General features: G+C 59.7%; 49 protein-coding genes and 1 pseudogene (2 of these 50 cut by a window edge). 12 read left to right on the top strand and 38 right to left on the bottom strand.

From position 1 onward, the window contains the following. The 6 genes from ACFSR7_RS31185 to spoVAC all read right to left on the bottom strand — a co-directional run. On the bottom strand, window positions 1-2,113 hold the 5' portion of the coding sequence (locus tag ACFSR7_RS31185) for a DUF4129 domain-containing transglutaminase family protein (RefSeq protein WP_378168800.1). The gene continues 131 nt to the left of window position 1, outside the view; 2,113 of the gene's 2,244 nt are visible here — the first part of the coding sequence; the start codon lies at window positions 2,111-2,113; its stop codon lies off the left edge, out of view. A gap of 5 nt (window positions 2,114-2,118) precedes the next feature. Beyond that, window positions 2,119-3,360, bottom strand: a complete 1,242-nt coding sequence (locus ACFSR7_RS31180; RefSeq protein WP_378168387.1) for a DUF58 domain-containing protein — start codon at window positions 3,358-3,360, stop codon at window positions 2,119-2,121. Between the two features lie 2 nt (window positions 3,361-3,362). Next, on the bottom strand, window positions 3,363-4,316 hold the full coding sequence (locus tag ACFSR7_RS31175; RefSeq protein WP_378168385.1) for an AAA family ATPase: 954 nt from the start codon (window positions 4,314-4,316) through the stop codon (window positions 3,363-3,365). A 295-nt stretch (window positions 4,317-4,611) separates the two neighbouring features. After that, window positions 4,612-4,962 (bottom strand): stage V sporulation protein AE, encoded by a 351-nt coding sequence (gene spoVAE / locus ACFSR7_RS31170; RefSeq protein ID WP_090114878.1) that lies wholly within the window; start codon window positions 4,960-4,962, stop codon window positions 4,612-4,614. Between the two features lie 23 nt (window positions 4,963-4,985). Beyond that, the gene (gene spoVAD / locus ACFSR7_RS31165) at window positions 4,986-5,990 is read right to left on the bottom strand and encodes a stage V sporulation protein AD (protein WP_378168383.1); all 1,005 of its coding nucleotides are present in this window, start codon (window positions 5,988-5,990) and stop codon (window positions 4,986-4,988) included. Next, window positions 5,990-6,484: a stage V sporulation protein AC gene (gene spoVAC, locus ACFSR7_RS31160; RefSeq protein WP_090114875.1), complete on the bottom strand. Its 495-nt coding sequence runs from the start codon at window positions 6,482-6,484 to the stop codon at window positions 5,990-5,992. The genes spoVAD and spoVAC overlap by 1 nt, the downstream gene beginning before the upstream one ends. Window positions 6,485-6,697: 213 nt before the next feature. Here spoVAC and sigK point away from each other — a divergent pair, with 213 nt between their 5' ends. Further along, window positions 6,698-7,402, top strand: coding sequence for an RNA polymerase sporulation sigma factor SigK (gene sigK, locus ACFSR7_RS31155; protein WP_090114873.1), 705 nt, complete (start codon window positions 6,698-6,700; stop codon window positions 7,400-7,402). A gap of 82 nt (window positions 7,403-7,484) precedes the next feature. Here the strand turns inward: sigK and ACFSR7_RS31150 are convergent, their stop codons facing one another. From ACFSR7_RS31150 to ACFSR7_RS31140, 3 genes are all read right to left on the bottom strand, one after another. Further along, a complete protein-coding gene (locus tag ACFSR7_RS31150; protein ID WP_378168382.1) occupies window positions 7,485-7,844 on the bottom strand; it encodes a hypothetical protein in 360 nt (119 codons plus the stop codon). An 84-nt stretch (window positions 7,845-7,928) separates the two neighbouring features. Beyond that, window positions 7,929-11,021, bottom strand: coding sequence for an AAA family ATPase (locus tag ACFSR7_RS31145; protein WP_378168380.1), 3,093 nt, complete (start codon window positions 11,019-11,021; stop codon window positions 7,929-7,931). Further along, window positions 10,978-12,183: an exonuclease SbcCD subunit D gene (locus tag ACFSR7_RS31140; RefSeq protein WP_378168379.1), complete on the bottom strand. Its 1,206-nt coding sequence runs from the start codon at window positions 12,181-12,183 to the stop codon at window positions 10,978-10,980. Before ACFSR7_RS31140 ends, ACFSR7_RS31145 begins: the two co-directional genes overlap by 44 nt. 223 nt (window positions 12,184-12,406) lie before the next feature. On the opposite strand from ACFSR7_RS31140, the gene ACFSR7_RS31135 reads away from it, so the two are divergent. The 4 genes from ACFSR7_RS31135 (at window position 12,407) to ACFSR7_RS31120 (ending at window position 16,559) form a co-directional block, all read left to right on the top strand. After that, window positions 12,407-12,901, top strand: a complete 495-nt coding sequence (locus tag ACFSR7_RS31135) for a DUF2269 family protein (protein WP_378168377.1) — start codon at window positions 12,407-12,409, stop codon at window positions 12,899-12,901. A 178-nt stretch (window positions 12,902-13,079) separates the two neighbouring features. After that, entirely contained in the window at window positions 13,080-13,745 is a 666-nt protein-coding gene (locus tag ACFSR7_RS31130) for a 3'-5' exonuclease (protein ID WP_378168375.1), read from the top strand. Between the two features lie 208 nt (window positions 13,746-13,953). Next, complete coding sequence (gene ilvD / locus ACFSR7_RS31125; protein WP_378168799.1) at window positions 13,954-15,624, top strand: dihydroxy-acid dehydratase; 1,671 nt, start codon at window positions 13,954-13,956, stop codon at window positions 15,622-15,624. 233 nt (window positions 15,625-15,857) lie between these two features. Next, window positions 15,858-16,559 (top strand): G1 family glutamic endopeptidase, encoded by a 702-nt coding sequence (locus tag ACFSR7_RS31120; RefSeq protein ID WP_378168373.1) that lies wholly within the window; start codon window positions 15,858-15,860, stop codon window positions 16,557-16,559. Between the two features lie 733 nt (window positions 16,560-17,292). On the opposite strand, the gene ACFSR7_RS31115 is transcribed toward ACFSR7_RS31120, so the two are convergent. After that, complete coding sequence (locus ACFSR7_RS31115; RefSeq protein WP_378168371.1) at window positions 17,293-18,786, bottom strand: polysaccharide deacetylase family protein; 1,494 nt, start codon at window positions 18,784-18,786, stop codon at window positions 17,293-17,295. A 248-nt stretch (window positions 18,787-19,034) separates the two neighbouring features. On the opposite strand from ACFSR7_RS31115, the gene ytvI reads away from it, so the two are divergent. Continuing rightward, window positions 19,035-20,204: a sporulation integral membrane protein YtvI gene (gene ytvI / locus ACFSR7_RS31110; RefSeq protein ID WP_378168370.1), complete on the top strand. Its 1,170-nt coding sequence runs from the start codon at window positions 19,035-19,037 to the stop codon at window positions 20,202-20,204. Here the strand turns inward: ytvI and ACFSR7_RS31105 are convergent. The 15 genes from ACFSR7_RS31105 to cymR all read right to left on the bottom strand — a co-directional run bounded on the left by ACFSR7_RS31105 (window position 20,113) and on the right by cymR (window position 36,458). After that, window positions 20,113-21,981, bottom strand: a complete 1,869-nt coding sequence (locus ACFSR7_RS31105; protein WP_378168368.1) for a peptidoglycan D,D-transpeptidase FtsI family protein — start codon at window positions 21,979-21,981, stop codon at window positions 20,113-20,115. The two genes, ytvI and ACFSR7_RS31105, sit on opposite strands and share 92 nt — an antisense overlap. 172 nt (window positions 21,982-22,153) lie before the next feature. Continuing rightward, the gene (locus ACFSR7_RS31100) at window positions 22,154-24,286 is read right to left on the bottom strand and encodes a methyl-accepting chemotaxis protein (protein ID WP_378168366.1); all 2,133 of its coding nucleotides are present in this window, start codon (window positions 24,284-24,286) and stop codon (window positions 22,154-22,156) included. A gap of 263 nt (window positions 24,287-24,549) precedes the next feature. After that, window positions 24,550-25,836: a peptidase U32 family protein gene (locus ACFSR7_RS31095; RefSeq protein ID WP_378168364.1), complete on the bottom strand. Its 1,287-nt coding sequence runs from the start codon at window positions 25,834-25,836 to the stop codon at window positions 24,550-24,552. Beyond that, the gene (locus tag ACFSR7_RS31090) at window positions 25,836-26,762 is read right to left on the bottom strand and encodes a peptidase U32 family protein (RefSeq protein ID WP_378168362.1); all 927 of its coding nucleotides are present in this window, start codon (window positions 26,760-26,762) and stop codon (window positions 25,836-25,838) included. Before ACFSR7_RS31090 ends, ACFSR7_RS31095 begins: the two co-directional genes overlap by 1 nt. A 130-nt stretch (window positions 26,763-26,892) precedes the next feature. Next, complete coding sequence (mltG, locus tag ACFSR7_RS31085; protein WP_378168360.1) at window positions 26,893-28,215, bottom strand: endolytic transglycosylase MltG; 1,323 nt, start codon at window positions 28,213-28,215, stop codon at window positions 26,893-26,895. Between the two features lie 87 nt (window positions 28,216-28,302). Continuing rightward, entirely contained in the window at window positions 28,303-28,620 is a 318-nt protein-coding gene (locus tag ACFSR7_RS31080; protein WP_378122214.1) for a DUF1292 domain-containing protein, read from the bottom strand. Continuing rightward, window positions 28,617-28,922, bottom strand: coding sequence for a DUF1292 domain-containing protein (locus ACFSR7_RS31075; RefSeq protein WP_282909564.1), 306 nt, complete (start codon window positions 28,920-28,922; stop codon window positions 28,617-28,619). The genes ACFSR7_RS31080 and ACFSR7_RS31075 overlap by 4 nt, the downstream gene beginning before the upstream one ends. Further along, window positions 28,915-29,349, bottom strand: a complete 435-nt coding sequence (gene ruvX, locus ACFSR7_RS31070; RefSeq protein WP_378168359.1) for a Holliday junction resolvase RuvX — start codon at window positions 29,347-29,349, stop codon at window positions 28,915-28,917. The genes ACFSR7_RS31075 and ruvX overlap by 8 nt, the downstream gene beginning before the upstream one ends. Next, window positions 29,349-29,624 (bottom strand): IreB family regulatory phosphoprotein, encoded by a 276-nt coding sequence (locus tag ACFSR7_RS31065; RefSeq protein ID WP_271749126.1) that lies wholly within the window; start codon window positions 29,622-29,624, stop codon window positions 29,349-29,351. Before ACFSR7_RS31065 ends, ruvX begins: the two co-directional genes overlap by 1 nt. A 126-nt stretch (window positions 29,625-29,750) precedes the next feature. After that, entirely contained in the window at window positions 29,751-32,396 is a 2,646-nt protein-coding gene (gene alaS / locus ACFSR7_RS31060; RefSeq protein ID WP_378168357.1) for an alanine--tRNA ligase, read from the bottom strand. Window positions 32,397-32,822: 426 nt separating this feature from the next. Beyond that, on the bottom strand, window positions 32,823-33,893 hold the full coding sequence (locus ACFSR7_RS31055) for an AI-2E family transporter (protein WP_378168355.1): 1,071 nt from the start codon (window positions 33,891-33,893) through the stop codon (window positions 32,823-32,825). A 183-nt stretch (window positions 33,894-34,076) separates the two neighbouring features. Next, on the bottom strand, window positions 34,077-34,283 hold the full coding sequence (locus ACFSR7_RS31050; RefSeq protein WP_090114827.1) for a hypothetical protein: 207 nt from the start codon (window positions 34,281-34,283) through the stop codon (window positions 34,077-34,079). A 6-nt stretch (window positions 34,284-34,289) separates the two neighbouring features. Further along, window positions 34,290-34,826: a PRC-barrel domain-containing protein gene (locus tag ACFSR7_RS31045; RefSeq protein ID WP_378168353.1), complete on the bottom strand. Its 537-nt coding sequence runs from the start codon at window positions 34,824-34,826 to the stop codon at window positions 34,290-34,292. Window positions 34,827-34,856: 30 nt separating this feature from the next. Next, window positions 34,857-36,020, bottom strand: coding sequence for a cysteine desulfurase family protein (locus ACFSR7_RS31040; protein WP_378168351.1), 1,164 nt, complete (start codon window positions 36,018-36,020; stop codon window positions 34,857-34,859). Window positions 36,021-36,038: 18 nt separating this feature from the next. Continuing rightward, window positions 36,039-36,458, bottom strand: coding sequence for a cysteine metabolism transcriptional regulator CymR (cymR, locus tag ACFSR7_RS31035; protein WP_090114823.1), 420 nt, complete (start codon window positions 36,456-36,458; stop codon window positions 36,039-36,041). Between the two features lie 303 nt (window positions 36,459-36,761). Between cymR and mnmA the strand changes: the two genes are divergently transcribed. After that, window positions 36,762-37,892: a tRNA 2-thiouridine(34) synthase MnmA gene (gene mnmA, locus ACFSR7_RS31030; protein WP_378168349.1), complete on the top strand. Its 1,131-nt coding sequence runs from the start codon at window positions 36,762-36,764 to the stop codon at window positions 37,890-37,892. 454 nt (window positions 37,893-38,346) lie between these two features. On the opposite strand, the pseudogene ACFSR7_RS31025 reads toward mnmA, so the two are convergent. From ACFSR7_RS31025 to ACFSR7_RS31015, 3 genes and pseudogenes are all read right to left on the bottom strand, one after another. Further along, window positions 38,347-38,721 (bottom strand): annotated as a pseudogene (locus ACFSR7_RS31025) (group II intron maturase-specific domain-containing protein); the annotation flags it as partial. 417 nt (window positions 38,722-39,138) lie between these two features. Continuing rightward, window positions 39,139-39,336, bottom strand: coding sequence for a cold shock domain-containing protein (locus tag ACFSR7_RS31020; protein WP_378122222.1), 198 nt, complete (start codon window positions 39,334-39,336; stop codon window positions 39,139-39,141). A gap of 84 nt (window positions 39,337-39,420) precedes the next feature. After that, window positions 39,421-40,164 carry a class I SAM-dependent methyltransferase gene (locus ACFSR7_RS31015; protein ID WP_378168347.1) on the bottom strand — a complete coding sequence of 248 codons (744 nt, stop codon included), beginning with the start codon at window positions 40,162-40,164 and terminating at the stop codon, window positions 39,421-39,423. Window positions 40,165-40,404: 240 nt separating this feature from the next. Here ACFSR7_RS31015 and ACFSR7_RS31010 point away from each other — a divergent pair, with 240 nt between their 5' ends. The 4 genes from ACFSR7_RS31010 to ACFSR7_RS30995 all read left to right on the top strand — a co-directional run bounded on the left by ACFSR7_RS31010 (window position 40,405) and on the right by ACFSR7_RS30995 (window position 44,166). Next, a complete protein-coding gene (locus ACFSR7_RS31010; RefSeq protein WP_378168345.1) occupies window positions 40,405-40,638 on the top strand; it encodes a hypothetical protein in 234 nt (77 codons plus the stop codon). Window positions 40,639-40,672: 34 nt separating this feature from the next. Beyond that, complete coding sequence (locus ACFSR7_RS31005; protein ID WP_378168343.1) at window positions 40,673-40,855, top strand: hypothetical protein; 183 nt, start codon at window positions 40,673-40,675, stop codon at window positions 40,853-40,855. Window positions 40,856-41,100: 245 nt separating this feature from the next. After that, window positions 41,101-42,897 carry an oligoendopeptidase F gene (gene pepF, locus ACFSR7_RS31000; protein WP_378168798.1) on the top strand — a complete coding sequence of 599 codons (1,797 nt, stop codon included), beginning with the start codon at window positions 41,101-41,103 and terminating at the stop codon, window positions 42,895-42,897. Between the two features lie 138 nt (window positions 42,898-43,035). Next, complete coding sequence (locus tag ACFSR7_RS30995; protein ID WP_378168341.1) at window positions 43,036-44,166, top strand: HD-GYP domain-containing protein; 1,131 nt, start codon at window positions 43,036-43,038, stop codon at window positions 44,164-44,166. Between the two features lie 86 nt (window positions 44,167-44,252). Here the strand turns inward: ACFSR7_RS30995 and ACFSR7_RS30990 are convergent, their stop codons facing one another. The 10 genes from ACFSR7_RS30990 to ACFSR7_RS30945 all read right to left on the bottom strand — a co-directional run bounded on the left by ACFSR7_RS30990 (window position 44,253) and on the right by ACFSR7_RS30945 (window position 56,447). After that, window positions 44,253-44,789: a DNA-deoxyinosine glycosylase gene (locus ACFSR7_RS30990; RefSeq protein WP_378168339.1), complete on the bottom strand. Its 537-nt coding sequence runs from the start codon at window positions 44,787-44,789 to the stop codon at window positions 44,253-44,255. A 96-nt stretch (window positions 44,790-44,885) separates the two neighbouring features. Continuing rightward, window positions 44,886-45,716, bottom strand: a complete 831-nt coding sequence (locus ACFSR7_RS30985; protein ID WP_378168337.1) for a carbohydrate ABC transporter permease — start codon at window positions 45,714-45,716, stop codon at window positions 44,886-44,888. Further along, window positions 45,716-46,597 carry a carbohydrate ABC transporter permease gene (locus tag ACFSR7_RS30980; protein WP_378168335.1) on the bottom strand — a complete coding sequence of 294 codons (882 nt, stop codon included), beginning with the start codon at window positions 46,595-46,597 and terminating at the stop codon, window positions 45,716-45,718. Before ACFSR7_RS30980 ends, ACFSR7_RS30985 begins: the two co-directional genes overlap by 1 nt. Before the next feature lie 90 nt (window positions 46,598-46,687). After that, a complete protein-coding gene (locus ACFSR7_RS30975; RefSeq protein WP_378168333.1) occupies window positions 46,688-48,106 on the bottom strand; it encodes an extracellular solute-binding protein in 1,419 nt (472 codons plus the stop codon). 252 nt (window positions 48,107-48,358) lie between these two features. Continuing rightward, the gene (locus ACFSR7_RS30970; RefSeq protein WP_378168331.1) at window positions 48,359-48,997 is read right to left on the bottom strand and encodes a fumarylacetoacetate hydrolase family protein; all 639 of its coding nucleotides are present in this window, start codon (window positions 48,995-48,997) and stop codon (window positions 48,359-48,361) included. 12 nt (window positions 48,998-49,009) lie between these two features. Beyond that, window positions 49,010-49,756, bottom strand: coding sequence for a glycerophosphodiester phosphodiesterase (locus ACFSR7_RS30965; protein ID WP_378168329.1), 747 nt, complete (start codon window positions 49,754-49,756; stop codon window positions 49,010-49,012). 77 nt (window positions 49,757-49,833) lie between these two features. Next, window positions 49,834-51,186, bottom strand: a complete 1,353-nt coding sequence (locus ACFSR7_RS30960; protein WP_378168328.1) for a CapA family protein — start codon at window positions 51,184-51,186, stop codon at window positions 49,834-49,836. 156 nt (window positions 51,187-51,342) lie between these two features. Beyond that, on the bottom strand, window positions 51,343-52,938 hold the full coding sequence (gene nagZ, locus ACFSR7_RS30955; RefSeq protein WP_378168327.1) for a beta-N-acetylhexosaminidase: 1,596 nt from the start codon (window positions 52,936-52,938) through the stop codon (window positions 51,343-51,345). After that, complete coding sequence (locus ACFSR7_RS30950; protein ID WP_378168325.1) at window positions 52,925-54,592, bottom strand: response regulator; 1,668 nt, start codon at window positions 54,590-54,592, stop codon at window positions 52,925-52,927. The genes nagZ and ACFSR7_RS30950 overlap by 14 nt, the downstream gene beginning before the upstream one ends. Next, on the bottom strand, window positions 54,564-56,447 hold the full coding sequence (locus ACFSR7_RS30945; RefSeq protein ID WP_378168323.1) for a cache domain-containing sensor histidine kinase: 1,884 nt from the start codon (window positions 56,445-56,447) through the stop codon (window positions 54,564-54,566). The genes ACFSR7_RS30950 and ACFSR7_RS30945 overlap by 29 nt, the downstream gene beginning before the upstream one ends. A 356-nt stretch (window positions 56,448-56,803) precedes the next feature. On the opposite strand from ACFSR7_RS30945, the gene ACFSR7_RS30940 reads away from it, so the two are divergent. Beyond that, window positions 56,804-57,671, top strand: partial view of a transposase gene (locus tag ACFSR7_RS30940; protein ID WP_378168321.1) — the 5' portion only. 62 nt of this gene lie beyond the right edge of the window; the window shows 868 of its 930 coding nt (coding positions 1-868); the start codon lies at window positions 56,804-56,806; its stop codon lies off the right edge, out of view.

The following is a 57,671-nucleotide window of genomic DNA, read 5'->3' as shown; positions in this document are numbered from 1 at the left end:
AGAATCGTCCGCTCCAGGCGGCAAACGATTCGCGCAGCGTATCGTGCTGGCTGCGCTTTAGCCCGCGCCTGCCGAGGAAAGCGATCAAGCGCTCCATCTCCCGCACGATCCGCTGATTCGGCGTCGCGCCGCGGTATCTGACGCGGCGCCATACCGTCGCCGTCCAGGCGCGGCGGCGGACGAGCAGCGCGGCGATGCCGACGATGAGCAGCGTGCCGCCCGTAATCGTCCAGGCCGTGGCCGACCAGCCGCCGTCTTGCGTTGCCGTCTCCGTCTCTTCGGAGGCGGTGTCGTCTGCGTCCACCGTCGAATCCGGCGTAGCGACCGGCGCGGCTTGAGCGACCGGCTGCGGAACGGTAAAGCCCGACGTCGGCTCGAACGGAACCCAGCCAACGCCTTCAAAGTATACTTCCGCCCAGGAGTGCGCATCCGCATTGCGGACGGTATACGTGCCGGCGCCATTCGGATCCGCGATATACCCGAGCCCGCTGCGGATCCCGTCCTCGTCCATCTGGTTGGTCCCCGTTGCATAGCCCTTGACCCACCGCGTCGGCAAGCCCAACGACCGCGCCAGTACAACGAAAGCGGTGGAATAATAATCGCAGTACCCTTCCTTGATTTCGAACAGGAAGGCGTCTACGATATCTTTGCTTTTCTGAAGGCTCACGTCCGGCGTGTTGGTGTACAAATAATTCGTTCTCAGATAGCTCTCCAGCGCCTTCGCCGCGTCGTAATCGTTGCCCGCATCCGCCGTTATCGAGACGGCCAGGTCCGAGACCCGGCTCGGAACCTCGGGCAGCTGCTCGTAGGGTGCCAGATCGAACGGCGCTTCGGCTTTCTTCGACCGGGTCGTCCGCAGCTTGTCTTCATCGATCACGATCATGTCGGATACGACCGTGTAGGATTCTACCGTGGCGGAGCGCTGGAACTTGAGCTCCTGCTCTTCCTTGTTCCAGGTCAGCCTTGCATTGTTGCTCACGCCCTGCCATTCAGACAGGCTGCCGATCGCTCCCGCGCCGAACAGTACGGGAAGGCGATCTTTGCGCAAAATGTGGAACGTCTGCGTAACCTTTTTTGTCTCGATGCCATCCAGCGTAGGTTTGTCCGCCGGCAGCTCGGCTTCCCCGGGAGCCGTGGACGTCGTTTCCATGCCCTTGCGGTCCGTCCATCCTTGTCCGGTGTATACCGCCTTCGTCTCTCCGCGCCAGTAGGCCCGCTGGCTCGTGTCCACCGTCATGACGGGCGAATAATCGAATTCGAAGCCGCCGCCGATCTTGGCGTCGCTTCGTCCGTAACCCGACTTGGAAGACGCTCCGGAGCCCGTGCCGCTGCTGTCGGCGCCGCCTCCGATATAGCCGCCTTCGCCGGAAAAGGCCGGCACTTCTTTGTTCTGGGCATGAAGCCACAGCGTATACGGATCCTCCAGCAGCACCGGGGCGCGCGGCACCGCGATGCCCGCGAGCATGAGCAGTCCGATGACGATGACCGCGGGCACGGCAAGCTCGAACGGGCGCTCGGCGAGCGCGCTCCAGCTGTCGAAATGCCTTTCTCTAAGCTGCCTGAGATGAAGAACGACGAGCCATCCGAGCCCGGCGACCACGGCCCAGGCGATGTTCGTCCAAAGCTCGAGCGGAAAAAACGAATCGATGATGGCGAGGGTAGCGATCGACATCAGAATAAAGCCGATGGCCCTGATCTTGTTCGTGCCCAAATACGCCATATAATGAATGATCAGCACGACACCGGCGGCGATCTCGAAAAACGGATGAAGCGGCTTGCCGTTCACGATCGCGAACTCGCGGAGCGCCTCCCATCCCTTCAACCCGTCCGGCCAGGCGGTCCAGACGTAGGGCGTGAAAATCAGGACCGCCGTCAGCACGGCGGCTAGCTGCAAAATGATTCTGAGCGCGAACGCGCGGCTGACCAGAAGCTCAATCGCCGCCGCCGCCGCTACGGAAGCGTAGACGACCGCATACGTTTCCGGCCACCAATAATTTTTAAATACTTGTATCAGCTGCAGCACGATCACAATTACGAACAGCCTGTGGAGCCGTTCCAGCACGAGTCTGCGGAAATAACCGCTCTCCGCCCTGCGTCCTGCGCTTGCAATCATCGTATTCAAGCGGTGCCCGCCTCCAATGCCTTCGGAAGATCCTCCAGGCGCGTAATCGAGCAGAGCTCCCACTGCCTGCCGCGGAACGTCCGCGACCACTGCTGCAGACGTTCGGACGGCTCGGCTTGCGGCGTCCGCTCCGCGATATGGATATGGCTCGGACCGGCCCGTCTGGCCGACAAGCCTTCGAGCGCGAACAGCGTCTCGTCCTCCATCGACGGACTGACAAGCACGTAGCTCGCGCCGGCTTCGAACTTCTCCGCGGTCTTGCGAAGCACGCGGTCAAGCGCCTCATCGCCGTCGGCCTCGACGTCGATGAGATGCTCCATGAGCAGATCCCGATTCACCGGTATCTTGCCGGCGCCGAACCACGCGGTTTCCTTGCCGGCGGACACGAAGCCGACCGGCATGCCCCTTCGCAGCGCAAGATTCAGCAGCGAGGAAGCCGTCGACACAGCCAGCTCGAAAGCGTCCGCGCTTCGGTAAGCGCCCGCCCGCCGGTCCAGTACGATGACGAAGCGGGGCAGCGCTTCGCGCTCGTATTCCTTGGATTTCCACTGCCCCGTGCGTGCGGTCGCATTCCAGTGGATGCGCGACATCCGGTCGCCGTGGATGTAATCCCTGACGCCGTCGATCTGCGTCGTCTCCCGCGCCCAGAGAGAGCTGGCGCGCTGCTCGATCTGGCCGGTGCGCGCCTTCCTCAGATGACGCCACTCCTGCAGCTCGATCGTGCGCGGCAGCACCTTAATATACATTTCTTCGCGGAATGCGCCATGATGCTCGAACAATCCGAAAATATCCCGGGTCGAGCACTTGGTCTCCAGAAATTGATAGCGTCCGCGCCGAAGCGGCGCGGATTCGTACTCGACCTGGCCCCGCCGCTTGTAGTCGGGCACGAAGGACAACTCGTACTCCTGAAGATCCGATCCGCTTAAGCGCACCAGCCGCTCGCGGACGATCACGTAAGGCAGCGGCCAGAAGCCCGGGACATGCAGCATCAGACGAACCTTGAGCCGCGAACCCGCCGCGTACAGGCCGTCCTGGCCCGCAACGGCGCCTAGCGCCCGCTTGCCCTGAATGCCGCCTATGCCGCTCCACCGCCCAAGTAGCAGGTAGAGACCCAGGCCGTTGATGATTACGAACAGCATCAACGAAGTTTTGCCGCCCTGGAAAACGACAAACGATAAAGCCACCAAATACAAGATTCCGCAGAACCAGCCGAAGCGGACCTGAGGCAGGCGCTTCATGCTCAACGCTCCAGCGCCACCGGCACCGGCAGCTGCTTGAGGACTTCCTGCAGGACGCCTCCGGCAGTAGCGCCCTGCATGCGGGCTTCGGACCGAAGGTGGAGACGGTGCGCGAGAACGAACGGCGCGGATATCTTGATATCGTCAGGGATGACGAAATTGCGGTGATGAAGGAAGGCATACGCCTTCGCGCAGGCGGCGAGCGCGACCGAAGCGCGCGGGCTGGCGCCGAGCAGCACCGAAGGATGCTTGCGCGTCGAACGGATCAGTTGCACCAGATAGTCGGCCACGCCGCCGTCCAGATGGCAGCCGGCCGCCAGGCGCTGGATGCTTACGACGTCCTCCGCCATGGCGACGGATTCGAGCAGGTCCGCGGCGCGAGACGTACCCGGCTCGAGCACCAGCCTTTTCTCCGACTCCTCGTCCGGATAGCCGAGCGAGATCTTCATCAGGAAGCGGTCGAGCTGCGCCTCCGGCAAGTTATAGGTGCCCTCGAACTCGATCGGGTTCTGCGTTGCAAATAAAATAAACGGCTGCGGCAACGGGTATGTAACCCCGTCGACGGACACGTGGCGCTCCTCCATCGCCTCGAGCAGTGCGGACTGCGTCTTGGTCGTCGCCCGGTTGATCTCGTCGGCGAGCAGCAAATTGGACATGACCGGGCCCGGCCTGAACACGAACTGCTCTTGCTTCGGATGATAAATGGATACGCCAGTGATATCGGTAGGCAGGAGATCGGGATTGCACTGGATCCGATGGAACGTACCGCCGATCGATCGCGCGAGCGCCTTGACCAGCTGCGTCTTGCCGGTACCCGGCACGTCTTCGATCAGCACGTGCCCCCCCGCGACCAGCGCGGTCAGCAGCCAGGCGATTTCGTCTTTTTTTCCGTATATACAAGATTCCATATTGCGTCTGATCGAATCTAATAATTGCATGGCGGTCTGTTGTTCCATTGAGGTCCCTCCTAATGGGATCTGGCGGTAGTCGGACGCTACTCTACTATTATACTTGATGGGGATTCGGGACTACAATTTTGCAAATCTCCAAATAATCATAGAAAAAAAGCCAATTCGCGCTAGGCGAACCGGCAGTTGGAAATAGGTACGGCGACCCGCAAACCGTGCGGAACGCGGAAAACCGCGCCAGCAAGCGAATCGCGCAGACTCTGCAAGCAGGCGCGGCTCCGCTGCTTCGCACCGCTCATGTCTTCCTAAAATTTACTTAAACAGGGTTTGGTTAAGCCAGGACTCAGCCTTTTGGCTTCACTGCCAGCGCAGCTAAAAACGAAAATATAATCGCCGCGGAAATGCCTGCGCTCGTAATCTGAAAGATGCCGGTGATGATCCCGATCCACCCGACCTCCTGCAGCTCGCTCAGCGCGCCGTGGACGAGCGCGTTGCCGAAACTCGTGATCGGGACGGTCGCCCCGGCTCCCGCGAAGTCCACGAGCGGATCGTACAGACCGAGTCCGTCCAGCACCGCGCCGGCGACGACGAGCGTCGCCATCGTATGGGCGGGCGTCAGCTTGGCGACGTCGAACAGCAGCTGACCGACGATGCAGATCGCTCCGCCGACCAGAAATGCCCACAAGTATTGCATCATTGGTCCTCCTTAAGATCGAATTAACGTTCGATGGAAACAGCGTGCGCGATGCAAGGAATGCTCTCTCCCTGTTGAAAGGACAGCGGAGAGAGCAGCGCCCCGGTCGCTACGACGAGCAGCCGATTCAGCTCCCCCTTAGCGAGCAGCTTAAGCAGATGCCCGTAAGTGACGGTCGCCGAGCACGCGCAGCCGCTGCCTCCGGCCTGGACCGTCTGCTTCGCAAGGTCGTACACGAGCAGGCCGCAATCGTTAAACTGCGTCTCCGCGATCGGCACGCCATGCCGCTTAAGCAGGTCGGCGGCGATCGGATGGCCGACGGACGCCAGATCGCCGGTGACGATCATATCGTAGTAACCCGGCTCGCGGCCGGTCTCCTGCAGGTGCGCCTGAATTGTATCCACGGCGGCCGGCGCCATCGCCGAGCCCATGTCGAACGGATCCTTAAGCCCAAGGTCCATAATCCGCCCGATCGTAACCGAAGTGATCCGCGGCCCTTCGCCCTCCGCCGCGACGACGGCCGCGCCCGCGCCGGTTACCGTGTATTGCGCGGTCGGCGGTTTTTGCGAGCCGTATTCGGTCGGGTAGCGGAACTGCTTTTCGGCGGTGCAGTTATGGCTGCTCGTACCCGCCATCGCATACCTCGCCGCCCCTGTCGACACCAGCAGCGCGGCCAGCCCCAGCGATTCCATCGAGGTCGAGCAGGCGCCGAACACGCCCAAATAAGGCGCGCCGAGCGTGCGGGCGGCGAACGTGCTGCTGATGATCTGATTGATCAGATCGCCGCCGATATAGAAGTTGATCTTGTCCTTCGGGATCGCCGCCTTGGAGAGCGCGATATCCGAGGCTTGCTCGAGCATGAGCCGCTCTGCCTTCTCCCAGCTCGGCTGCTGAATCGTCATGTCGGGATGCACGAGGTCAAAGTCGGCCGCCAGCGGTCCTTCGCCTTCATCGGGGCCGACGACGGTTCCTGTGCCCAATATGACCGGAGGCTTTTCGAAGATCCACGTTCGTCTGCCTTGAAGCATCAGTGACTCACCCCCAGGATCCAATAGACGATCCCCACGAAAAAGGCGGCAACGGTCCCGAAGACGATGACGGAGCCCGCCAGCTTAAACATATTGGCGCCGACGCCGAGCACGAGTCCCTCGCTTCGATGCTCGATCGCCGCCGAGCACATCGAATTGGCGAAGCCGGTGACGGGAACCGCCGTCCCGGCGCCCGCCCATTGCGCGATCTTATCGTATACGCCCAAGCAAGTCAGGATGACCGAAATCAGAATCATGACGGCCACGGTCGGATTGCCCGCCTGTCTGCTCGTCATGTCGAATGCGGCCATAAAAAAATGCTGCACGCCCTCGCCGATAAAGCAGATGAAGCCTCCGACCAAAAACGCGCGGACGCAATTGGCAAAGACGGGCCGCGAAGGCTGCCGGCTTTTCGCGAATTGCTGATATTCCTTGGGCGACATGGACAACGGCTTGTATGAAGCTGGGCCTCTTCCGGCCTCTTTGGTTGCCATGGCTGCCATCCCCTTTCCGGTTCGAACTGTAGTCCCAATCATTATTTGCCGAGGCGATGAAGGTTATGGATGGGAATAGGTGGGGAATGCCCCTTGTAAACGGTCGAAGCCGCCGTCCTTTTTGATTCTGACAGGCACGGATGGGCGCCGGCCTACATACAATGGTTAATGGTCGCGCGTCAACCTGAACTTACAACCGGAGGAGGCCGTCACGTGCCCGGATTCTTTACCTCGATAGCGCTCTTCATCAAGCAGCTCTCCTTGCTCGTCTCTTATGTCAAAAACAATGCGTTCCCCCAGCCCCTGTCCGAGCAGGAGGAAAGCAAATACTTAGGCCTCATGGCGGAAGGCGACGCCAGAGCGCGCAACCTGCTCATCGAGCACAATCTGCGGCTGGTCGCGCATATCGTCAAAAAATTCGACAATACCGGCGAGGATCTCGAAGACCTGATCTCGATCGGCACGATCGGGCTCATCAAGGCGATCGAGAGCTTCCAGGTCGGCAAAGGCACGAAGCTCGCTACTTTTGCGGCACGTTGTATAGAAAACGAAATATTGATGCATCTCAGGTCGCTGAAGAAAACGCGCAAAGACGTCTCTCTACACGATCCGATCGGAACCGACAAAGAGGGTAACGAGATTACTTTGCAGGATATTTTGGGCAGCGAGCCCGACGACGTCGTCGAGAAGGTGCAGCTGAAAATCGAGAAGAGCAAAATCTATCAAAATCTCGATATTCTCGACGAGCGGGAGCAGGAGGTCATCCGGGGCCGGTTCGGCCTGGACGGCAAAGGCGGGGACGAACGTACCCAGCGCGAGATCGCGCGGGAGCTCGGCATCAGCCGCAGCTACGTGTCGCGAATCGAAAAGCGGGCGCTAATGAAGCTGTACCACGAGTTTTACAAGGCTAAAAAATAGCACGCAAAAAGCGGACTGCTCCCCATTTGCTTCAGGGGCAGCCCGCTTTTGCGTGCAAACGGACTTCTATGCGGCGTGTTCGCTACTCCCGCTCCACGTGGACCAGGGCGATTTTTTTTAATGCATACGTTCCGAAAAGTTGCTCTTCCTTCAGCACGTTCAGCTTGACGAGCCCTGCGAGCTTCGACGGGTCCGCGCGGGAGATGAGCCGCCACAGCTCGTCGTCGGGGAGCGCCGCTTTTATTTTCTCGTCGTCGTATTCCCGTCGTTCCTGCTGCACGATTTTCACGCTGTAGCCCCCGAGCTCGGTCTGGGACAGCCCCTCCGCCTCGCAAAACGTCAAGATTTGTCCGCGCAGCTCCGACAGCTCTTTTTCGATTTCTTTCTGTTTGCTTTTCAGATCGTAATAACGCTTGACCGCAGCCTTGTCCAAACGCCCCACGCCTCTCGTCTTTTTGTTCCATGTATATGACGGGAAGTGCCGATATAGACAAAAGCTGCCTGGTTGCTTGCGGCCGAATTCGGCTCAACTGATGCGGAACTTCGTATAGCTGCAGCCGTCCGCCGATTTTTTCACCTCGAGCACGGCCGGAATCGCCTGCTTGAGCTCTTGCACGTGCGAAATGATGCCGATCATCCGTCCGGTCTGCTGGAGCTGGACGAGCGTGTCGACCGCCTTGCTGAGGGATTCTTCGTCGAGCGAGCCGAAGCCTTCGTCAATGAACATCGTCTCGAGCGACACCCCGCCCTCGTAGGCCTGGATCACGTCAGCCATGCCGAGCGCGAGGCAGAGCGACGCGTTAAACTTCTCGCCGCCGGAGAGCGTCTTCACATCGCGAAGCTGGCCCGTGTAATTGTCGAAGACGTCAAGCCCGAGCCCGCTTTGCTTGCCGTGCTTTTCCCGGCGGTCGCTGCGCACGAGATAGAATTGTCCGCCGGATATCGTCCGCAGCCGCAGGTTGGCCGCCGAGAGAATGCGGTCGAGAAACTCGACGAGCAGATAGCGCTCGAACGAAATCTTGTGCCGGTTGTCGCCGCGCACGACGTCGTACAGATCTTTGACGAGCTGAAAATCGCGCTCCGATTTCCGCCACTTGCTCTCCGCTTCCAGCAAATTCGCGCGCCCTTCGGCGCCTTTATCTACGGACTCCTGCGCCTCGCGCAGAGAGAGGCGCGTCGCCTCCGCCTGCCGCTCCATCCGCTCCGCTTCCTCTGCGAGCGCGGCCAGATCGGCGCGTTCCTTGCCTTGAAGCTGGATGACCAGCTCTTCGATCTGCCGCACGACAGCCGCGAGTCCCGCCATGAATCGCTCGATCTCCGCCTTCATGTCCGCGATGTCCCGCTCCGGCAGCTTGGCCGCCCGGTAATCCGCCTCCGAGGCGAAGCCCGCCCGCGCCAGCTCCGCAGCGAAGTCGCCCTGCGCCTCCGCCAGCCGCGCCTTCGCTTCGTTCAATTGGCGCTCCGCGCCGTCCAGGTGCGCCATCGCGGCCGCGTGGCGTTCGCCCGCCTGCCGCAGCTGCTCCTGCGCGATACGCCAGGCCGCGTCCAGACGCTCCTTGGCCTGCTCCGCCTCGCGGAGCAGCCGCTGAAGGTCCTCAAGCGTCCGATGCCCTTCGGGAAGACCGGCCAGCGTCCGATCGTAAACCGCCTGCGCCGCGGCATAGGCCGTACGCCGTTCCTGCGATACGGCCGACCGGCGCTCCTTGTCGGCGCCCGCGGCTTCCAGCGCGGTCTCCTCCTCCGCAAGCTTGCGCCGCAGCTCGTCCAGCGCGTCCTGCTCCGCCCTGAGCCCGTCCACCCGGACGCGCATCCGCTTGCCGTTCTCGACAAGCTCCGCGTATGCTGCCTCCGCCTGCCCGGGGTCATGCCCGCTTCGATCGATCTCGCCCGCTTTGTCCCGCAGCTGCGCGGCCGTGTGCTCCCGCTTCGTCTTGGCCGCCAGATACAACGTCTCGCGCTCAGCCTTATCGGCACGCTGGCGATCGAGCGCTTCGCGCGTCGGCATGTCGGTCGGCGGTTCGGCCGGACGCGGATGCGCCTCGCTGCCGCATACCGGACACGGCTTGCCGTCGTGCAGATGCGCGGCCAGCTGCCCGGCCTGGCCTTCGAGCCAACCCGCTTCCAGCGCCAGGTAGCGCTTGGCGGCTTCCTCATGCGCAAGGCGAAGCCCCGCTTCTTCCTCTGCCTGCAACGCGGCCGCGCGCACGAGCAGCACGTACTCGCGCAGCAGCGTCGCCTCCTGCAGCATCCGCTCGAAGCGCTCGGAGAGCCCCGGCAGCTCCCGCACCGCTTCCTCGGTCTGCCGCGCACGCCCCGCCAGCGCCTTGAGCGCCTCCTGCCGGGCTGCGGCCGCAGCTTCCGCCGCCTGCTGCTCCCGCAGCGCCGCCGCGGCTTCGCGCTCCAGCCGGCCGAGCGCCACGCGGCGCTCCTCCAGCTCGCGGACCGTCGGCAGGTCGCGCGCTAGCCGCTCAAGCTCGCGTACGAGCGCTTCGCGCTGCCCGGCGCGCCCCTCCTCCTGCGCATGGCGCTCCTGCGCCGCGGCTAGCTCGGCCGCCGCGCGAGCGGATGCCTCCGAGGCCGACTGCCGGAGTCCCTCCGCCGCCCTCGCCTGCGCCTGCGCGCTCTCGCACAGCCGCTCCCGGACTTCGAGCGGCAGCGTCTTTTCCGCCAGGGCAAGCCTTCGTTTTTTCTCTTCCACCTCAGGAATGCTGGCTTCGAGCGAATGGCGTTCTCCCGACTTGCGGTCCAGCTCGCCGTACAGTTCGTTCACCCTCGCGGCCGCATGATAACGTTCGACGAGCGTTTTGTGCAGACGGCTCTCCTCGTCGAGGCGGACTTGCCCGGCAGCCTTCTCGCCTTCGTAATACGCCATTTCCTCGTCCAGTGCCTCGAGCACCTGATGCACGTTGAAGTGTTCCTGGCCGAATACGCGCGCGAGCGCCGAGTCTTCCCTCTGCGCCAACGACAGCTTCAGGTTCGCCGCATGCATGTCGAGGTCGCGCCTGGCGAGCTCCCATTCGGACTGCGAGGCTTTTCGCTTCTCGTTCAAATACTCGGCGACGAACTTGAACAGATGCGTGCGAAAAATCCGCCGCATGATCTCTTCCTTATTCTCCGTATCCGAAGTGAGCAGCTTGCGGAATTCGCCCTGGGGGAGCATGACGATCTGGCTGAACTGGTCCTTGGTCAGTCCCAGCAGCATCTGCATCCGTTCGTTGATCTGCCGGACGGCATGGCGATCGACCATCATCGTCTCCTCGTCGCCCGTCGTCTCGACGAATTCATACTTTTCGCCGGTCGCGCTCTTGTTGCCGGTCTTTACATGCGGCAACTGCCGCAGGATGCGGTATGTCCGGCGCTTCAGCTCGAACTCGAACTCGACGGACGTATACAGGTCGTCCGACGCGAACTGGCTGCGCAGCATGCGGACGTCGCTGCGGTCCTCGCCGCTCGCTTCGCCGTACAGCGCAAAGCAGATCGCGTCGAAAATCGACGTCTTGCCCGCGCCCGTATTGCCCGACACGAGGAACAAGCGGTTGCCCGACAGCTCCGCGAAGTCGATGACTTCCTTGTCCTTATACGGCCCGAACGCCGTCATCGTCAGCCGCACCGGCATCATGACGCTCATCCTCCTCGTTTTCGATATCGCGCAGCGCGGCCAAGAACAGGCGCTCCGTCTCCGCAGACGCCTCCCCGCCCTTCGCCTCCTGGTAGAAGGCGCGGAACAGTGTCAGCATGTCCATGCCGGCTTTGCCGCCAGGCGCAATCCCGTCCTCGGCCGCGGCCGCAACCTGCTGCATCGCCAGCTCCCGCTCTACGTGCATCGCGTTGGGGTAGACCGATCTGACGCGCTCCATCGGAGACAGCACCGGCGCCTCGTCCAGCAGCCTGACATATATGTAATCCTCGCTCGGCGCCTGCCGCTCGATCTCGTCGATGTAACCTCGCACGGTACGCATGTCGCGCCGCGGGACCAGCACCCGCTTTTCGACCGAGGCGCTGCCTTCCCCATCCAGCTCCACGATCAGGTAGCCCTTCTGGTGGCGCTCTTCGGAGATCGAATACTTGAGCGGCGAACCTGCGTAGCGTACCGTCTCCGAGCCGACGAAGTGAGCCTGGTGCAAATGGCCGAGCGCCGTATAGTGGAAGCCCCGGAAATGCGCCGCGCTCACGTGCTCCGTGCCGCCGATCGAGAGCGGCCGCTCGGAGTCGCTCGTGTTGGGCTCCGCCTCGCCGCGCGGCGTCACGAACGCATGTCCGACCAGCACATGGCGCGCTTCGGGGTCCATCGTTCCGCGGATTCGCGCTGCGATCGCGGCCATTGCGCCGTCGTAGGAGCGAATCGTCTCGTCGCCCAGCGCGAGGCGCACGGCGGCCGGGTCGGCAAACGGCACAAGGTGGAAATACACCGATCCGTGCGCATCGCGCAGCACGACGGGGCTTGCCGACGGGTCGAATTCGCCGGCGATGTGCAGCCCCGCCGCCTTCATAAGGCCGCTCCCGAAGTTGAGCCGGCTCGGACTGTCGTGATTGCCGGAGATGGCGATCACCGGCGTCTTAAGCTCCAGCACGATGCGCTGCAGCGTGCGGTCCAGCAGGCCGACGGCGTCCGTCGGGGGCACCGCCCGGTCGTACAGATCGCCCGCGATCACGACCGCGTCGGGCCGCTCCGTCTCGATATCGCGCATGAACTGTTCAAGCATATAGCGTTGATCTTCGGTCATGTATACATTTTGGATCAATTTCCCCAGATGCCAATCCGCCGTATGGAAAAATTTCAAAAACAAACACCTTCTTGTCATTCTTTTTTTTCATTATACATCACCGTTCGCGCACGATGCGGCACGGAAAGGATTTCATGCCGTGTCATTTCACGCAAAAAAAATCGCGATTTCCAATATGACTCGTCATGCATATCCGTCATGAAAAGTGGTGACAGCCCCCATAAAAATACCGTGCTAGCATGGAATTAACCCGCTTATACGAGAGGAGAACGATTAAAAAATGTCTTTAACTGGATACGCATATCTGGAGGAAAATTGGCTTAGCCTGCTCGTCGCCGTGCACGTGATCTCTGCGATCGTCGGCATCGGCCCGACCTATTTCGGCCATGTCCTGCTGCGCAAGGGTCAGACGCTCGGTCAGCTCCGCGACTCGCTGCGGCTGTCCGCCAAGCTCGAAATGTTCCCTAAAATTCTCGGCTCCCTCGCCGTGCTGTCCGGCCTGCTGCTCGTCTGGCTCGGCGATTACGGCTGGGACCAGCTGTGGATTATCGCGGCCATCGCCGATTACGTGCTCATCCAGATCGTCGTCATCGCCTTTATGGCTCGTGCGGCAGCCGGCGTCGCGGCCAAAGCGCAAGCCGACACAGGCCCTGCCGACCGGCAAGCCTCGACCGAGCTTCAAGCCGGCGTCGCCAAGGTCAACGCGATCAATTATGTGGCAACCGTCCTCGGTATCGTCCTTTTCCTTCTTATGTTTTTCAAGCCTACGCTTTAATGCTTTTTTCCGTGCGGCCCGTGCCGGCGATCGTCCCTTCCGCGGGACGGCTGCCGGCATTTTGCCGTGAATACCATGACAAATAATTGCCGGAGGACTATAATACGTAAAGCCGGACTATTACTACGCGATGTTCCGCGGGGCGCAGCGCCGCGCGAACGGCCTGAGGTGTGATTCCTTGACTTACATTGTATATGACCTGGAAATGACCGTTCGCCGGAAAAAGGGACAGATTGCCGAGATCATCGAGATCGGGGCGGCCAAGATCGGCCTCGTCGACGGCGTTCCGGGCATTCTCGATACGTTTCAAGCCTTTGTCAGGCCGACCGTCGTGCCGACCCTTTCGACCGATACGACCGCTTTCACCGGCATCACCCAGGACGATGTCGACGCCGCGAGCCGGCTTCCCGATGCGCTCGCCGCCTTCGTCGCCTGGATCGGTCCCGACGAATATTACTTGTGCGCCTGGGGACCCGACGACCTGCGTCAACTGCTCCAGGAATGCCGCCAGATGCAGATCGATACGAACTGGATGGTCAACCACAACAATCTGCAGAAAATGCTGTCCAAAGTGTTCAAGCTGGAAAAGCACCAGCAGATGGGGCTTAAGGCCGCGCTCGAGATGCTCGAGATTCCGTTTTCCGGCTCCCATCACCGCGCCCTCGACGATGCGCTTAATACGGCGCAGGTGCTCGTGAAGCTGCACGATCGCCTGACCTTCCGGCGCAACAAACCGGCCGAGGAGCCGCAGACCGAATCCGAAGTCGTCTACAAGACGGGCCATTTCGAGAACCTGCCCTTTGCGGCGCTCTCGGGGCTGCTGCCTTCCGATCCGGACCATTGACGCCTTGAATCGACATGCGCCCCTCTGCCGACCGGCAGGGGGCGTTCGTGCATCGGAGCTCCGCCCGGGATTGCCTGCAATCGCCTTGGCGGCACAGTAGCCGTTAGGCGCCATCATGTGATAAAATTGTTTCTATTCGCACTTGTCCTACCCAGGTCCTACGCACGGCATTCATAAGAAACGGGGGATTCACATCATGGCTTCCAAAATGCGCTCCGATATGATCAAAAAAGGCTTCGACCGCGCGCCCCACCGCAGCTTGCTGCGCGCCGCGGGCGTTAAGGAAGAAGATTTCGGCAAACCGTTCATCGCCGTCTGCAACTCTTACCTCGACATCGTACCGGGTCACGTTCACTTGCAGGAATTCGGCAAAATCGTCAAAGAAGCGATCCGCGAAGCGGGTGGCGTTCCGTTCGAGTTCAATACGATCGGCGTCGACGACGGCATCGCGATGGGTCACATCGGCATGCGATATTCCCTCGCAAGCCGCGAGATCATCGCCGACTCCGTCGAGACGATGGTCAACGCCCACTGGTTCGACGGCATGGTCTGTATCCCGAACTGCGACAAGATCACGCCCGGGATGATGATGGCCGCGCTGCGCGTCAACATCCCGACGCTGTTCGTCAGCGGCGGACCGATGAAGGCCGGCCGCACCAAGGACGGCCGCGCCATCTCCCTGACCTCCGTCTTCGAGGGCGTTGGCGCCTATATGACGGGCAAGATCGACGAGCAGAGCCTGACCGAGCTCGAGCAGTTCGGCTGTCCGACCTGCGGCTCCTGCTCCGGCATGTTTACGGCGAACTCCATGAACTGCCTGGCCGAAGTGCTCGGTCTCGCGCTGCCGGGCAACGGCACGATCCTCGCCGTTGCGCCTGAACGCCGCGATTTCGTCAGAAAGTCCGCCGCACAGCTGATGGAGCTCATCAAGAAGGACATCAAGCCGCGCGACATCGTCACGCTTGACTCGATCGACAACGCGTTCGCGCTCGACATGGCGATGGGCGGCTCGACCAACACCGTCCTGCACACACTCGCGCTGGCACATGAAGCCGGCATCGAATACCCGATCGAGCGTATCAACGAAGTGGCCAAGCGTACGCCATACCTGTCCAAGCTGGCGCCTGCCTCCGACCACCACATCGAGGATCTGCACAACGCAGGCGGCGTGAGCGCCATCATCAACGAGCTGTTCAAGAAGGAAGGCACGCTGAAGGGCGACGTTATGACGGTGTCCGCCAAGACGCTTCGCGAAAACGTAGAAAATGCCGAGATCACGGATCACACCGTTATCCGTCCGATCGACGATCCGCATACAAAGGAAGGCGGCCTGTCCGTCATGTTCGGCAACCTCGCGCCGGGCGGCTCGATCATCAAGGTCGGCGCCGTTGACAAGTCCGTCGGCGGCTATCACCGCGGACCGGCAATCTGCTTCGACTCGCAGGACGACGTGCTGCGCGGTCTGGCTGAGGGCAAGGTCAAGGAAGGCCACGTCGTCGTTATCCGCTACGAAGGCCCGAAGGGCGGCCCCGGCATGCCCGAGATGCTCGCGCCGACGTCGCAGATCGTCGGCATGGGTCTTGGCACGAAGGTCGGCCTGATCACCGACGGCCGGTTCTCAGGCGCCTCCCGCGGCATCGCCATCGGCCACATCTCGCCGGAAGCGGCGGAAGGCGGTCCGATCGCGTTCGTCGAAGACGGCGACATGATCGAGCTTGACATGAACAACCGTACGATCACCCTCGAAGTCAGCGACGAAGAGCTGGACCGGCGCCGTGCGAACTGGCCGGGCTTCGAGCCGAAGATCAAGCGTGGCTACCTGGCTCGCTACTCCGCGATGGTAACCAACGCCAGCCGCGGCGGCGTCATGAAGATGTAACGACCAATTAACGCGAACACCCCAAGAAGCGGGAGCCGACGGCTCCCGCTTCTTTTTTGTATCGCCCCTACGTATCGCCTCTACGTATCGCCCCTACGTATCGCCCCTTCTACCGACCCTTTATTCCTCCAGAGCTATGCGCCCTCCATCATCGCCTGAATTTCAACTTCACCCATACGTCCCCCCCTCCCGCCGCATCCCTTATAGCATCACGACAAAGGCGGTGAGGCCTTATGCCCAGGATGATCCGGCAAATTCGATTGCAGCGTCCCTGCAAGTTCGTACGGTCGGACAAGATTCAAAGCTCGGCTGTCGGTTGGAAGTCCGGCAACTGGAGCGGTTACGCCCAATCCGGAAGTGCAGGCGCGTACAATCGGATTTCCGCGTACTGGACGGTCCCTTTTGTTTTAGCTTCGACGAAGCCTGTTTACTCGTCCGCCTGGATCGGCATCGACGGCTACAATAACGCCAGCTTGATCCAGACCGGCACGGGACACGACTTCGCAAACGGCAGCGCGAACTATTACGCCTGGTGGGAGATACTGCCCGCTGCCGAGACAATCATTCCTTTTCCCGTCCATCCCGGCGATCGCATGTACGCCGTCATCGCAAACCAAGGGCGCGGCAAATGGTCGATCTTGCTGCGAAACTTAACGCGGGGCTGGCGATTCCGAACCGTCCAAACCTACAAGGGGCCGCGAACGTCCGCCGAGTGGATCGTTGAAGCCCCGCAAGTCGGGAGTACGATCAGCAGCTTTGCAAGGTTAACGCCGGTTGCGTTCTCTTGCTGCCGCGTGAACGGACGCAATCCCCGACTTAAGCTCGACCAGCGGGGCATCATGATTCAAAACAACCGGGTGGTGTCGATCCCTTCCCGCCCTAGCCGGGCCGGTGACGCCTTCCTCGTTAGGGGCCGGCGGTTGAAGCAGAGTTAAAACGAATGAATGTGCAACTACGGACGCCGGCAAGCCGATAACGCTTCCGATCGGTTAATAGCAGCCGACACTGTCGCCTCTTTGAAACGCTGTACAGCGTCTCTTCTCCACTTTCGACGCCGAGGTCCCGCCATGTGACGCTGTACAGCGTCTCTTCGCCACTTTCGACGCCGAGGTCCCTCCATGTGACGCTGTACAGCGTCTCTTCGTCACTTTAGTCGCCGAGGTCCCGTCATGTGACGCTGTACAGCGTCTCTTTGCCACTTTCGACGCCGAGGTCCCGTCATGTGACGCTGTACAGCGTCTCTTCGCCACTTTAGTCGCCGAGGTCCCGTCATGTGACGCTCTACAGTGTCTCTTCGCCACATACGACGCCGAGGTCCCGTCATGTGACGCTCTACAGCGTCTCTTAGCCACTTTCGACGCCAAGGTCCCGCCATGTGACGCTGTACAGCGTCTTTTTGCCTCGATCGCGTTCGATCGCGAGTCGAGGTCACATATGAACGGTCCGTTCGCCGTATAATTGAGCCGCAGAGCAGGTTGGGCAAATTAAAAGCACCCGAGAAATTCGAGAATTCCGAGGATTTCAAAAATTTTTCTTCCGGGCCTGGACAAGGTAAGTTTCGTTGTCGGTTGGAAACCATCCATGGACCAAAAACGCAAACGGGACGAAGCAGGAAATTCCTCTGCTTCGTCCCATTTGGTTATTCGGGCGCTTTAGCCTTAGTCTCGTTTAAGCCCGATCGCCCGTTCCTTCGCTGCCCGGCCGCGCCTCGGCACCGCCGAAGCCCGCGGCTCCGACAGCCGCCATGCCCTGCTCGATCTCGGCTTTAGAGGCGCGCTCCCTGGCGGGCGAATAGCTCCCCTTTTCCCATTGCATGAGCTTCAGTCGAGACATAATAAGCATCCGCGGCTCCATCCGTTCGCCGTGCGCCTTGACTCGTGTCCGGCCCTGCGGGTGGATAATGGCGGTCAATAGACGTAAATAACGGTTCGTAAACCAGGCAAAAATGCCTTTCTGAAGCGCGAACGTCTCGAAGCCCAACCCTTCCGACCCGCGGTTGATCATCGAAATGCCGTACAGCGCCTTGACTTCGTCGCCGCCGGGCATCGAACGCAGCTCCTTGGCTGCGCCCGGCAGCGTCTTCTTGACGCTCTGAATGACGCGGATGGCGATCTGCATTTCCGAACGGGAGCTCATGCCGATATCCAGCATCATCTTGTTGACAAAATGCAGCTCCATCACGCGGTCGCCCTTGGCGATCCGTCCGCCGTCTTCAAGCGTAAGCGTCGGGCCGCCGTACCGGATGATCCGGTAGTGAAACGACTTGCCGTCTCCGATCGGCCTTAGACGGAAGAGCCAGCCGAAGATGTCCTCCCACAGCATCCAGGCCGCCACCAGAACCCGTTTGAACGGACCTGCCTTCTGCGCTTCCGCCGTCTTCGTCCGACCGTCAGAGACGATGCCTGCCGCCGGCATTGCGCTCGGTCCGCCGGAGCCGGATTTGGCACGTTCCTTGTTCAGCTCGGTCTGCCGCATCATCTCGCCGATGCCGACAAAACGCAGTCCCTCGCGCTTGCCGTCCTCGAGGATGCGTCCGACGGCTTCAATCGTGTTGGCCGGCGCGTCGGGGTCTGCGCCGAACGTGTCGCCGCAATCGTGGAGCAGCAGCACCGCGCCGGGCTGCAGCTTGCGCCTGATCTTGCCGTAAAGGCGCTCCGCGCCTACCTTAAGCTTCCAATCGCCGAACAAGGCGGTCCAGAGCACGATCTGCGGCTTGCCCCGTCCGATGAAGTCGAAGACATTGACGATGCCCCAAGGCGGTCGATAATATCTCGGCCGAATCCCCGTAATATGCTCGACGATGTCCCCGGTTCGAACGACATGCCGCCTGACGCTGACCGGCCCCATAATCCAGTTGCTACGGTGAACGTAATTGTGGATACCGATGTCGTGTCCTTCTTCGTGCATGCGCCGCACGATGTCCGGATGCTTCTCCGCATGCGCGCCGACGACAAAAAAAGTCGCGTGCGCACCATGCGCCTTAAGCAGGTCCAGCAGTATCGGTGTGTATACCGGATGCGGCCCGTCGTCGAATGTCAACGAGATCTCGCGCTCGGCGACTCCCTTGGAAAACACCCGGAATCCGAACATCCGGCTGATAAATCCCGGCAAAAACGCGTAAAAAGTCCAAAAATAAAAGCCCCACCAAAGGATGACGTCCATGCCGATTCCACCATCTTGCTTTCTGTTATAAATGTTGCTCCCGTTCAACTTCTTTTATTTTAACATAGGTCGACGAAAAGGTCGTACGAAAATTGACGATGCGTCGTATATCTTTTTAATGACACGCTTTTACGACCCGCTGAATTGTTGCCAACTCTTCAGATTTTGAGACGCCGTAGCCTTGTCCGCGTATAATCGGTTAATATAGAACCCATAGCCTCATCCAATCGACAAAGGGGAAATACATAATGCTCTCGCTGTACCAGAAATACTGGAGGACCGCGTTCGACATCGCCCTAATCGTTTTTACCGTCTGGCTTATCATGTTCGCTTTTAGTTATTTGTATAAGATTGCTACGCCGGTATTCCTTTCCTTTCTTATTTTTCTCTGCATCGAACCGCTCGCCCGCAGGCTGCACAAGCTTGGTATCCGCAAAGCGATCGCGTCCGGCATCAGCGTGCTGCTGTTCACGGCCGTGCTGCTCGCCGCGCTCGCCGGCATCGGCTTCATGTTCTACCATCAAACCTCGGAGCTCGTCGAAAAGCTGCCCAAATATCAAACCCAGGTCGAAGCCCAGATTCACGCCATTACGGCCGAAATTCAGCAGCGCTCGGACAGCCTGCCCGACGGTCTCGCGGACAAGCTGCAGGGTGCCGCCGAAAATATCGTCAAGTTCGGTACCAAGCTTGCGACGAACCTGTTCAACGGCACGGTCGGTTTCGTGAGCTCCTTTTCTTCGTTCGTGTTGAATTTCTCGATCGCGCTTATTCTGGCCTATTTCTTAAGCGTCGAGATCGATATGTGGAAACGGCTGGCCGGTCAGCGTTCGCCGAAGACGCTGAAGACCGCATTCACCTTCTTGCGCGAAAATGTATTCAAAGGCATCGGAGCCTACCTCAAATCCCAGCTCAAGCTGATTAGCATCACGTTTCTCGTCATCCTGGTCGCCCTGCTCGCGCTCCAGGTGAACAACGCGCTGACGATCGCGCTCCTCGCGGCGTTTTTCGACGTCCTGCCGCTGCTTGGCGTCAGCACCTTGTTTATTCCATGGATTTTATATTTGTTCATCGTCGGGCAAACGGGCCTTGCCATCTGGCTCTCCGCGCTGCTGCTCGTCGTAACGCTGACCCGCCAGTTTCTGGAGCCGCGCATTACAGGCCAGACCGTGGGCGTGTCCGCCTTTACGATGCTTGCCTTTATGATGGTATCGCTGTCCTTCTTCGGCTTCGCCGGCCTGATCCTGGCGCCGATCCTGATGATCCTGCTCAAGGCGTTGTACGACCAAGGCTACTTCCACAGATGGATTCGCTGGCCCAAGGAGGAGTTTATCGTTTCGCCGTTTCACCCTTCGTCATCCGGGACGACTGTGCCTGGGGTTCCGCTTCCGCCCGATCCATCAGACGAAGCGCGTCCATAATGTCGCCGAACACGGCCGGTGCCGCATTGCGGACGCCGGCCGTGCGATTTTCCAGCAGCACGGATACCGCATAGCGAGGGCGGCCCTTGGCGGGACCGTACCCCACGAACCATTGATCGTTCAGCGTCGGCCGCTTGCCGGCAAGCTCCGCAGTCCCGGACTTGCCTGCGAGCGGCCATTCGTTTGACCCGAGCGCTTGCTCGGCCGTGCCTTCCGTGACGACTGCGCGCATCGCTTCTCGCAGGGCGGCAGCAGTAGCCGGCTTGATGCTGCCGAATTCGGACGGCGCTCCCCGGGCCGGCATGTTCGCCAGCAGCCCGCCGTCGGCATACCGGATCTCCGTCGCGATCCGCGGCGCCTGCACGCGACCGCCGTGCAGCAAGGTTACGACCAGGTTGGCCGCCTGCAGCGGCGTCACTCTCACGTCGCGCTGGCCGATGCCCGTCCCTGTCCTTACGCCCCCGTCCTTCCCGGCCTCGGGCGTTGCGAATATCGCGCCCGGCTGCTCCTCCTCCAGCAGGCGCAGCGGCTTGCCGTCGACGAAAGAGCCGATCTGCCATCCGATCTGCCGTCCGAGCCCCAGCTTGTCCGCCGTCTCCGCGAGCAGCGCCGGATCGAGCCGCTCGGCGAGCGCGGCGAACACGACGTTGCACGACTGGGCATACGCCTCCTTGACCGTCAGCACGCCATGACCGCCATGCAGCCAGCAGTTCAGCCCGTACCTGCCATAGGATCCCGCGCAGCGGAACGTCTCGTCCAGCGTTGTGACGCCTGCCTCGAGCGCGGCAGCGAGCGTAACCGTCTTGAATACGGAACCAGGCGGCACCGCAATGAGCGCATGGTTGCGCTCGTCCGTGCCGGCCATGCCGATCTGCGCCGGTTCGAAGGCAGGCAGCGAGACCATGCCTAAGATATCCGCATGCTCCACGTCCAGCACGACAACGGCGCCTTCCTTAATGCCATGCTTTTTGAGCGTAGCCTCCGCCGCACGCTGCACGTCCGCATCGATCGTCGTTCGGACCTGAAGCGGATAATGCGGATTCGCCGGCCCCGAGATTCGCATGCCGATCCCCGCGAGCGGACGCCGCGCGCCGTCGGTCGTCGCGACCGCGAAGGTACTGCCGATGCCCCGGATCAGCCTGTCCAGCGACAGCTCGAGGCCGGCCTCCCCGATCGGGTCGGTCGTTCTCGCCTTTCCCGCCGCCAGCTCCTTGGCGTACAGCTTCGTCAGCCGCGCGGGATCCTGCGCCGTATAGCCGATCGCCTGCAGCGCCTGCCCACGCCCCTGCTCCGCCCCGTAGCGGTCGACATAGGGCACCACGGCGACGCCGGTCAGCCTAAGCGCGCCGATTTGCCGTTCCTGCGTCTCCGTAAGTGCGACGACCGTGCCCGTCTTCCCTTTCCATACGAGCGGCTCACGTACGTCTTCGAGCCAGGCGCCCACCTGTTGAGCGTTCGCTCCAAGCGTATCCGCCAGCACCTGCAGCCGACTGTCGGACCCGCGAGGCATTCCGCCGGTCGGGTAGGCGGCGAGCGCACGAATCGTCCTGCCGGTCAACGGGCGGCCGTCGCGGTCGACAAACTGTCCGCGGCCGCTGTCCAGCTCCAGCGGGTCGGAATGCTGCAGATAAGCTTGCTTGGACAGACCCGCGACAGCGTTTTCGCTCCGGCCGCCGCCTCCAAGCTGCACCCACGCAAGTCTCGCTTCCATTACGCCAAAAATGGCGGCCAGCACGATCATGATTTTAAAAATCCGAGCAGGCACCGGATCGTTCAACGGCCATCCCTTCCCCGTCTACGAATTGTAACGCCGATATTCCCAGTGTTGCCCGGCTGCCTTCCCGTTAACCTGCCAAGCTGCCAAGCAGGCGAACGCGGTAATGCATAAAAAAGAATGCCGCCCCCATGCGCGGGAGCGGCATTCCGTACTTTGATATAAATCAAATCGGTTAAGCTACGGTGAATTGAGACAACGATTGACGCAGCTGCTGAGATACCGTCTCAAGCTTGTTGGACAGCTGTACGAGACCGTCGCTGATGCCCAGCTGCTCGTTGCTCAGCGAGGCGACCTGCTCGCTCGTAGCCGAAGCTTGCTGCGCGACGGCACTGACATTCGTCATCGTGAGCGTCAACGTCTCTTGCGCTTGCTCGAGCTGCGAAACCGACGCGGTAGCGGCATGAAGGCGCTCATTGAAGTCGCTCATATGCGACTGTACGTTTTCGAAAATTTTGTTGGCATCCCGCACGGCTTCGATCTGTTCCTTGAACAGCGGGTACGCGTCGGAGAGGACGGATACGGTCTCGTCGATCTCCTGGCCGATCCGGTCTACGATCTCGCCGACGACGCCGATCGATTGGCGGGACTGATCCGCGAGCTTGCGGATCTCGTCAGCGACGACCATAAAGCCTCTGCCGGCGGCTCCCGCACGGGCCGCTTCGATCGTCGCGTTAAGCGACAAAATGTTCGTTTGCTTCGTCATGTTGCCGAGCACGTCGAGAATCTTGCTGATCGAACCGGTGCTCTCCTTGAGCTTGTCGACCTTGTCGACCATCGAACGCGTCATCTCTTCGGTGTGCCCGGTCTTCTCCATCAGGCCTGCCATATACTGGGTGCCTTTGCGACCGGCTTCCTCGACCTCGTAGGCGGACTTGCCCATCTCTACGTTGGAGTCGATGACCGAGACGACCTTATCTCCGATCTGTCCCGTCATCTCGCTGCCGCGCTCGGACTCGACGGCCAAGTTCGTGGCGCCGCCCGCGATCTCTTCTGTCGCCACGGCAATCTCCTTGGCCGCGCTGGCCGTCTTCGTCGAGGCGAGCGTCAGGGAGCTTGCGGTCTCGAGCACTTCGCTCGCGGATTGATTCGTCTGACGCACGAGCTCCGTGATGCGCTCCATCATCCGGTTGAAGCTGTCGGATACTTGTCCGATCTCGTCCTTCTGCCGGATGGTGCTGCGCACCGTCAGATTGCCACGCTCGCCTTCGTTCATCAGGTGGCGCAGCTGGCCGAGCGGCTTGCCGACCGTCCACATGATGAACAGACCGATAAGCGCCGCGATAAGCACGGACAAGCCGCACATGAGGAAGGTCAGATTGCGGATGGCCTTCGCGTCCTTGACCAGCGAGGAAGTCGGGATGTTGCCGATCACGGTCCAGCCGCTGCTGCCGGCAGATTGCGAGCCCACGGAGAGCATCTCGCCGCCGTCGGCTTTGATCTTGACCTCGCCGGATGCGTCGGGCAGCTCATATTCGTACTTCTGTCCCATCAAGGCGGGATCCGCCGCATAGACGATCGTGCCGTCCGGCGCGACAATGTACGTCGAGCTGCCGTCGCCGAAGCTGACGTTCGACAGCATGTCCTGCAGCGACTTAATGCTCAGTTCGATGACCAGCAAATACGGATTTCCCGAATTGACGTTCATCAATGCGCGTCCGACCGCGATCGTCGGCGCCGTCTGCTTGCCGGTAATGCCAGTCGGCATCGTCGGTACCCAGACGACCTTGCCCGCTGCTTGCTTCATCGTGTCGAGGAACGCAGGCGGATTTTCCTTCATGTCGGGAACGCCGCCCGAATTGGAAGAGCCGATGACGGCCATGGACGTATCGGTAGGCAGCAGGAAAATGCCGGCGATCGCATTGTCCGAGATCATCACGTTGGACAGCTTCGTCGTGATCGTCCGCTGGTTGTCGAAGCGTTCGAAATCGTCGGTCGACGAGATGGCCGATCCGACCTGAGAGATAAACTCCGAATCCGACAAAAACTCCATCGACTTGCGCTCGTAACCGGTAAGCAGCAGGTCCATACGCCCGGATACTTGCTTTGCCGTCTCCATGCTGGATTCCGACACTTTCTTTTCGATAACGGATCTGGACTTAGAATAGGAGAATAGTCCTAGCGACACGACGCAAAGCAGGATCCCGCAGAATACAAGAATGAATAACTTCACGCCGACAGAACGAATCGGGCTTTCCAGCTTCGTTTCTTTCATTTGTTGCCCGAATTTTTTCGCATACCCTCCCAGCGTGTCGGCTCCTTGCTTCCACTCCACCGACTTGACACGATCGCGCCAACTTTGCTTCATCTGACACACCCTCCGAGACTTAGTTAAATGACTCTTGGCCGCCGAGATCGCGCCTATTGGCGCACTCGATCTCAAGCGGGAACCCGTTACCACGCGCCATCACGGACGCCGGCCGCACAAAAAAGCTTGCCGAACATCCGACGGCGCAGAATCATCTCCGAATATATATCGGTCATCTGCACTATCAGTGTTAATTCGACAAGCTGATTTAATATCCTTTTGAAACGCTTTCTTGTCCAAACTATTTATTTTTTTTGTCGAAATTACAAAGTTCCGATCTTTTTACGCATCATATCGAGCGGCGCGACAGGTTCCGAAGTCCTGATCCGAAGCAGCTGAAGCGGATGACGGGCTACGTCGACGGCTGCACCGTCCAGATCGGAGAGGGGTCCTGCGACCTGCTTGAAGCTGCGTCCGCCGGGACCGACGAACTCGACCTCGGTGTTCGGACGGAACGGACTGCGCTGCTCGACGACCGCGATGCCGGTCTTCGGATCGTACTCCCGCACGATAGCGGCAAAATCGTAAGGCGCAGGCTTTTCCTCGGGCTCGTAAATATGCTCCGACGCGCCAGGCGTGCTGTAGAAAAATCCGGTGTTGAGCGGACGGTTCGCCGCCTTGCCGATTTCTTCCTCCCACTCGGGGCGAAGCGCATAACCCTCTGGATCCTCCATATAGGCGTCGATGGCCTGCCGGTAGGCGCCAACGACCGAAGCGACGTAATGAATGCTTTTCATCCGGCCTTCGATCTTGAAGCTGTCCACGCCCGCATCGATGAGATCGGGAATATGCCGGATCATGCACAGATCCTTGCTGCCCATCGTAAACATATGGTCGCCCGGATCGCCGACCGGCTCGCTCTCCTGGTGCAAGTCGTACTTCCAGCGGCACGACTGGCAGCACCCGCCGCGGTTCGAATCGCGGTCGGTAAAATGGTTGGAGAGCACGCAGCGGCCCGATACCGAGGAGCACATCGCGCCATGGATGAACACTTCCAGCTCTAGGTCGACATTCGACTTGATCTCGCGAATCTCTTCCATCGAAGTCTCTCTTGCGAGCACGACGCGGGGCAGTCCGACTTCCTTCCAGAACTTTACGGCCTGCCAGTTCATGGTCGACTGCTGCGTGCTCAGATGGACCTCGAGTCCGGGCGCATGCGTCATCGCCGTTTCGACAATGGCAGGATCGGCCGTAATGATGGCCGCAATGCCTGCAGCTTCAAGCTGCTTTAAATAATCGGCGATGCCCGGGAGATCCTCCTGATGGGCGTAAATATTGGTCGCCACAAAAACCTTCGCGCCGTAGCGGGCTGCGAACTCGACGCCCTCGCGCATTTCCTCGAAGCTGAAATTGTCCGCATTCGAACGCAAGCCGTAACTCTGTCCGCCGATATAGACGGCGTCCGCGCCGTAGTGGACGGCGAATTTCAGCTTTTCGAGATTGCCGGCGGGCGCGAGCAGCTCCGGCTTGTCCAGCCGATAGCGGCGACCTGTCCCGGCGGCGGATTCGGCGGCATGGACGGCAGTGCCGTTCATCGTCAACACCTCCATTAGTAAACTTGCTCCTTGTATAAAAATCCGAAGCTGAGCTCGCGGCCGGGATCTTGAAGCGTCCGGATCGGCTCCAGCCATTCCTCGTCGAATTCATAACCTTCGGGGTCTCGGTGCCAGGCGTCGATCGCATGCCGGTAACTGCGCAGCACGGCGATATTGTACGCCTCGGACTTGAGCAGCGGCTCGATATAAAAGCTGTCGATGCCCGCCTCAAGCAGCTCCGGCAGCGCTTCGAGCAGACAAATGTCATCCGCGCTCATCACGTGCGTCCCGTCCGCGTCCTCGTAGACAGGCAGACGCTCGTCAGGACGCTCCGCCTCGATCAGGAACCGGCCCTCGCTCGGTCCGAGATCGACCAGGCTGGCTTCACGGCCCAGGTAGTCCATATAGCTCTGCAGCAGATTGCGCTGGGAATGGTAAATATTCGTCATGCCGTGTACCTGAACTTGCACTTCAATTGTGCCGCTCCGCTTGAAATCGGCGATCTCCTCGCCGTTCAGCTCGCGCGCCAGGACCGCCCGGGATACGCCGCGCTTCGCCCAAAAATGGGCCGCTGCCGAGTTGGTGCCCGTCATCTCGACGTTCCAGTGCAACGCAATACCCGGCGCCGCTTCGCGGGCGGCCATCCATACGGCGGGATCGCCGAACGTCACGCCGTCCGCCCCCGCTTCGGCCGCTGCGCGCAGATAGTCCGGCAGCCCGGCAAGCTCATGGTTGCGCAGCAGCTTGCCCGCAGCGATATAGGCCTTAATGCCGAGCGCATGCGCGCACGCGACGGCTTCCTTCAGATCGGCTTCCCCGATCGAGCCGGGCAGGCGCGCCCCGAATCTGGCATCTCCGATGAGCACGGCGCTCGCTCCGGCCTCGGCATAGGCTTTGATCTGGGCGAGCGAGCCAGCCGAGATCAACAGCTCCGTTGTCATTTCCCTCACCTCATCCAAACGTGAGGCCCGGCGCCTGCTATCGCGCTTCACGCATCCGCTAGGGATGACGCGACGCGCGATAACCGCCGCCGGGCCGTAATATCGGTCGCACGCTCTCGCGCGCGCCGTTTTACTTTGCGTTCTTTTCGCTTTCGCGAATGTTTTTCTGATGCTGCTTGTACGTCTCCGCGAACAAATGCGTGTTGGAGCCGTCCTTTTTGGTTACATAGTACAGATAGTCGGTATCGGCCGGATACAGCACCGCTTCGATCGACTTGAGACTCGGACTCGAGATCGGTCCCGGCGGCAGCCCTTTGTTCTGATACGTGTTGTATGGGCTGTCGACCTTCAGGTCGTCGTTCGTCAGCTTATCCTTTTGCTTGTCCAGTAAGTACTGGATCGTCGCGTCGATCTGCAGCGCCATCTTCTTATCCAGGCGATTCAGGATAACCCCAGCCACGATAGGCCGCTCCTCGTCCACGACCACCTCTCGCTCGACGAGCGAAGCTGCGGTCAGCAGCTCGTGAAGCGTCCAGCCCCGCTCCTCCAGCACGCTCTGCCAATCTTCAGGCAGCGTGCCCAGCTTGCGGTCGAGCTCTGCGAGCATCCGGTCGATGATGTCGGACTCGGTGCTGCCCTTTTTCATCTCGTACGTTTCCGGGAACAGATACCCTTCGATCGGATAACGCAGGCTGTCGCCCGTCGGAATCAGCTTGGTCCAGGTCGAATTTGCGAATTGAGACGGATTGCGCGCCGCGTTCATGAACTTGTCCTTGTCGATGATCCCCTCTTTGGCCAGACGGTCTGCGATCTGCACGACCGTGAACCCTTCGGGAATCGTGAAGCGAATCGTCTCGGCAGCGACCGTCTCGCCGTTGTTCAGCTTGGCCACGATCTCGCCGTTCGTCATGCCCGGCTTGAAGTCGTAGTCGCCGGCCTGGAACCTGGAGCCTTCGTTTTTGTACTTGAGCCACATGCTGAATAAAAAGGTATTGCGGATGAGTCCTTGCGCTTCGAGCGTCTCGCCGACTTTTTTGGCGCCCATACCCTTGCTGATCGTGACGCGCACCGCCTGATCCGAAGATCCCGGAGGCCGAAGTCCGTTCCATACGTAAAAAAGGATCGAGGCGGCGGCGAGAGCGACGAGTCCGAGCGCAATCAGGAAGGACCAAAAACCGGCGTGCCCCTTCTTCGGCGGCTCGTCGTCTTCGGCCTCTTGCACCTCGGGTTCGGGCGCGGGTTCGGGCTTGCTTGCGGCGGCATTCCTCGCAGGCGCCGCGGGCGATCGCTCAGGCGGCGATCCCGGTCGCGTTCGCGGCGGCAGCGGCGCGGGCGCCGGCCGTTCCTCATCCCCGCGCGCCCGGGCGGGCTCCGCGTCGGGTTCTTCCCGGTCTTCCGGAAGATTGCCCGTATACACGGATTTCCACCCGTTGTTGTCGTCGTCTCTGCTCACGCTCTCGTCCCTCCTGCTTAAATAAAAAGCGGCCGAATAGCCGTGAAGAGCGGTTGCCCGCTCTTCACGAAAGTCGCGCCCTCAGCCTTATGGCCGGTCGTCCGACCCGAACTGCATGTCGTCGAAGGCTTCGGCGACGTCTTCCCACTCCTCGTCGTCATCCACCGACTCGAGCTTGGGCTCGCCGGCATCCTCCGGCAAGACGCGGAACACCTCGATCTCGCCTTCCTTGCGCATCGCATCGCTCTGCAGCACGGCGTAAGGCTTGCCGTTCACGCTAAGCTCGGCCAAGATCCGGTAGACCTGCGTCGACCCGCTCTCGCCGGTCAGCTCGATCTCGGAGCCGAACGCCTGCTGCAGCGCGCCTCCCGGGGAGCCATGACCTTGTTTCCCGGCTTCGCTCATTGCTCTTCACTGCCGCCGAACTCGGCCGCAAGCGTGTTGAACGTCTCTTCGACGATCTCCCACTCTTCTTCGCTCTCGATCGGATAAAGCTTGATCTCGTCGTCCTCTTCGTCGAAGCGGAACGCATAGACCTCTTGCTCTTCATCCTCGGCGTCGGCAGGCACGACCATCATATACTTGCGGTCTGTGCCGTCGTCGAGCTCGAAGCGCATGATCACTTCGAACGCCTCGTCGTTGCCGTCGTCGTCAGGGATATAAATAATCTCCGCTTCTTCTTCAGGGCGGATCGTATCATCAGCCATTCAGGTTAGCCCCTCTCGATCTGGAATCCAAATAACTCTGAAGCAATATTGCCGCGGCCATCTTGTCGATAACCAGCTTGCGCTTGGCCCGGCTCACGTCCGCTTCGAGCAGCGCGCGCTCCGCGGCGACGGTCGTAAGCCGCTCGTCCCATAGTTTGACGGGAAGCCTCAGCGTCTCCTCAAGCCTGGCCGCGAACGCGATACAGAGGTCGCCCCGGGGGCCGACGGAGCCGTTCATGTTCTTGGGCAGGCCGAGGACGATCTCATCGGCCTCAAGCTCCGACGCCAGCTCCGCGACCCGGCGAAGGCATGCGTCCTCGGTCTTGTGCTGGATGACCTCCACGCCCTGGGCCGTCCAGCCGAACGCGTCGCTGACGGCCACGCCCGTGCGCCTGTCTCCATAATCCAACGCCATGATCCTCGGCATCAGCGGTGCTGCTGAAGATAGAAGCGGACCATTTCTTCGATGAGTTCGTCGCGCTCTTTCTTCCGGATCAGACTTCTTGCGTTGTTGTGCCGCGGAATGTAGGCCGGGTCGCCGGACAGCAGATAGCCTACGATCTGATTGATGGGATGGTATTCCTTCTCCACCAGCGCGTCGTGCACCGTCAGCAGGATATCCTTCGCTGAGATCTCCTCCGGATCGGGCATGACGTCGAATTTGACCGTCTTATCCATGTGATTCTTGTCGGACGAGCTCATTTTCGCAGCACCTCGCTTTATGCCAACATCATATCATATTCTCCGCTGGACGGGAAATGGAAGCGCAATCCCGCCCTGTGCGAAAGGACGTGCGGCGAGCCGGACTGCATGCGCCGCAAATTCCTCTTAGGCGCCCGCTCCTGCGGCCGCCACCAGGCCTTCGGCCGCGCGGAGCGCCTCGCCGAGCTTGGAAGGGTCCTTGCCGCCGGCTTGCGCGAGCTCCGGCTTGCCGCCGCCGCCGCCGCCGCAGATGGCGGCCAGTTCCTTGATCAGCTTGCCTGCGTGCAGGCCGCGCTGCACGAGCGTCGGCGATACGGAGACGACCAGGCTCACCTTGTCGTCATGCACGGCGCCAAGCACGAGCACGGCCTCCGGCAGCTTCGCCTTCAGCTCGTCGGCGACGCCGCGCAGCGCGTCCATTCCGCCGACGTTCACCTGTGCGGCGAGCAGCGTCAGGCCGCCCACTTCCTTGGCGCCGCCGAGCAGCTCGGCGGCCTCGAGCCGGCGGAGACGCCCTTGCAGCGATTCCACTTCGCGCTGCGTCTGGCGCAGCTCGCCTTGCAGCGCCTCGACGCGGCGCGGCACCTCAGCCACGCCCGTCTTGAGCAGCGCCGCGGCGCCCTTCAACAGGCCGATCTGCTCGTCCATGTACGCATAGGCGTGTCGGCCGGTGACGGCTTCGATCCGGCGAACGCCGGAGCCGATGCCGCTCTCCGCCACGAGGCGGAACAGGCCGATCTGCGCCGTGTTGGAAACGTGGCAGCCGCCGCACAGCTCGAGGCTGTAGTCGCCGACGCGCACGACGCGCACGATGTCGCCGTATTTCTCGCCGAACAGCGCCATCGCGCCGAGCGACTTGGCTTCTTCGATTCCCTTCAGGCTGATGTCGACGTCGGTGCCGAGCCAGATTTGCTCGTTGACTCTGCGTTCGACGTCCGCCAGCTCGGCTTCCGTGATGGCGCCAAAGTGCGAGAAGTCAAAACGAAGCCGGCCCGGTTCGACCAAGGAGCCCGCTTGGTTGACGTGCTCGCCCAGCACTTGCTTCAGCGCCTTGTGGAGCAAGTGCGTGGCCGTATGGTTGCGCACGATGTCGGCGCGGTCCACGGCGTCCACGCTGGCCGTCACCTTGTCGCCGACCTTCAGGGTGCCCGAAGTGACCGTCACTTGATGCAGCGGCTGACCGTGCGGCGCCTTGCTCATGCCGGCGACGGCCGCGACCAGGCCGCCCTCGCCGACCAGCATCCCGGTATCGCTCACCTGGCCGCCGCTCTCTGCGTAGAACGGCGTCCGGTCGAGAAGGACCGACACCGTCTCATCGGCGCCCGCAGCGTCGACGAACCGGTCTCCGGACACGATCGCCGCGACGGTCGCGCCGAGCGTCAACGTGCCGTAGCCGTCGAACTCGCTCTTGACCGTGTAGTCTGCGAGCGGACCGCCCTGCACCTTCATGCTCTCGGTTTCCTGCCGGGCCGCGCGCGCCCGCTGGCGCTGCTCGTCCATCGATGCGTCAAAGCCTTCCCGGTCGACCGTCATCCCTTGCTCGGCGGCATAATCCTCCGTCAGATCGAACGGGAAGCCGTACGTATCGTACAGCTTGAACGCATCCGCGCCGGCGATCCTCTTCTCGCCTGCCGCAACAGCCTTCGCGCACAGGTCCGCCAGCAGGGACAGCCCATCGCTGAGCGTCTCGTGGAAGCGCTCCTCCTCGGTGCGGATGACGCGCTCGATGAATTCGGCTTTCTCTACGACGGTCGGGTAGTAGCCGCCCATGATCTCGCCGACCGTCGGAACAAGCTCCCACAGAAACGGACGGTCTACGCCGAGAACCTTGCCGTATCGGACCGCGCGGCGAAGCAGCCGGCGGATGATGTAGCCGCGTCCTTCGTTCGAAGGCATGACGCCGTCGCCTACGGCGAAGGCGACCGTGCGGATGTGGTCCGCGATGACCTTGAGCGCTACGTCGTGGTCGGGGTTCGTCTTATAAGAGACGCCTGCGATTCCGGCCGCTTGCGCAATGATCGGCTGGAAGAGGTCGGTGTCGAAGTTGGAATCGACGTCCTGCACGATTGAAGCGAAGCGCTCGAGACCGGCGCCCGTATCGATATTTTTATTCGGCAGCGGCGTATAGCTGCCGTCCTTGTTGTGGTTGAATTGCGAGAAGACGAGGTTCCACACCTCGAGGAAGCGCTCGTTCTCTCCGCCAGGATAGCACTCCGGGTCGGACAAGTCGCCGTAAGCTTCGCCGCGGTCGTAGAAAATCTCGGTGCAAGGTCCGCAAGGGCCTTCGCCGATGTCCCAGAAGTTATCGGTGAGCTTGACGATGCGCTCGGCCGGAATGCCGATTTTTTCGTTCCAGTATTTGAAGGCTTCCTCGTCTTCCGGATGCACGGTGACCGACAGACGTTCAGGCGCGAAGCCGATCCACTCCGGGCCGGTCAGGAATTCCCAAGCCCAAGTGATCGTTTCTTCCTTGAAGTAGTCTCCGATCGAAAAGTTGCCCAGCATTTCGAAAAACGTGTGGTGTCGGCGCGTCTTTCCGACGTTTTCGATGTCGTTCGTCCGGATGCACTTCTGGGAGTTGGCGATGCGCGGGTTTTCCGGCTTTTCGCGGCCGTCGAAGTATGCCTTCAGCGGCGCCATGCCGGCATTGATCCACAGAAGAGAAGGATCGTTGTGCGGGACGAGCGATGCGCTGGGCTCGACGCGGTGTCCTTTGGAGGCGAAGAAACGAAGCCATCTGTCGCGGATCTCGGCGGCTTTTAACGGTTGCATGATGAGGTTCCTCCCTTGAATTGTCGGCTCTGCGGCCTGTTCTTAACCCGTAAAAAAATAAAAAACGCCCCTGAAATTCAGGGACGAATCAATCGCGGTACCACCCTGGTTATTCCGCTTGACGCCGGCTGGCAGCCGGGCAAATCGGTGCGGAATCGCCTTATTCAGGCTGTAACGGGCCTGCCCGTCGGATCCAGTCCGAAGCTCGGAAGCCGGCTTCCCCCGCCCTTCGCACGAAGACGCTCGCAGCCTGGCCGTACCGCTTGTCCGGCGAGCCGCTGGGCTCGGGGGCGATCTGGCAAGGCGTCTTCTCTCTGCAATGCGGACTCTCGGGGTACTCTTGCTTCTTCAACGCTCGATGGCTATGTTACGTTGACGCTTTTTTTCATGCGACGTTACCATTATAGAGTTGCGCTTTCGGCGGTGTCAAACGGTTTTTCGCCGAATGTAATAGGCGAACAGATGCTGGACGACGACGCGCAGCGCCGCATAGAAAGGCACCGCAAGCAACAGCCCGACGATGCCGGCCAGCTCGCCGCCGATCAGCAGGACGAAGATGATCGTGAGCGGATGCATCCTCATCGACCGTCCCACCACCTGGGGGCTGATGACGTTGCTCTCGAGCGTCTGGCACAGCGTATTCACGATCGCCACGAACAGCGCCATTTTCCACGAGATCGTGCTCGCCATGACGAGCGCGGGCAGCGCGCCGAGGAACGGTCCAAGATAAGGGATAATGTCGAACAGCGCGACAAACGCAGCCATGAGCAGCGGGTAAGGCATACCGATAATCAGATAGCCGATGTAAGCGGCAAGCCCGATGCACAGCGACACGATAAATTGTCCCCTGATGTAGCTGCCCAGCGCCATGTCGATCTCCTTGAGCAGCCGAATCGTGCCCTGCCTTCGGGCGCGGGGCAGATACTTCAGCACGGCCCGCTCGAAGACGTCCATATCCTTTAAAATATAAAATACGAGAAACGGGACGATCATCAAGAGGAAAATGACGTTGACGACGGCGCCGATATTGTTCAAAAAATCGGATATGCGTACGGACATTTGCTTTTCCAGCCCGATCACGGCCCGGTTGATGCCGCTTCGCACCGTGTCCGGCAGCGAATCGTTTTTGTTGAAGCTGTCGACCAGGCTCTGCGCCCGCATCGTCAGCTCCGGCATATGCTCGTTCAGCTCTCTTACCTGTGCCGTGAACATGGGGGCCACGTTCACGAGCACGACGACGCTGCTGCAGACGAAAACCGCGTAGATCAGCAGAACCGCGGCTGTCCGCGGCATTCGCCGATGGTGAAGCATCGCAACGATCGGATTGAGTACGTAGGCGATGATCATCGCGATCAGGAAAGGCGCGGACACGGCTTTGGCGAATCTCCATACCGACAGCAGCATCGGTCTCACAAGCGTCGCCAGGTACAACGCGAGCAGGGCCAGCACGATATAGACGAGCACGGCCAGCAGACGGCTTTGCGACAGCCGGTTCATCCTTTTCACCCCCCGACCGTTCTAGTCCGGTCCACCCTCCAGTATATGTACAAGCGCGCCTGCATAAACCTGTATCGAAGGACGAACTCCGGGAAACGGGAAAAACAAAAAAGCCCCGGCGCTCAATGGTGAGCGCGGGGGCCGTCAGGGAGTGATGATAATCCGATTGCCCGGAATGAATCGTCACATGCCGCCTGCGTGAATATGAGGAGGAATCGGCTCTCCGAAAAACAAATCGTCGAGAGAGCTCAGCGTGCCGTCCTCTTCGACTTGATAAACGGACATCTTGTCCCCGTTCACCGTCAATTCGATAAAGCAGCTCCAGCAGTAAAACTGATGCGATCCGATCTTGCCGATATCTTTGGAATTGCAGTTCGGGCATCTCATCATCGGTTATCACCTTTCACTTTCCGCGTTAGGGTCTTTATCCATAATTCGCTCATAGGATGCGGGTACGAGGATTGCGTCCTCGCCCAATGTCAAGTCCTTGGGGCCGTCCGGCAGGTACATGCGCCGCCGTCCTTCGAACACGTCCGCGAGTAATCCGTCCGTCAACTCATAGCCTGCTATTTGTGTACCCGCGGTCTTGCGAAAATAAACATCGGAGACGCGGCCAAGTTCCTGACCCTCCAATGTATAGACGGGAAGCTCTCGCATTCGGATCAATCCCGTGTGAAACGTCCGCTGCAGACTCTTGCGAGGCATGCTTCGAATGGCATCCTTGCCCTTGAGAACCAAGGCGTCTTCGCCGCTCGTGAGAACGTCTGTCCACTTCGCGATGCGGACCTTGCGCCGGAGTCCGAATTCGCCGTCCAGGACGACGTACTCGGCCTCCCAAAACTCGTCGAATCCGATGTCCAGAACGCGGCCTACTCGCTTGCCGCTTGGAAGCAGAACCGGTAATCCGATCATCTGCTGCAGGCTTCGATTCATAAAAACCTCGCATGTATAGGCAACTGCCTGTTATCTCTTACGCAAGCGAGCGACAATGGTTGCAATAATTTCTGCCGTTTTGTCCGCTTGCGAGATAGTATTGCCCATTCCGAAGCTAAATCTTACCGAATTTTTGCAAAATTGAGGCGATAGGTCCATCGCGGTCAGCACATGAGACGGCTGCAGCGAACCGGAGGTACATGCCGACCCGCCGGAAGCGGCTATCCCCTGCAAATCTAAATTCATCAACAAGGTCTCATTAGAAACGCCCTCGATGCCGATATTCAAAATATGAGGCAGCCGCCCTGCCGGGTCGGCATCGCCATTAACGGTTACTGCGTCGGGTCCGAGCCGGTCGCGCAAGCCGGTCAGCAAGGCGCTCCGTACGGATTCGGCATGCCCGCGCCGCGCGTCTACCGCATTCGCCACGAGCGATGCGGCTGCGCCGAATGCGGCGATTCCCGCCACATTCTCCGTGCCCGCCCGCTTGCGGCGTTCCTGCGATCCGCCGTACAGCAGCGGCTGCCATGGCGTTCCCGTACGTACGTATAGCGCGCCGACGCCCTGCGGTCCGCCGATCTTGTGCGCGGACAGGCTGAGCAGATCGACCGGCAGCGTGCCGACGTCGATCGGTTCGTAGCCAAGCGCCTGAACAGCGTCGACGTGCATAACGGCGCCATAGCGGCGGGCCAGCTCGCCTATAAGCGCGATCGGCTGCAGGGTTCCGGTCTCGTTGTTCCCGTACATAACGCTGACGACCGCGGTCGTCTCGCCAATCGCAGCTTCAGCGTCATGCACGGAGACGCGCCCCGCGCGATCGACAGGCAGCACGGTCAGCTCGAAGCCTTCGGCGGCCAGTCGCTCGGCAGCATGCAGCACCGCGTGATGCTCGATGGCCGTCGTCACGATGCCGGTCCGCCGCGGATCCTTGGCGCGCTGCGCCCGGGCCGCGCCGAACAGCGCGGCATTGTCGCTCTCGGTGCCGCCGCCGGTGAACGTAAGCTCATCCGGCCGGCAGCCGATCGCGCTCGACAGCGCGTCGCGCGCCTCTGTCACGCGGCTGCGGGCGCCGCGGCCGAAGGCATGCAGGCTGGATGGGTTGCCGGGGGCCTCGCCGGCCGCCGCCACATAGGCGGCGAGCGCCTCGGGGAGCATCGGCGCCGTAGCGGCGTAATCCATATAAATGCGATCCATATCCATCACCGGCTACATCTAAATGTAGAACATATAACTATCGGGCTTGCCTTCATCCTTGAAGTTGATGAGATCCGACAGTGTCGTGGAGTCCAGCACGCTCGCGATACTGTCGCGAATGCGCAGCCACAGGTCGCGCTTCGCGGCGTCGTCTTCCTCGGTAAAGTCGACCGGGCTAATCGGCCCTTCGAGTATGCGAATAATATCCCCCGCCGTGATCCCTTCCGGATCCTTCGAAAGAATATAGCCGCCGTATGCCCCGCGAATGCTCTTTACGAGTCCCGCATTGCGCAGCGGAGCGATCAGCTGCTCCAGGTAATGCTCGGACAATCCGTTTTTCTCGGCGATGCTTTTCAGTGAGATCGGGCCCTCGCCGAATTTGGAGGCCAGTTCCATCATAATCGTGAGTCCGTAGCGACCCTTCGTCGAAATCTTCAAATCGGCACCTCGTTCCACGCAGACAGCGGCGCAGTCTTCTCTTTTTATATTGATAGGACAGTATCATGGATGCAAAAAAAAGGGAGTATCCCCATTTCACATCTATGTTATCACATCATCCATCGTTGTGGTCAAAAAATCGGTGACATATTCATGTTATTTAGAATGTACATTCTTTTTTGACCGTCTCCTTTGCGCGCCTGCGGTGCCGCCCCCTGTTCGGCGCATGCCGCGAACTTGTGCTACAATGGGGAATGCCGGTTCGGCCACATCCCATTCGCTTGCGCAGGAGTGATTATTATAATGAAAGATTTAAGATTTGCCAACCCCAAGGACACCCGCGTCGTCGTAGGCATGTCCGGCGGCGTGGACTCTTCGGTCACGGCGCTGCTGCTCAAGGAGCAGGGCTTCGACGTGATCGGCGTATTCATGAAAAACTGGGACGACACCGACGAATCCGGGGTTTGCACCGCCGACTTGGACGCCGAAGACGTGCGCCGCGTTTGCGATCAGATCGGGATCCCCTACTATACCGTCAACTTCGAAGAAGAATACAAGGACAAAGTATTCGCCTACTTCCTCGACGAGTATCGCAGAGGGCGCACGCCTAATCCCGACGTCATGTGCAATCGCGAGATCAAGTTCGGCGAGTTCCTGCAGAAGGCGCTGGATCTCGGCGCGGACGTCATCGCCACGGGCCACTACGCCCGCGTCGCGCTCGAAGACGGCGAGTACAAGCTGCTTCGCGGCGTCGACGCCAACAAGGACCAGACGTACTTCCTGCATGCGCTCGATCAGGACCAGCTGTCCCGGGCGATGTTCCCGATCGGTCATCTGCCCAAGCCCGAAGTACGGCGCATCGCCGAAGCCGCCGGCCTCGCGACCGCCAAGAAAAAGGACAGCACGGGCGTCTGCTTCATCGGCGAGCGCAACTTCAAGGAATTTTTAAGCCAGTACCTCCCCGCTCGTCCCGGCGACATGATCGACGCGGCTACCGGCGAGGTCAAGGGACGCCACGACGGATTGATGTACTATACGCTGGGCCAGCGCCAGGGACTCGGCATCGGCGGCTCCGGCACGGGCGAGCCATGGTTCGTCGCGGATAAGGATTTGGAGCGCAACTTGCTGTACGTTGTCCAGGGCGAGCGCGATCCGATCCTGTATTCGCACGGCTTGACCGCGGGACAGGTCAATTGGATCGCCCCCGTCATGCCCGAGGCACCGATGCGCTGCACCGCCAAGTTCCGGTATCGCCAGCCCGACCAGGGCGTTACATTGACGCCGCAAGCGGACGGAACGTTCGAGATCGCCTTCGACACGCCGCAAAAGGCGATCACGCCCGGGCAAGCCGTCGTTTTCTACGACGGCGAGACTTGCCTTGGCGGCGGTACGATCGAGCGCGTCCACAAGGCAGCGCTGACGGAGCGAAGCTAAAGCCGGTGACGTACCCGCGCGAAGCCAACGCGAAAACCCCGGTTGTCTTGTCTTTATAGACGAGGCAGCCGGGGTTTTGGTTTTGCTAAATGGATATCGGATTATCCGAAACTTGATTTAAGCGAAGCGCCTGTCGATGAATCATCCGCTAGCCGTTCCGAGACGTTGGGCTATCGTCGCCCTCGTTGTTCTTTCGTCGCAATGCCTGCAAATATACATCTATTTTCGCCGAGATCGCCCTTTTTGGTCAGAAAAGATGCAAAAACGCAGGTTTTTTCCTCCATCATCCCGATTTCCGGCTTGTATTGTGAAGTTACCTGCACATTTGCAGGTATTTCATCAAATGTCGCGAGTCGATTGAAAATACATGTAAAAATGCAGGTTTGCGATCCGCCAAACTTCGGAAAAACGCCCCTACGCCGATCGCGCGCCTGCCTCTCCACGAATGGCCGCTACTTTTCAGCCCTTTTGCCTCCCAATAGGAGGTCGGAAGGGCTTTATTTATGTTCCGGGACATTTCCCAAGGGCTGCGCCGAGCGTTTGCCATGATAAAACAGGCCCACTCTGGTACCTTGAGCGCACTTAGTTCGCGGATAAGCGTCCGCACTCGCTTCCATTGCTTCCATAGGCACATGCGCAGCCTTCTGCGAATCCATCCGTCGAGTTGCTCGAGATGTTTCTTCGCAGCGGCCAATCGGAAGTAACCCAGCCATCCCATTGCATAGCGGTTCAGCCGGTTTATCCGTTCTTCCATCGGCAGCGATCTCGTACGGTTCGTCAGTCTCCGGATCCTATCCTTGAACCGAGAAATCGTTTTCAGAGCTTCGCGCTCTCGAGTATCTGCTCCAGCAAGTCGTTACTGACTTCGCGCGAGGAAGGGACGACTTGTGCCGGCGATCAATTAGGCGCTCCTGCACTCCCTGGCGGCTTCGCCGCTTCTCTTTGCAGCAAGCTCCCTTGCGTTGGCGGCATTGAATTTCGTTGTGTTTGGGCAACTCATCCGACTATCCCTGCCTAAATACAGTTCGTTTACCTTGGCCCGTGCATTTGCCTCCGGCTTCCTTCAGATTCCGCCTCGCGATGGACACCCTTGCCCTTGGCAACGTAAGCGCTCGCCAGCCCCCGTTCGGGACTTTCACCCTAGAGATGACGCCCATCCTGGACGTACAAAAAAAGAACCTCCGGCATCGGCCGGAGGCTCTTCGATAGGCTGTCGTGCTATAATGAGCGGCCGCGCAGGCGGTGCTTACAGCTTAACGACGTTGATTGCTTGCGGTCCGCGGTTGCCGTCGGTGATCTCGAATTCTACCGCTTGGCCTTCGTCCAAGGTCTTGAATCCGTCGCCTTGAATAGCGGAGAAATGCACGAATACGTCGTTGCCGTCTTCGACCGAGATAAAGCCGTAGCCCTTCTCTGCGTTAAACCACTTAACTGTTCCTCTCAAATGAAAAACCTCCTAAAATCTCGCCGTAAGTCGGCGAATGACATTATTATAGCCGAAACCTTGTCAAGATGCAATATGTGAATTTTATGTCTCATTTTGTCTGATTTTCATTCCGCACGATTCGTCTTTTTTGCGGAGCACCAGCACGCTGCTCTCCCTGGGCACGAAAGGCAGGCCGCAAGGAACGAGCGACGCTTCGGATTCAGCCGCAAGAACGTCCAGCAGCCGGTCCAGGTAAGGCACCGTCTCCCAGGCCAGCGTGACAAGCGGGTAGATCCGAATCTCGCCCCCGGGCTTCGCTGCGCGAAGCAGCTCGCGAAGCGCCGCTTCGTGGAAGGCTTCGCCGAATTGGTCCGCATACAAAAATAAAAAATGACTGCATAAGATCAGCGAAAAGGTATCGTTCTCGAACGGCAATCGCGGTAACGACGCTGCCAGATACCTCTCTTTGTCCGTTTCCGATTGAAAATGGACGGCGAAGGATTCGAGCGATGCCTCGCGAATGCGTCTATGACGCTCCGGCGATCCGTAATAGCTCCAGTCGTATACTTGCGACATGGCGGCGATCTTGGCGGAGGACGTGTCAATCTCCCTTTGTGCCAGCGCGACGACCGCCTGTCGGTCCCCCGCATAGAAGGGATCTGCCGCATAGGCGTCAATCCCGCGCGCGCAGAGCTGCGCTGTGAACGAAGATGCGCCCCCTGCCACGTCCAATACTTTTTTACCTGTAAGCTTGTCGGTCTCGAACCCGAACATCCGCTCATATTCTTCGTAAGAACGGCACGTCGAAGCGACCCCCGTCTGGGGGTATGCAGGCTTTTTCTCCATGTTGCGCGATTCTCCTCTCGTCTCTTCAAGCTCGTCTCTTCTCGTCTATGCTTCGGCCCCTATGGGTTACCCCTACTTTGCCACCCTGCACGGCAGCTGTCAATCCTTTCCCAACAACTCGTTTTTCCAGTCGGGCCGCGGGTCGACATTGATTTCTGCCTTCATCTCTTCTATAGTCATGAATAACGGCTTCGCCGTATCAGAATCGGCGCAACAACTGCCGGACGGGAGGCTTTAACCATGTTTGCCAAGCACGTTATTTACAAAAACGACCATTACAACATGCTGACTGTGGAGGTTCAGGGCAAGACGCTTGTCGTGCGCCAGATTTCGGACCAGTGGGGCGAGGAATGCCACAAGTTTCTAAGCCGCCCCGAGATGATGCACTGGGCCGAGAGGCACCTTGTCGCGGAAGACTTCCCGGGCGGAGAGCAGCAGCTGGCCGAAGTGATGAGCAGCCTGCGCAACGTCTAGGCGCCGGCCGCCCGGAAAGGAGGACGCGACCTACATGGACTACAGCGCTACTTTGATCTACGCCATCGCGGCATTCGGGCTCGCAGCCGTGCTCATCTGGCAGCGCGACCACGTGCCGGCCAAGCTCCGCAGAGGTCTCGCGACCGTCTCGCTGGTGCTCGTGGCGTTCGCTTTTTTTCTGGTCGTTTACGCCTTTTTCTCGGCGGGCAGCGCATAAATCAGGCTTAATGAAGCGTGCGAAGTCAGGATATACTACGTCGGATTACCATTCGTTGCTAAACGGAGGTCCGTCCGATGAGAATATCCGCGAAGCCGCTGGCCGCGCTGCTCTCCGCTGCGATGCTGTCCGCGTCATGCGCGCAGGCGCAGCCCGGGGAGGCCGCCCCGCGAGGCGGCAGCAAGACAACGATCGCGCAGGCCGAGGCCCGCGGCGAATCCAACGTACCGAGGAGGCTAACCAAGATGAACGAAGTGCTCAAACGCGGCGAAGTGCCCGCCGAACACCGCTGGCACCTGGAAGACATATACCCGGACCAGGCTGCCTGGGACCGCGAATATGCGCAAGTGCGCGCACAGATCGGCGAGATCTCGTCCTACCAGGGCAAACTGAACGACGCCGCAGCAATCTCCGCCTGCTTCGCCAAAGACGACGAGCTGTCGCTTCTCACGGAACGCCTCTACGTCTACGCGAATATGCGGAGTCATGAGGACATGGCCGACTCCAAGTATCAGGCGCTCTCCGAAAAAGCCAAAAAGCTGAGCGTCGAAGCCGGCGAAGCGACTTCCTATATTACGCCGGAGATCTTGAGCCTGTCCGAGGATACGCTCAAGGGCATCATCGCGGATCCGTCGCTGAGGCCTACATACCGGCGCACGCTCGAGGAGATGCTGCGTCGCAAGCCCCATACGCTCTCCAAGAGCGAGGAGTCCCTCCTCGCGCAGGTCGGCAACCTGTCCCAGGCGCCGACCACGATCTTCGGCATGCTGAACAACGCCGACATGAAGTTTCCAAAGGTGAAAAACGAAAAAGGCGAAGAAATCGAGCTGACGCACGGCCGGTATATCCAGTTCCTCGAGAGCCGCGACCGCGGCGTGCGCGAGGCGGCCTTCAAGGCGGTATACGACACGTACGGCAAATGGCGCAACACGCTCGCCGCGACGCTGAACGCGAACGTGACCAAAAACCTGTTTTATGCGCACGCCCGCCATTATCCGTCCGCCCTCGAGATGTCCCTCTTCGGCGACAACATCCCGGTGAGCGTTTACGACAACCTGATCCAGACGATTCACGATCATCTGCCGTTGATGCACCGCTACATGGCGCTTCGCAAAAAGCTGCTCAAGCTCGACGAGCTTCACATGTACGACTTGTTCGCGCCGCTCGTCGACGAGTTCGACATGGACATCGGCTACGAGGACGCCAAGAAGACCGTATACGACAGCCTGAAGCCGCTCGGCGACGACTACCGGAAGGTGCTGCAGGAAGGCTTCGACAAAGGCTGGATCGACGTCTACGAGAACGAAGGCAAGCGCAGCGGTGCTTACAGCTGGGGCGCCTACGGCACGCATCCTTACGTGCTGCTCAACCACAAGGACAACCTGAACAGCATGTTCACGCTCGCGCACGAGATGGGACACGCGCTGCACTCGTATTATTCCGACGAGAGCAACGAATACCGCGACGCGCAGTACACGATCTTCCTCGCGGAAGTCGCCTCTACGCTGAACGAAGCGCTGCTCATGGATTACCTGCTGGATAAATCCAAGGACCCCAAGGAAAAGATGTACCTGCTCACGTATTATGCGGATCAGTTCCGTACGACGGTGTTCCGCCAGACGATGTTCGCCGAGTTCGAGAAGATCGTGCACGCGAAGGCCGAGAGTGGCGAGTCGCTCACGCCCGAAGAGCTGTCGGCAATCTACTACGACTTGAACGTCAAATATTACGGCACCGATATGGTCGTGGACAAGGACATCGCCATGGAATGGGCGCGCATCCCCCACTTCTACACGAGCTTCTATGTGTACAAGTACGCCACCGGCTTCTCGGCGGCGACGAGCTTCGCCAAGCAGATCCTGAGCGAGGGCCAGCCCGCGGTCGACCGTTATCTCGGATTCCTGAAGAGCGGCGGCAACGACTACTCGATCAACATTCTCAAAAAAGCAGGCGTAGATATGTCGACGCCAGCCCCGATCGAGCAGGCGCTCAGCGTGTTCGAAGGGTTGATCGAACAAATGGAACAGTTAACAGAGAAATAAGGCCTAAAGTGCATGCGACTTTGGAACGCCCGCCGATTGCGGGTGTTCTTTTTTTATACTATCGAACCAAAACTCGGCAGGAATCGAGCCCTATCGACACGAATAGTTACACGGAATGATGACGGGGAGAGGGATAGGATGCAGCGGAAAGACTTGACGTCCGAACAATTGCTGACCATTATATTCGAATATATGGCCAAGATCTCGAGCGAATCCAAGCTGGACAAGGTGCTCGTGCTGATGGCGAATATGGGGCGCGAAATGATCGTGGCCGATCGCTGTACGGTCTGGCTCATCGACGAAGCAAGCGGCGAATTGTACACGACCGTCGCTCACGGTGTCAAGGAGATCCGGATCCCGATCGGCTCGGGCCTCGTCGGGCACGCCATTGCGACCGGTGAACCGGTCATCATCGAGGACGCCCGCCATGATCCTCGTCACAATGCAGAGAACGACCGCAAGACGGGCTACCAGACGAAGTCGATCATCACGATCCCGTTCAGGAACAACGACGGCGAGACGATCGGCGCCTATCAGGCGATCAATAAAATGACCGAAGCCGGCAAATTCACCGATTACGACATGAACCTGTTGTCGCTCGCCGCCTCCTATGCCGGCAAATCGCTCGAGTCGGTCATGCTGCACCAGGAGATCGCGGACACGCAGCGCGAGATCATCTCCACGATGGGCGAGATCGGCGAGATCCGGTCCAAAGAGACGGGCAACCACGTGCGACGCGTTGCGGAATATTCGTACGTGCTGGCCAAGGCGTACGGGCTGTCCGACCGCGAGGCCGAGACGCTGCGCGACGTGTCCCCGATGCACGACATCGGGAAGGTCGCGATTCCCGACGCCGTGCTGAACAAGCCGGGCAAGCTGACCGACGAGGAGTACGATATCATCAAGTCGCATACCCGGATCGGCCATCAGCTGCTGAAGGGCTCGCGCCGCGAGCTGCTCGCCGCTGCTGCGATCATCGCGGAGCAGCATCACGAGAAGTGGGACGGCAGCGGCTACCCCAACGGGCTCGCCGGCGAGGACATTCATATTTTCGGCCGGATCACCGCCGTGGCCGATGTGTTCGACGCACTTAGCGCGGAGCGCGTCTACAAGGCCGCATGGCCGCTTGACCGCATCGAGAAGCTGTTCCGCGAGGAGCGGGGCAGGCACTTCGATCCCGCCGTCGTGGACGTGTTTTTCGACAACCTGGTCGAGCTGGTCGACATCCGCGACCGGTTGAACGACGGGATGGACGAAGAGGCCGGGTAGACTGTACGGTTAGTCAGTACGGTTAGTCAGTACGGTTAGTCAGTATGGTTAGTCAGTACGGTTAGTCGGTTAGAAGGTTAGTCATCTCATGCATCCAGCCGCAGCTTAACGAAAGACGCCAGCGTCTCCATCCAGGCAGCGGTCTTCTCCTCGAGTCCCTTGTGCTGCCTTGTCGGAATCGGACTGGTCGACGGCAGCTTCAGCACGACGCGCCTTTTCACCTCCGGATCCTGACCGTGGTGCTTGGCGAGCGTTTCGTACGATTTCCCCCCGTTGCAAACGATAATCTCGATGTTCGGATAAGCCCGCAGCAAGCCAGGGATATCCGTAGGCTCCGCTTCCCTTATATCGGCATCCAGGCTCCCCTTCCGCTCGCAAGCCGCGATCGTATCCCAGAGCGCGCATCCGTTCGCCAGCGCAAAACGAAGCCGATCCTCATAAGACGCATCCGGCGCGCCTGCGCCGTGCAGTCTGTAGAGGATCGGCCAAAAGTGGTTGCGGGCATGCCCGTAATATCGGCTCGAGGCGAGCGATGCCGTCCCCGGCATGCTGCCCAGAAAAAGAATCCGCGAATTCGCGTCCACGACCGGCGGCAAGGCATAAACCTTGTTTGACGTCGCCATGTCGGCTCACCTCCGTCCCTCCATTTTGTCATAGCGGAGAGGCGGAAGGCAAATGAGACGGCCTGTCAGGAGGAGCAGAACTGCGTCCAAGCGCCTTTAGCCCTTGACGCTGCCTGCGGTGAGGCCTTCGATGATCTGCCGCTGAAGGAACGAATACAGGATCAGCACCGGCAACACGCTGAATACGATGCCCGTGCAGACGAGCGCATAGTTGGTCTGAAAGGCGTCGCGGAAGCCGACCATACCCGTCGGCAGCGTGCGGAGCGCGTCGCGGCTGATGAAGAAGTTGGCGAGCAGGTACTCGTTCCAGTTGCCCAGGAAATTCACGATAAACACGGTGACGAGCGCCGGAATCGTCAGCGGCAGGATGATCTTCCAAAACATGCGGATTGCGCCCATCCCGTCGATCGTCGCGGCCTCTTCGAGCTCGTGCGGGATGTTGTGCATGAACGCGACGAGCAGAAGCACGCTGAACGGAAGCGCGCCCGCCGTGTAGGGCAGGAATAACGCCCAGTGCGTATCGAGAATGTGAAGGTCCCGGACCAGGAAGTACTGCGCGATAAACAGCACGTTGCCGGGAATCAGCATGCCGACCAGCACGAGCTGATAGATCCATTTGCTGATCCGCGACAGCTTCATGCGCGCCATGGCGAATGCCGTGGCGGCAGCCATGAGGACGCCGACGACGGCCGCGCTCGCGGCCAGGTACAAGCTGTTGAAGAAGTAGACGCTGATCTTCGCTTTGACCCAGGCTTCCTTGTAGTTCTCGAACACCCAGGTTTTCGGCAAGCCGAACGGGTGCAGCGCGATTTCCGTATTGTTGGCTTTGAGCGAGGAAAACAGCACGAACAGGAACGGCACGAGAATAATGACGACATAGACGATCATGAAGAAGTGCGGAATGGTTTTTTTGACGGCGACCGGCATCAGTACTCAATCCTTTCCTGTCTTCTCGCGATGAGCAACTGATACAGCGCAGTAAGGATAAGCGCGATGACGAAAATGATGATGGAGAGCGCGGAGCCGTAGCCGTAATCGCCGTACTTGATCGCTTTGTTGACCATGTAGGAGGCCATGACCTCGGTGCTGCCAGCGGGTCCGCCGTTCGTCATGACGAGAACGATGTCGACGACGCGAAGCGCGCCCGCAATGGACAGCATGATAACGACGTTGATGATCGGCCGGATGAGCGGCACGGTCAAATACCAGGCGCGCTGGACGCCGGTTGCTCCGTCGATCATGGCTGCCTCGTCGATATCCTTGGGAATGCCGAGGATCGCAGCCAGGATAAGAACGATATAAAAGCCCATCCACTGCCAGGCATTCGTCAGCAGGATCGAGAACATCGCCCACTTGGGCTCGGCCAGCCAGTAGATCGGTTCGATGCCGAAGAGATTCAGAAAATTGTTGAGCAGGCCCACGTCCGGATCGTAAATGTAGCCCCACAATATCCCGATTATCGAGGTCGAAAGTATGGACGGCATGAACACGGTCGTCTTGTAGAAGCCCTGAAATCGCTTGACGTTGCTGATCAACAGCGAAAAAATAATGATGAGCGGCACTTGGATGCAGCAGGAAAACAGCAGGATGATCAGGTTGTTCCAGATCGAGCTGCGGAACTCAGCGTCCTTGAAGGCATTGACGAAGTTGTCCAGGCCGATGAACTGCCTGGCGTTCAGTCCGTCCCAGTCGGTGAAGCCGAACACGAAAGACGTGATCGTCGGATAAATAAAGAACAGGAAGTACATCGCGACCGTAGGCACGACGAACAGCATATAGACATAGGGATTTTTTAACGTCGTTTTCATTCCGGAGCCTCCCCCGCCGTCTTCCAGGGCGATGAGAAAGCGCCGCCCACGCTGGGCGGGCGGCGCTTCTCCTTCGCATTCGCCTGCAGCTTACTTCGCGGCGGCGTTCTCGGCGTCTTGTACTTTTTGAATGGCGTCGCCCACTTGCTGTGGCGTTGCCTTGCCTGCGATGAGCTTTTGCAGCTGCGTCTCGGTCTCGGTGTATACCTTGGACTGCACGACGGAGTCGAAGTGCGGGAACGTTTTGCCGGCGGACTTCAGCACGTCGAGCACTTGCTTGAGCAGCGGGTCGGTCACTTGCGCGATGGATGCGTCGGACAGCTGCATCGAAGGCAATACGCCGTCCTCGAGCAGGCCGCGCAGCTGCATTTCGTCGGAGTACATGTTTTTGATGAACGCCTTGACGGCGGCGAGCTCGTTGTCGTTCAGGTCGGCGGAGAAGCCGTAGCCTTCGCCGTAGTTGGCGTTGACGGCCGTCTGGTCGCCCTTGCCGTTCGGAACGGCCGGGAGCGCTACATAAGCCACTTTGCCCGCGATCGCCGCGCCGACTGCGTCATTTTTAAACGCGGAATTGCGCCAGGAGCCGTCAAACATCATGCCGGCCTTGCCTGCGACGAAGTCGTTCAGCATGTCGCCGTACTCCTTGCCCAGCTCGCCTTTCGTAAAGTAGCCCTTCTTCTCCCAGTCGGCGTACAGCTGGTAGGCCGCTACGACGTCCGCAGCGTTCCACTTGGCTTCGCCGGACTTGAAGCCCGGGATGGCGGCTTCGCCCGCGACGCGGCCGATCAGCGTGTTCACGAGCATGTTGGGAACCCAAGCGCCCTTGGAGCCGACGGCAAACGGCGTGACTTTGTTTTGCGCCAGCGTATCGGCCGCTTTGATGAGATCGTCCCACGTGGTTGGCGGGTTCAGGTTATATTTTGCAAACAGCTCGGTGTTGTAGAAAATGCCTTCGGTGTTGCCGCCGATCGGCAGGCCGTACACCTTGCCGTCTACGGAGAAGGAATCGAGGACGTTCAGGAACTTGTCTTTGATGCCCAGCTCGCTCAAGATCGGGGTCAGATCGAGCAGGCGTCCGGCTTTGGCGTACTTTTGCGCGTCGCCCGCGCCGCCGAACAGCGAGAATACTTTTGGCGGATTGCCCGCGGCCATCTCGGCGGGCAGCTTCGTAAAGCGATTGACGCTGTCTTCGACGCCGTCGAGTTCAAACTTCAGGCCGGGCACTTCGCTTTCCGTCTTCTTGACGACGTCGTCAAGAATCGCTTTGCGGAATTTTTGCGGCTCCCCGATCTGAATATGACGGAGGGAGACCGTGAAGTTCTCGACCTTCGCTGGTTCGGAAGCGCTGGCCGAAGGCGACGCGGATGCCGAAGCCGTAGCGCTGGAGCTGGCCGACTCGCTCGCCGAAGGAGAAGCGGCGCCATTGTTATCATTGTTGCTGCCGCAACCTGCCAGCACCGCGGACATGGCGACCGATGCAGCCAATACGGAAGTCAGTTTCTTTTTCACTCGTTGACCCTCCCAAGTTTGGTTCGATTTGGTTTGATTTGACTTCTTTATTGTAGAATGAATCTGCCGATATGTAAGGACGTCAAACCCCTAACCAGGGGATACAATTCTATAGTAGCCCTATGATAGCCAAAAGGACGCGCCCGGACGCGCCGTCCTGCGGCGCTCGTCCGATATCGCGTCCTTTTTGATCAAAGCCGTGTGCTGCGAAGTCCCCTTCGCACCGTGGCGCAAAGCGCGGTCGCTCGGCGGCTAGAGGCGGAACGTGCCTGTCCCGATCGTGTCGTCGCCCCATAGGAGCTCTACCCCGTCGCCGTCGGATAAACGACCTACGCCAGCCGGCGTCCCCGTGAATAGCAAATCTCCGGGACCGATGCCGTACAGGCCGCCGACGTGCGCGGTCAGCGCTGCGAGATCGAACACCATATCGTTCGCGTCGCCGCGCTGAACCTCTTTGCCATTGAGCCGCATCGCAAAAGTCCGTCCCTGCTTCTCCGCCCCGCTTCCATAAGGGAGCCAGTTGCCAATCGGCGCGGAATGGCGGAAGCCCTTGGCCGCAAGCCACGGGTAGCCCTTCGCCTTCAGATCGTCCTGCACGTCGCGCAGCGTCAGATCGAGGCCTGCCGTAAAGTGCGAATACAGCTCGTGCAGCGCGATGCCGGCCTCATAGTGCCTGCCTGCGATCCAGACGAGCTCGACTTCATAATGAACCGAACCGCAGTCGGCCGGCATCGTTAGGGTCGAACCGTCCAAAAGTACGGCCGCATGAGAGGGCTTGGTAAATATCATCGGGGAAGTCGGCACCGCATTGCCGAGCTCGGCTGCGTGCAGGCGGTAATTGCGTCCGACGCAGTAAATATTGCGGCAATCCGCTATGCTGGGATTCGTCATGCTGCTGTCTCCTTATTTAACGGCCGCCAGCCAGCGGTCCGGGTAATTCGTGCATAGTTGAAACGACTGCGAATAGTCCGCCAGCTTGTTCAGCTCCCGCTGCTCGTTAACCGTCCATGCCATGACCTCGATGCCGGACGCTTCGGTCTGCGCGAGCAGCGCGACGTTGACATATTTGTGGTTGATCGACAGCACCTTGGCGCCGAGCGATGCTAGGACGGCCGCAATATTAGAAGGCCGTTTGTCCAAAATAAGCCCGGTTCGCGTGCGCGGCGCATGACGTCTCGCGGCGATCAGCAGTGCATGGTCGAAGGACGTCAAGATCGAATCCTCCTCGCGGCCCTCCGATTGCAGCAGCTCTCCGACCTTGCGCGCGAGCAGCTCCTTGTCCGATTCCCCATCCTTTAATTCGATGTTGAGCCTGCATCTGCCGGCAGTCAGCTCGAGCACCTGCGACAGCGTCGGAATGCCCTCCCCCGCATACATGCGGTGAAACCAGCTGCCTGCATCCAGCGCGGCTAGCTCTGCCGCAGTTTTGTCTCTCACTCTCGACTTGACGCCGGTCGTCCGCTTGAGAGACGCGTCGTGAATGACGACGGGAATCTCGTCCTTCGACAGGTGTACGTCCAGTTCGATCCACCCGACCGCAGGCTCGCTAAGGGCCAGTCTGAATGCAGCCATCGTATTTTCGGGGGCGGCGCCGGACCAGCCACGATGCGCGACGCAGGGATGCAAGGCGGCCTTTTCAGTCACATACATGCGATTCGTCCTTTCATTCTGACGCAGACGCGCAGCTATTATTGGGAGACTGCCACGAATGATTAGCCATGCTCCAATTACTTCGCCGTAATGCGGCCGTTCGAATCAACGGTCGCGCGATAAGACACCTTGTTTAATCTGGCCAGCAGCGCTTTGGCTTGTTCGGGCTCCATCGGTCCCGGCTGCGAAGCCTTGGCATACATCGGGTCGAATTTGAGCCGGCATTTGCCGTCCGCAGCGCACGTCGCGGTTAACACGCCGGTATCCTGCGTCTTGGAATACTCCTGCTTCGTAGTAAAAACGAAATTGCCAAGGCTGTATGCAATCCATTTGCCTTTGTAAGCTTCAAAGCCCTGCAGCACATGAGGATGGCTGCCGATAATCAGATCGGCGCCCGCATCGATCAACGTGTGGCCGACGTTGAACTGCGCATCCTTGGGCGTATCCGCCCGCTCGTTGCCCCAGTGGACCATCACGATGACGATGTCAGCGAGCTCGCGCGCCTTCTTGACCACCGCTACGGCCCGGGTCGTATCGTAAGTCTCGGCGACGCCGGGATGATCGGGTCCGGCTTTCCACGAGCCCTCGGGCACAACGTTGGAAACGCCGATATAAGCGACCATCAAGCCGTTATGCTCGATGTATACGGGCTCGAACGCTTCTTTTTCATCCGCGCCCGATCCCATATGCTTGAGCTTGATGTCGTCGAGCGCATCCATCGTGTCACTCAGTCCCTGCCAGCCCTGATCGAGCGTATGGTTGTTGGCAAGGCTGACGACGTCAAGTCCGGCGTTTTTGAGTCCGGCCAGGTACTCGGGCTTGCCTTTAAATACGAATTGCTTGTTCTCCGCGGGCGTGCCTCGTGTCGTGATCGGCGCCTCCAGGTTGCCGGCCGCGATGTCGGCCGACTCCAGCAGCGGCTTTGCCAGCTTGAACGGATAGTCCACGCCGTATTGGTCGATGAGCTTGCCGACGGTGGAGGCCGGTAAAATATCGCCGACGAAGGCTAGCGTGACGGTTGCGCCCGATGGCGCCGAGGCGCCGGGATCGTCAGCCTGCCCCGCTTCCGGGGTGGACTCAGGCTCTGCAATAGAGGGGGAAGGCTCTGCTGAAGGCGTACCCTCATCAACAGGTTCTTCTCCTTCGTCGTCCGGTTGGGACGACGGTGCGGAATCGGGCGTCTCTACAGGCTGTGCCGATTCGTCTGGCGTGTCAGTCGCCTCGTCCGGCTGCGGATCCGCCGAAGCGGAGGCAGAAGAGGTTGAGACAGGCGGTGCGGACGGCGACGCGTCGCCCCCTTTGCCTGCGAGGATTGCCGCGTAAACGCCTACGGCCGCGATCAACGCGACTGCAAGCACGATGACGGCGACGATCGGCCAGCGGCGCTTTCGCTTGGCTCTTTGCTTGGATTGAACGCGGGAATAAGGCATTGAAATAAGACCTCCGACGATCGCTTAATGCCCGTTATTATATCATAGACTCGAACCCCGAGGCGAAGCGCCCATGCCGAGCGCCCGCTCCGTCGACGCAAAGAAGCCGCGGTCAGCTCTTCGGCTGACCGCGGCAAGCCAATAAAAGGCTATCTTTCACCTGCATGGATATTCGCCGAGCGTCACAGGCAAACGTCCGAGTGCCGGCAGCCTGCCTGCCAACACGCCCGCAAGCGCGGACATCATCGCCGGCTTGTTCTCGTATGCGCAAATATAGACGGGAACCGTCGGAGCCTCCAGCAGATCGTACGGCGTACGCAAAGACGCCAGAACGAAGTTGCGCCCCGTCGCTTCAGCCGAAGCGTTAAGCATCCGTATAAGCGCAGACTGGCTTGGCGAGAAGCACGCATCGTAGGAAGCGAAAACGATCGCGTCCGCCGATACGACTGCCGCCATAACATCGGCCCGCTCCGCTTCGGTCGGCTCGAGGCCGATCGCGATCTCGGCGACGTCCAGCCCTTCCGAGCGAAGCGCCGCGCCGAGCGTCCAGCTCTGCTCGACTGCTTCGACGACTTCGGTGCTCGCGCGGGCTTCAGCCCAGACGACGAGCGTACGGGAGCCCGTGCGAAGCGGCAGCCGATTCTCGCCTTTCACGACCGTTACCGCTTGCTCGCTCAGCTTGCGCGCCGTCTCAGCTGCCCGCGCATAATCCGGGACCACGGACGCCGTCTTTGCAAGCAGCCCGCGCCTCTCCTTCAGCGCCCAAATGCGTCTGACGGCTTCGTCGATGCGGGAAACAGGAATTTCACCAGCGAGCACGGCCTCGTACACCGCTTCAAGCGCCGCGATCTGCCGGTCGAGCCGATGACTTACGAGAATGAGGTCCGCGCCGCCTCTGACGGCTTCGACGGCGCCTCTCGCGACGCCGATCGTCTCCGAGACGGCGTTCATCTCGAGGCAGTCGGTGACGACGACGCCATCGTAGCCGAGCTGATCGCGCAGCAAGCCGGTCAGGATGCGTTTCGACAAGGTCGCCGGCACCCCGTCGGGCTCATACGCCGGAAAAACGACATGCGCCGTCATGATGGCGTCGACGCCGGCGGCGATCGCAGCCCGGAACGGCACGAGCTCTACCGCGTCCAGACGATCGCGTCCGTGCGGCACGGCAGGCAGCGCATGATGCGAGTCGGCAGCCGTATCCCCGTGTCCCGGAAAATGCTTGGCAACAGCCGCCATTCCGCTTTCCTGATAGCCGCGAACGGAAGCCGTGCCGAGCTCGGCCACTTGATGCGGCTTCTCTCCATAAGAGCGGACGCCGATGACGGGATTGCGCGGATTGTTGTTCACGTCCAGACACGGGGGGAAGTTCATATTGATGCCAATGGCTCTCAGCTCCGCGCCTGCATGCCGTGCGGCCTCGCGAGCCCATTCGGCATTCCCGGCTGCGCCGATGGCCATCGCGCCGGGCATGACCGTCACGCCGTCCTCCAGGCGCACGACCATGCCGCCCTCCTGGTCGATCGATACCAGGAGCGGCACCGTCGCCATCTCCTGAAGCGACTTTGTCAGGCGCTCCACCTGCGAGGCGTCCTTCAAGTTGCGTCTGAAATAGATGACGCCCCCGACCCCGTATTCTTCGATCAGCCGCCGAATGCCATCGGCAGGCACATCCCCGTGGAACCCGCACATGAACAGCTGGCCGACTTTGCTTTTCAGGTCCAACCCTTCCGGGCCATTATTAAGATTCGACATCATTGTTCTCCTTCGCCGCAATGCCCGATGATGGTCCGGGATCGTCCTGGACGGACGCCAACGTCCTGCCTTGGGTCTGCTCCCTGTACTCGGAAGGCAAAAGTCCGGTATATCGGCTAAACACCCGTGTGAAATACCTTCGCTCGGCATAACCGACCAACAGGCCGATCGCGGTGATGCTCTTGTCGCTGATGGCGAGCATCGACTTCGCCATTTCCATCCGCTGCTTGGTGACATACTCAACGAACGTTTCTCCGAAATGCTGTTTGAACAGCAGGCTGAAGTAGCTCCCGCTGATCCCTAAATAATCGGCCATCGCATCGATGCTGAGTTCCGAGGAGAGGTTGCGTTCGATATAATCGCGCGCCGACAGCATCAGGACGTCGCTCGTCTTCTTTTTCATCACATTGTCGATCGAACGGTCCACCAGCCGGTTAATGACGGCCAAAGTCTCGCGGATACCGGGGTTGCGATCAAGCTGTTTCCAAAAAACCGTTTCGTCCTCCCCTTGTATAACGTCCATCGAGCGCATTTCACGGAGCAGGTGGAGACAAAGATAATGCAGGATCGGTTGAACGCGCTCGTAAGACGCGTCCGGAAGCTGACGAAAGCTTTCGTTCAGCTCTCGCAGCGCGCCTTCCGTCTTGCGGCGGTCGCAGCGTTTGAGCCCCGTGACCATCTCCTCGATCCGGTCCCACAATCGCTGCGAATGCTCCGAATGCGCCTTCGTCCGCTCAGGTAAGATGATTGCGTCGTCCAATCCGGCATTCAGGCTGAGCGAACGCTGCAAATTCTTATATACGCGCGCCAGCTTCTCCAGCGACACCGGTGCAGGTTGCATTGCCACCCGAATTTGAATTTTAAGGTACCGCTCAACAGCTTCTCGGAGCTGACAGCTCCAGTCCTCGCACTGCCCTCTGTCGAAGGCTTCCGCCGGCATACGCTCGACCAGCACGCACCATTCCCCGCTTCTCACCTGCAAGACGGTGTACGGAATCTGCAGCGTCGACAAATATTCCTGCAGCACGTTATGCACGGCGAAATTCCAGAGCTTGCGCTCCTTATCGTCCCAATTGCGCTCCTTCTGCGAGTAATCGGCCACGTCTACGAGCAGCATCGCAAACGACAAATCGCCGCCCGACAGCTCATGCTGCTTCAAGAAAGGCTTGGCCGAGCCGCCCCCCACGTCCATCAGCACGTCGTAGAGTACCTTTTCATAGGCCAGGTGAAATACCTGATGCCATTCCCGCTGAATGTTCTGCTGCTCCGCCTTGCGTTCCCGAATCCCGTCAGCCAGCCTGCTTATCGTCTGACCCAGTTCGTCGTAGTCGAGCGGTTTCAAAATATAGTCCTTGACCTCATACCGAATGACGGAGCGGACATAACTGAAGTCCTGGTACCCTGTCATCATGATCACCTCGGCGTCGGAGCCCATCTCGCGGAGCTCCTCGAGAAACCGAATGCCGTCCATAACCGGCATGCGGATGTCGCACAGGATCAGCTCCGGCGAATGCTCGCGCGCGAGCGCAAGCGCCGCCTCGCCGTTTTTGGCCGTACCGGCGACATCGACGCACAGTTCCTCCCAAGGGATGACGGCTTGAAGATTTTTTAAAATATTGATTTCGTCATCCACCAACAGCGCCTTTAATCTCACGTTCGCCGCCTCCCGATCCGCTTGGTATGACGCATTTGATGATCGTCCCCTGCCCCGGCGCGCTGCACAGCATCACGCCATAGCTAGCGCCGTAATGAATCCGCAGCCGATCGGCGACGTTGCCCACGCCCATTCCGCGCCTCTCGCCCATTTCCGGCGACTCTTCGTACAGCTGCTCGAGCGTCGTCACGCCGCTGGAAGCAAACAAGGCGAGCCGTTCGTCCGATATGCCGATTCCGTTATCGCCCACATAAAAAGCGATGTTATCGTCCTCAACCGCCGCGGTTACGCGAATCTTGCCCAAATAATCGATGCCCTCGAAACCGTGTTGAATGCAGTTTTCGACGAGGGGCTGAAGCGTGAGCTTCAAGATCGAATGCGTCATAATCTCGGGCGGAACCTCGATTGTATATTCGAACAGTTCCTCGAAGCGAAACTTTTGAATCTCCAGGTAGCTTCGCAGATGCTCCAGCTCCTGCTCGATCGTGATTTCTTCCTTTTGCGTAATGCTGATTCGGAAAATGTTGCCGAGCCGCTGCACCATTTTGCTCACTTTTCGTCCTTCGTTTTGTACCGCCAAAATGTTGATCGACTCCAGCGCGTTAAACAAAAAGTGCGGCTTGATCTGCGCTTGGAGAAGCATCATTTCCGCCTTTCGTTTGCGCCGCTGTTCCATCGTAACATCGTTCAGCAGTTCCGAAACCCGCTCGACGAGGCTATTAAAGCCTTTGGCGAGGATTACCGTCTCGTCGTTGCCCGTCAAGGGCACCCGCGTCGTCAGATCCCCCCGCTCCACCTTCCGCATGGCGCCTACGACGCTTACGATAAAGCTGATGGTCCGGCGGACGAACATCAGGTTGAACACGAGCGCGCAGGCGAGACAACCGATCGTAATCATAACGACGTAACGGAGCATCGATGCGAGATCCCCCGACAAATATCCCCAGTCCGTCACGGTAACCAACGTCCAGTCCCCAGTACCGAGGCGTTTGATGTCGCCTAGGTTATGCACGGAGACGAGGCTTTTTTCCCCGTCGAACATCATCTTCCGGGTCTGGAAGTTGCGCGACATGTCCAGCTTGCCGTCCGGGTCTGTCACGGCGAACGGCCGGCCTTCCGTCTTCCCCGCGCTGTCGTACACAACGACGCCGCCTCGGCCCACGATCAGATAACGCCTGTCGCCGTCCCCTTCCGTATTGTAAAAGTTAAACGTCCGCGCCAGCTCGGTCATCCCGAAGCGCATCACGAGCACGCCTTTCGGCTTAAGCGTATCGATGTCGAGCAGTACCCGGATTTGCGTAAACAAGTTGTTCGCACCTGTCAGCCTGGCATCCTCGTTCGGACCGATCCAAACCGGAGCGCCGTTTTTTTTCAACACTTCGGGATAGATCGGGTTGCTCTCCAGCACGTCCCTCGGGATGGGCTCGTCGACGACGAACCGAAGATTCACGACCCTGCCGTCTACGTGGTACAGCGTGACCGACTTGATGCCCGGATAAGTAAGAAGCACCCTGCCGGTAAGCTTTTGTTTCTCAAGCAACTCCTCGTATTCCCCGCTCTCGGTCTCCTTGGACTTGTCTTGCTTGCCCCCGGTGCTCTGCACGCCCGCGCCAAGCGCCTGTTCCACGCTCTCCACGCTATCCTCCGTCGTCACCCAGAAGTCCGAGAAATAGTTCGCTTCCTTGATCATATTGTTCAAATTGCGGCCGATCGCATTCATTGACAGCTCCATTTGATCCGAATATTTCTGCTCCGTAATATGTTGAAAGGTCAAATAAGAGATCGTTCCGAGCACGACGAGCGGCATGATAATAAAGAAAAAAAATGCGGTGAATACGCGCTTGCCCAAACTCATCGGCCCCAGCCTTCCTATTTCCCCGTCGTTAGGGTGTATATTCATCTGACTACTTGGTGTCATTATATCAGGATGTAGGCGGGCCGTAGTCACATTATAGGGCGCGGCGGCAGCGTGGTTAAGCAGGCATTCGTATGGTCGAGGGATAAAATCGTCTACAAGTCGCGCCGGCACTATATACCGCTTTTTTTTCGATTTCACACCATTATCCCCGTCGCTCAGAAAAAGCAGGCCCCCCACGGTCGCGCTATAAAATTTAGCATTTATCTGGAATTTTTATATTGAAATAAGAACGTGTGTTTGGTAGAATTTATTTTACAAGAATGTCGTTTTGCGATTAAAGGAGCGACGATGCCATGATGGATGCCCCGATGACAAATGACGAGTTTCTTGCCGCCTTTGGCACGGAGCAAGCCTGTGTCGATGCGTTGTATAACGCGCGCTGGCCGGACGGATTTCGCTGCTCGGCTTGCGACGGTGCCCGATATTATGAAATATCGACGCGACGTCTGCCTTTATACGAGTGCGCTTCATGCCGGCTCCAGACCTCCTTAATTGTCGGTACGGTTATGGAGGGCAGTCGCACTCCCCTGACCCGATGGTTTTATGCCGTTTATTTATTAGCACGCACCAACGGCATCAGCGCGCTTCGCCTCGGCAGTATAATTCAGGTCACCTACAAGACCGCCTGGCTGATGGCCCATAAGATCAGAAATGCCATGTCCGAAGCCGACGCTTCCGTCTTACTCACCGGCAATGTCCGTATCGATCGCTGTTATTATGGGGACCCGACCTTCGACGATGCGCGTCAGCCGCTGCTGATCGGCGCTGCTTTTAACGACGAAGATTCGCCCGCTTATATTAAGGTCAAGCAACCTCACCCGAGTCATGTTTATGAAAACAAGCGCTTTATTAAACCTGAGGGCATTCAGGCCTTCCATGAAGAGCATACCGATTGCTGTTCCCCGCCCGGAACTTTCGGTTATCGCAAAAATCATCCCGCTTTAAGCCTGGTCGCCCGCCAATTTAACGCGTGGCTTAATTTGACGTTCAACGGCATCGGCGCCAAGCACTTGCAGGGCTATTTAAACGAATTTGCCTATCGCCTCAACTGCTCCTATCGAGAAGTCCGTGTTTTTCAAGAGACACTCGCTTGGTGCGCGAACTCACCGGTTGTTACCTATCCGCAGCTTATCGCATTTAAACCTACCCTACAGGTACCTT

Origin of the sequence: Cohnella sp. GCM10020058 (assembly GCF_042683485.1) — a bacterium.
Lineage (GTDB): Bacteria > Bacillota > Bacilli > Paenibacillales > Paenibacillaceae > Cohnella.
This window is presented reverse-complemented; position numbering and strand designations above follow the sequence as displayed.

Coding starts and splice junctions, on each gene's coding strand:
- ACFSR7_RS31180 (WP_378168387.1), bottom strand. CDS start 3,360: ATGAAGCGCCTGCCTCAGGTCCGCTTCGGCTGGTTCTGCGGAATCTTG.
- ACFSR7_RS31175 (WP_378168385.1), bottom strand. CDS start 4,316: ATGGAACAACAGACCGCCATGCAATTATTAGATTCGATCAGACGCAAT.
- spoVAE (WP_090114878.1), bottom strand. CDS start 4,962: ATGCAATACTTGTGGGCATTTCTGGTCGGCGGAGCGATCTGCATCGTC.
- spoVAD (WP_378168383.1), bottom strand. CDS start 5,990: ATGCTTCAAGGCAGACGAACGTGGATCTTCGAAAAGCCTCCGGTCATA.
- spoVAC (WP_090114875.1), bottom strand. CDS start 6,484: ATGGCAACCAAAGAGGCCGGAAGAGGCCCAGCTTCATACAAGCCGTTG.
- ACFSR7_RS31145 (WP_378168380.1), bottom strand. CDS start 11,021: ATGATGCCGGTGCGGCTGACGATGACGGCGTTCGGGCCGTATAAGGAC.
- ACFSR7_RS31135 (WP_378168377.1), top strand. CDS start 12,407: ATGTCTTTAACTGGATACGCATATCTGGAGGAAAATTGGCTTAGCCTG.
- ilvD (WP_378168799.1), top strand. CDS start 13,954: ATGCGCTCCGATATGATCAAAAAAGGCTTCGACCGCGCGCCCCACCGC.
- ACFSR7_RS31120 (WP_378168373.1), top strand. CDS start 15,858: ATGCCCAGGATGATCCGGCAAATTCGATTGCAGCGTCCCTGCAAGTTC.
- ACFSR7_RS31115 (WP_378168371.1), bottom strand. CDS start 18,786: ATGGACGTCATCCTTTGGTGGGGCTTTTATTTTTGGACTTTTTACGCG.
- ytvI (WP_378168370.1), top strand. CDS start 19,035: ATGCTCTCGCTGTACCAGAAATACTGGAGGACCGCGTTCGACATCGCC.
- ACFSR7_RS31100 (WP_378168366.1), bottom strand. CDS start 24,286: ATGAAGCAAAGTTGGCGCGATCGTGTCAAGTCGGTGGAGTGGAAGCAA.
- ACFSR7_RS31095 (WP_378168364.1), bottom strand. CDS start 25,836: ATGGAGGTGTTGACGATGAACGGCACTGCCGTCCATGCCGCCGAATCC.
- ACFSR7_RS31090 (WP_378168362.1), bottom strand. CDS start 26,762: ATGACAACGGAGCTGTTGATCTCGGCTGGCTCGCTCGCCCAGATCAAA.
- ACFSR7_RS31080 (WP_378122214.1), bottom strand. CDS start 28,620: ATGAGCGAAGCCGGGAAACAAGGTCATGGCTCCCCGGGAGGCGCGCTG.
- ACFSR7_RS31075 (WP_282909564.1), bottom strand. CDS start 28,922: ATGGCTGATGATACGATCCGCCCTGAAGAAGAAGCGGAGATTATTTAT.
- ruvX (WP_378168359.1), bottom strand. CDS start 29,349: ATGCCGAGGATCATGGCGTTGGATTATGGAGACAGGCGCACGGGCGTG.
- ACFSR7_RS31065 (WP_271749126.1), bottom strand. CDS start 29,624: ATGAGCTCGTCCGACAAGAATCACATGGATAAGACGGTCAAATTCGAC.
- alaS (WP_378168357.1), bottom strand. CDS start 32,396: ATGCAACCGTTAAAAGCCGCCGAGATCCGCGACAGATGGCTTCGTTTC.
- ACFSR7_RS31055 (WP_378168355.1), bottom strand. CDS start 33,893: ATGAACCGGCTGTCGCAAAGCCGTCTGCTGGCCGTGCTCGTCTATATC.
- ACFSR7_RS31050 (WP_090114827.1), bottom strand. CDS start 34,283: ATGATGAGATGCCCGAACTGCAATTCCAAAGATATCGGCAAGATCGGA.
- ACFSR7_RS31045 (WP_378168353.1), bottom strand. CDS start 34,826: ATGAATCGAAGCCTGCAGCAGATGATCGGATTACCGGTTCTGCTTCCA.
- ACFSR7_RS31040 (WP_378168351.1), bottom strand. CDS start 36,020: ATGGATCGCATTTATATGGATTACGCCGCTACGGCGCCGATGCTCCCC.
- mnmA (WP_378168349.1), top strand. CDS start 36,762: ATGAAAGATTTAAGATTTGCCAACCCCAAGGACACCCGCGTCGTCGTA.
- ACFSR7_RS31015 (WP_378168347.1), bottom strand. CDS start 40,164: ATGGAGAAAAAGCCTGCATACCCCCAGACGGGGGTCGCTTCGACGTGC.
- ACFSR7_RS31010 (WP_378168345.1), top strand. CDS start 40,405: ATGTTTGCCAAGCACGTTATTTACAAAAACGACCATTACAACATGCTG.
- ACFSR7_RS31005 (WP_378168343.1), top strand. CDS start 40,673: ATGGACTACAGCGCTACTTTGATCTACGCCATCGCGGCATTCGGGCTC.
- pepF (WP_378168798.1), top strand. CDS start 41,101: ATGAACGAAGTGCTCAAACGCGGCGAAGTGCCCGCCGAACACCGCTGG.
- ACFSR7_RS30995 (WP_378168341.1), top strand. CDS start 43,036: ATGCAGCGGAAAGACTTGACGTCCGAACAATTGCTGACCATTATATTC.
- ACFSR7_RS30990 (WP_378168339.1), bottom strand. CDS start 44,789: ATGGCGACGTCAAACAAGGTTTATGCCTTGCCGCCGGTCGTGGACGCG.
- ACFSR7_RS30985 (WP_378168337.1), bottom strand. CDS start 45,716: ATGCCGGTCGCCGTCAAAAAAACCATTCCGCACTTCTTCATGATCGTC.
- ACFSR7_RS30980 (WP_378168335.1), bottom strand. CDS start 46,597: ATGAAAACGACGTTAAAAAATCCCTATGTCTATATGCTGTTCGTCGTG.
- ACFSR7_RS30970 (WP_378168331.1), bottom strand. CDS start 48,997: ATGACGAATCCCAGCATAGCGGATTGCCGCAATATTTACTGCGTCGGA.
- ACFSR7_RS30965 (WP_378168329.1), bottom strand. CDS start 49,756: ATGTATGTGACTGAAAAGGCCGCCTTGCATCCCTGCGTCGCGCATCGT.
- ACFSR7_RS30960 (WP_378168328.1), bottom strand. CDS start 51,186: ATGCCTTATTCCCGCGTTCAATCCAAGCAAAGAGCCAAGCGAAAGCGC.
- nagZ (WP_378168327.1), bottom strand. CDS start 52,938: ATGTCGAATCTTAATAATGGCCCGGAAGGGTTGGACCTGAAAAGCAAA.
- ACFSR7_RS30945 (WP_378168323.1), bottom strand. CDS start 56,447: ATGAGTTTGGGCAAGCGCGTATTCACCGCATTTTTTTTCTTTATTATC.